Source organism: Saccharopolyspora mangrovi (genome assembly GCF_035320975.1).
Taxonomy (GTDB): Bacteria; Actinomycetota; Actinomycetes; order Mycobacteriales; family Pseudonocardiaceae; genus Saccharopolyspora; species Saccharopolyspora mangrovi.
Map to the genome: position 1 here is coordinate 56,501 of NZ_JAWLNX010000024.1, position 50,020 is coordinate 106,520.

The 50,020-nt window shown below is 69.2% G+C and carries 44 protein-coding genes and 1 pseudogene (1 of these 45 only partly in view); 30 read left to right on the forward strand and 15 right to left on the reverse strand.

Translation table 11 applies throughout. The annotated features are described in order from the left end of the window. Positions 1 to 249, reverse strand: partial view of an ATP-binding protein gene (locus tag R4I43_RS26990; RefSeq protein WP_324268497.1) — the start only. It extends 1,089 nt beyond the left edge of the window; 249 of the gene's 1,338 nt are visible here — the first part of the coding sequence; it begins with the start codon at positions 247 to 249; the stop codon falls past the left edge of the window. 384 nt (positions 250 to 633) lie between these two features. On the opposite strand from R4I43_RS26990, the gene R4I43_RS26995 reads away from it, so the two are divergent. After that, positions 634 to 1,449 (forward strand): SAM-dependent methyltransferase, encoded by an 816-nt coding sequence (locus tag R4I43_RS26995; protein ID WP_324268498.1) that lies wholly within the window; start codon positions 634 to 636, stop codon positions 1,447 to 1,449. A 68-nt stretch (positions 1,450 to 1,517) separates the two neighbouring features. Further along, complete coding sequence (locus R4I43_RS27000; protein ID WP_324268499.1) at positions 1,518 to 2,624, forward strand: acyltransferase family protein; 1,107 nt, start codon at positions 1,518 to 1,520, stop codon at positions 2,622 to 2,624. Here the strand turns inward: R4I43_RS27000 and R4I43_RS27005 are convergent. The 3 genes from R4I43_RS27005 to R4I43_RS27015 form a co-directional block, all read right to left on the reverse strand. Then, positions 2,612 to 3,973, reverse strand: coding sequence for a S28 family serine protease (locus R4I43_RS27005; protein ID WP_324268500.1), 1,362 nt, complete (start codon positions 3,971 to 3,973; stop codon positions 2,612 to 2,614). The genes R4I43_RS27000 and R4I43_RS27005 overlap by 13 nt on opposite strands. 185 nt (positions 3,974 to 4,158) lie before the next feature. Further along, a complete protein-coding gene (locus R4I43_RS27010; protein ID WP_324268501.1) occupies positions 4,159 to 5,094 on the reverse strand; it encodes a coiled-coil domain-containing protein in 936 nt (311 codons plus the stop codon). Positions 5,095 to 5,365: 271 nt separating this feature from the next. Continuing rightward, positions 5,366 to 5,938 (reverse strand): TetR/AcrR family transcriptional regulator, encoded by a 573-nt coding sequence (locus R4I43_RS27015; protein WP_324268502.1) that lies wholly within the window; start codon positions 5,936 to 5,938, stop codon positions 5,366 to 5,368. A 526-nt stretch (positions 5,939 to 6,464) separates the two neighbouring features. Between R4I43_RS27015 and R4I43_RS27020 the strand changes: the two genes are divergently transcribed. The 3 genes from R4I43_RS27020 to R4I43_RS27030 all read left to right on the forward strand — a co-directional run bounded on the left by R4I43_RS27020 (position 6,465) and on the right by R4I43_RS27030 (position 11,234). Further along, positions 6,465 to 7,958 (forward strand): aldehyde dehydrogenase family protein, encoded by a 1,494-nt coding sequence (locus R4I43_RS27020; RefSeq protein ID WP_324268503.1) that lies wholly within the window; start codon positions 6,465 to 6,467, stop codon positions 7,956 to 7,958. A gap of 156 nt (positions 7,959 to 8,114) precedes the next feature. Next, the gene (locus tag R4I43_RS27025; RefSeq protein ID WP_324268504.1) at positions 8,115 to 9,662 is read left to right on the forward strand and encodes an APC family permease; all 1,548 of its coding nucleotides are present in this window, start codon (positions 8,115 to 8,117) and stop codon (positions 9,660 to 9,662) included. An 18-nt stretch (positions 9,663 to 9,680) separates the two neighbouring features. After that, positions 9,681 to 11,234, forward strand: coding sequence for a GMC family oxidoreductase (locus R4I43_RS27030; RefSeq protein WP_324268505.1), 1,554 nt, complete (start codon positions 9,681 to 9,683; stop codon positions 11,232 to 11,234). Between the two features lie 235 nt (positions 11,235 to 11,469). Here the strand turns inward: R4I43_RS27030 and R4I43_RS27035 are convergent, their stop codons facing one another. Beyond that, positions 11,470 to 12,030 (reverse strand): helix-turn-helix domain-containing protein, encoded by a 561-nt coding sequence (locus tag R4I43_RS27035; RefSeq protein ID WP_324268506.1) that lies wholly within the window; start codon positions 12,028 to 12,030, stop codon positions 11,470 to 11,472. A gap of 42 nt (positions 12,031 to 12,072) precedes the next feature. Between R4I43_RS27035 and R4I43_RS27040 the strand changes: the two genes are divergently transcribed. Beyond that, positions 12,073 to 13,239 carry a benzoate/H(+) symporter BenE family transporter gene (locus R4I43_RS27040; protein ID WP_324268507.1) on the forward strand — a complete coding sequence of 389 codons (1,167 nt, stop codon included), beginning with the start codon at positions 12,073 to 12,075 and terminating at the stop codon, positions 13,237 to 13,239. A gap of 39 nt (positions 13,240 to 13,278) precedes the next feature. Here the strand turns inward: R4I43_RS27040 and R4I43_RS27045 are convergent, their stop codons facing one another. Then, the gene (locus R4I43_RS27045) at positions 13,279 to 13,926 is read right to left on the reverse strand and encodes a cyclase (protein ID WP_324268508.1); all 648 of its coding nucleotides are present in this window, start codon (positions 13,924 to 13,926) and stop codon (positions 13,279 to 13,281) included. A 348-nt stretch (positions 13,927 to 14,274) separates the two neighbouring features. Between R4I43_RS27045 and R4I43_RS27050 the strand changes: the two genes are divergently transcribed. From R4I43_RS27050 to R4I43_RS27080, 7 genes are all read left to right on the forward strand, one after another. Further along, a complete protein-coding gene (locus tag R4I43_RS27050) occupies positions 14,275 to 14,958 on the forward strand; it encodes an HAD family hydrolase (RefSeq protein ID WP_324268509.1) in 684 nt (227 codons plus the stop codon). Next, positions 14,955 to 15,992, forward strand: a complete 1,038-nt coding sequence (locus tag R4I43_RS27055; RefSeq protein WP_324268510.1) for a phosphotransferase family protein — start codon at positions 14,955 to 14,957, stop codon at positions 15,990 to 15,992. Before R4I43_RS27050 ends, R4I43_RS27055 begins: the two co-directional genes overlap by 4 nt. 3 nt (positions 15,993 to 15,995) lie before the next feature. Then, positions 15,996 to 17,210, forward strand: coding sequence for an acyl-CoA dehydrogenase family protein (locus R4I43_RS27060; RefSeq protein ID WP_324268511.1), 1,215 nt, complete (start codon positions 15,996 to 15,998; stop codon positions 17,208 to 17,210). Positions 17,211 to 17,383: 173 nt separating this feature from the next. After that, a complete protein-coding gene (gene fabG, locus R4I43_RS27065) occupies positions 17,384 to 18,139 on the forward strand; it encodes a 3-oxoacyl-ACP reductase FabG (RefSeq protein ID WP_324268512.1) in 756 nt (251 codons plus the stop codon). Then, entirely contained in the window at positions 18,136 to 19,323 is a 1,188-nt protein-coding gene (locus R4I43_RS27070; RefSeq protein WP_324268513.1) for an acyl-CoA dehydrogenase family protein, read from the forward strand. Before fabG ends, R4I43_RS27070 begins: the two co-directional genes overlap by 4 nt. Further along, a complete protein-coding gene (locus R4I43_RS27075) occupies positions 19,320 to 20,417 on the forward strand; it encodes an acyl-CoA dehydrogenase family protein (protein WP_324268514.1) in 1,098 nt (365 codons plus the stop codon). The genes R4I43_RS27070 and R4I43_RS27075 overlap by 4 nt, the downstream gene beginning before the upstream one ends. Further along, positions 20,414 to 20,866, forward strand: coding sequence for a MaoC family dehydratase (locus R4I43_RS27080; protein ID WP_324268515.1), 453 nt, complete (start codon positions 20,414 to 20,416; stop codon positions 20,864 to 20,866). Before R4I43_RS27075 ends, R4I43_RS27080 begins: the two co-directional genes overlap by 4 nt. Positions 20,867 to 20,924: 58 nt before the next feature. On the opposite strand, the gene R4I43_RS27085 is transcribed toward R4I43_RS27080, so the two are convergent. The 5 genes from R4I43_RS27085 to R4I43_RS27105 form a co-directional block, all read right to left on the reverse strand. Next, a complete protein-coding gene (locus tag R4I43_RS27085; protein ID WP_324268516.1) occupies positions 20,925 to 22,481 on the reverse strand; it encodes an AbgT family transporter in 1,557 nt (518 codons plus the stop codon). Between the two features lie 97 nt (positions 22,482 to 22,578). Beyond that, positions 22,579 to 23,196: a TetR/AcrR family transcriptional regulator gene (locus tag R4I43_RS27090; protein ID WP_324268517.1), complete on the reverse strand. Its 618-nt coding sequence runs from the start codon at positions 23,194 to 23,196 to the stop codon at positions 22,579 to 22,581. Positions 23,197 to 23,228: 32 nt separating this feature from the next. Beyond that, entirely contained in the window at positions 23,229 to 24,005 is a 777-nt protein-coding gene (locus R4I43_RS27095; protein WP_324268518.1) for an SDR family oxidoreductase, read from the reverse strand. Position 24,006: 1 nt separating this feature from the next. Beyond that, entirely contained in the window at positions 24,007 to 24,759 is a 753-nt protein-coding gene (locus R4I43_RS27100) for an SDR family oxidoreductase (protein WP_324268519.1), read from the reverse strand. Positions 24,760 to 24,776: 17 nt separating this feature from the next. After that, positions 24,777 to 26,447, reverse strand: coding sequence for an AMP-binding protein (locus R4I43_RS27105; RefSeq protein ID WP_324268520.1), 1,671 nt, complete (start codon positions 26,445 to 26,447; stop codon positions 24,777 to 24,779). Positions 26,448 to 26,705: 258 nt separating this feature from the next. Between R4I43_RS27105 and R4I43_RS27110 the strand changes: the two genes are divergently transcribed. Both R4I43_RS27110 and R4I43_RS27115 read left to right on the forward strand, forming a co-directional pair. Then, positions 26,706 to 27,290 (forward strand): DNA-binding protein, encoded by a 585-nt coding sequence (locus tag R4I43_RS27110; RefSeq protein WP_324268521.1) that lies wholly within the window; start codon positions 26,706 to 26,708, stop codon positions 27,288 to 27,290. A 34-nt stretch (positions 27,291 to 27,324) separates the two neighbouring features. After that, positions 27,325 to 27,981: an RES family NAD+ phosphorylase gene (locus R4I43_RS27115; protein ID WP_324268522.1), complete on the forward strand. Its 657-nt coding sequence runs from the start codon at positions 27,325 to 27,327 to the stop codon at positions 27,979 to 27,981. A gap of 93 nt (positions 27,982 to 28,074) precedes the next feature. Here the strand turns inward: R4I43_RS27115 and R4I43_RS27120 are convergent, their stop codons facing one another. After that, complete coding sequence (locus tag R4I43_RS27120) at positions 28,075 to 29,049, reverse strand: TerC family protein (RefSeq protein WP_324268541.1); 975 nt, start codon at positions 29,047 to 29,049, stop codon at positions 28,075 to 28,077. Positions 29,050 to 29,725: 676 nt separating this feature from the next. On the opposite strand from R4I43_RS27120, the gene R4I43_RS27125 reads away from it, so the two are divergent. From R4I43_RS27125 to R4I43_RS27185, 13 genes and pseudogenes are all read left to right on the forward strand, one after another. Beyond that, a complete protein-coding gene (locus R4I43_RS27125) occupies positions 29,726 to 32,344 on the forward strand; it encodes an alpha/beta fold hydrolase (RefSeq protein WP_407691321.1) in 2,619 nt (872 codons plus the stop codon). Further along, positions 32,341 to 33,273 (forward strand): ABC transporter permease, encoded by a 933-nt coding sequence (locus R4I43_RS27130; protein WP_407691319.1) that lies wholly within the window; start codon positions 32,341 to 32,343, stop codon positions 33,271 to 33,273. Before R4I43_RS27125 ends, R4I43_RS27130 begins: the two co-directional genes overlap by 4 nt. Positions 33,274 to 33,446: 173 nt before the next feature. After that, positions 33,447 to 34,355, forward strand: coding sequence for a LysR family transcriptional regulator (locus R4I43_RS27135; protein ID WP_324268524.1), 909 nt, complete (start codon positions 33,447 to 33,449; stop codon positions 34,353 to 34,355). A gap of 204 nt (positions 34,356 to 34,559) precedes the next feature. Continuing rightward, positions 34,560 to 35,531 (forward strand): annotated as a pseudogene (locus R4I43_RS27140) (CaiB/BaiF CoA transferase family protein); the annotation flags it as partial. A gap of 142 nt (positions 35,532 to 35,673) precedes the next feature. Beyond that, entirely contained in the window at positions 35,674 to 36,447 is a 774-nt protein-coding gene (locus R4I43_RS27145; RefSeq protein WP_324268525.1) for a crotonase/enoyl-CoA hydratase family protein, read from the forward strand. Continuing rightward, the gene (locus tag R4I43_RS27150) at positions 36,444 to 37,193 is read left to right on the forward strand and encodes an acetoacetate decarboxylase (RefSeq protein ID WP_324268526.1); all 750 of its coding nucleotides are present in this window, start codon (positions 36,444 to 36,446) and stop codon (positions 37,191 to 37,193) included. The genes R4I43_RS27145 and R4I43_RS27150 overlap by 4 nt, the downstream gene beginning before the upstream one ends. Then, entirely contained in the window at positions 37,190 to 38,146 is a 957-nt protein-coding gene (locus R4I43_RS27155) for a 3-hydroxyacyl-CoA dehydrogenase NAD-binding domain-containing protein (protein WP_324268527.1), read from the forward strand. The genes R4I43_RS27150 and R4I43_RS27155 overlap by 4 nt, the downstream gene beginning before the upstream one ends. A gap of 12 nt (positions 38,147 to 38,158) precedes the next feature. Then, entirely contained in the window at positions 38,159 to 39,343 is a 1,185-nt protein-coding gene (locus R4I43_RS27160; protein WP_324268528.1) for an acyl-CoA dehydrogenase family protein, read from the forward strand. Between the two features lie 320 nt (positions 39,344 to 39,663). After that, a complete protein-coding gene (locus R4I43_RS27165) occupies positions 39,664 to 41,349 on the forward strand; it encodes a sensor histidine kinase (protein WP_324268529.1) in 1,686 nt (561 codons plus the stop codon). A 74-nt stretch (positions 41,350 to 41,423) separates the two neighbouring features. Then, positions 41,424 to 41,864 (forward strand): roadblock/LC7 domain-containing protein, encoded by a 441-nt coding sequence (locus R4I43_RS27170; protein WP_324268530.1) that lies wholly within the window; start codon positions 41,424 to 41,426, stop codon positions 41,862 to 41,864. A gap of 2 nt (positions 41,865 to 41,866) precedes the next feature. Next, positions 41,867 to 42,226, forward strand: a complete 360-nt coding sequence (locus R4I43_RS27175; RefSeq protein ID WP_324268531.1) for a DUF742 domain-containing protein — start codon at positions 41,867 to 41,869, stop codon at positions 42,224 to 42,226. After that, positions 42,207 to 42,779 (forward strand): GTP-binding protein, encoded by a 573-nt coding sequence (locus tag R4I43_RS27180; protein ID WP_324268532.1) that lies wholly within the window; start codon positions 42,207 to 42,209, stop codon positions 42,777 to 42,779. The genes R4I43_RS27175 and R4I43_RS27180 overlap by 20 nt, the downstream gene beginning before the upstream one ends. Positions 42,780 to 42,816: 37 nt before the next feature. Beyond that, entirely contained in the window at positions 42,817 to 43,377 is a 561-nt protein-coding gene (locus R4I43_RS27185; protein WP_324268533.1) for a GAF domain-containing protein, read from the forward strand. Between the two features lie 114 nt (positions 43,378 to 43,491). On the opposite strand, the gene R4I43_RS27190 is transcribed toward R4I43_RS27185, so the two are convergent. Then, on the reverse strand, positions 43,492 to 45,216 hold the full coding sequence (locus R4I43_RS27190) for an acyl-CoA dehydrogenase family protein (protein WP_324268534.1): 1,725 nt from the start codon (positions 45,214 to 45,216) through the stop codon (positions 43,492 to 43,494). Positions 45,217 to 45,765: 549 nt separating this feature from the next. Then, positions 45,766 to 47,937 (reverse strand): excinuclease ABC subunit UvrB, encoded by a 2,172-nt coding sequence (gene uvrB, locus R4I43_RS27195; protein WP_324268535.1) that lies wholly within the window; start codon positions 47,935 to 47,937, stop codon positions 45,766 to 45,768. A gap of 192 nt (positions 47,938 to 48,129) precedes the next feature. Here uvrB and R4I43_RS27200 point away from each other — a divergent pair, with 192 nt between their 5' ends. Next, positions 48,130 to 48,726, forward strand: a complete 597-nt coding sequence (locus tag R4I43_RS27200; RefSeq protein WP_324268536.1) for a DUF402 domain-containing protein — start codon at positions 48,130 to 48,132, stop codon at positions 48,724 to 48,726. A gap of 143 nt (positions 48,727 to 48,869) precedes the next feature. After that, positions 48,870 to 49,349: a hypothetical protein gene (locus tag R4I43_RS27205; protein ID WP_324268537.1), complete on the forward strand. Its 480-nt coding sequence runs from the start codon at positions 48,870 to 48,872 to the stop codon at positions 49,347 to 49,349. Between the two features lie 87 nt (positions 49,350 to 49,436). Here R4I43_RS27205 and R4I43_RS27210 read toward each other — a convergent pair. Further along, a partial coding sequence (locus R4I43_RS27210; RefSeq protein WP_324268538.1) for a transposase family protein occupies positions 49,437 to 50,020 on the reverse strand: 584 nt, incomplete at its 5' end.

Sequence of the window (50,020 nt, forward strand, 5' to 3'; positions counted from 1 at the left end):
GTTCATGCTGGCGGCGGCGATGCGGTAGTGCCGGGTCATCTGCACCCCGCGGACGACTCCTCCGACGGCGACCGACAGCGCGAGCACGAGCAGCGCACCGGTGAGGGCGACCGGGGTGCCGACGGGAGCCTTCACGACCGCCCAGGCGAAGACCGCGCTGGAGAGGACGAGGGTGACCGCGAAGCCGATGACCACCGGGTACCAGTAAGGGAACTCCCCTCGCCGGGGCACGGGACTGTCGGTCGACATCAACGGTTCCTCATCGCCGGATGCGGGTCGGGCTCGCTTTGGGCACACAGGTACGCGACGCAGATAGTAACGGAGAGCATACAGATGCTGACTCTCTTTTGGGTGATGCTCGCCTCATTGTGGCAACCCGCTCCTCATTCGACCTCCAATCCGGAGCTCGTCCTACCGGTTATCTCTTTAGTTCTTTCGGTTTTCCGCAGAACCGGAAAGGCATTTTTCACCCTCATCGGGAACGCGACGAGGGACGCTCACAGATCTTGCGCACTACTCCAGAGAGGTGACGCTGCGTCACTACGCTGCGGATTTTTCACCTGATCAGTGCGGCCAACGATCACTACGCTACGCAGTGGCAAAGTCACTCGCAGAGACGTTGGTGGCCGACCGATGATCACCAGGACCCTCGACCTGGACCGTCCGAGCGACGCGCGCGTCCACGACTACCTGCTCGGCGGCGGCAGCAACTTCGCCGCCGACCGCGCGCTGGCCCGCCACATCCTGGCCGCCGCCCCGCACACCCGGATGGAGGTGCTGGCCGGCCGCGACTGCATGCGGCGGATGGTGCGCACCTGCCTCGACCAGGGCATCCGGCAGTTCCTCGACCTCGGTTCGGGCATCCCGGCAGCAGGCGGCCCGCACGAGATCATCGCCGAGATCGCCCCGGACGCGCGCGTGGTCTACGTCGACAACGAGCAGATCGCCGCCACCCAGGGCGAGCTGCTGCTCGGCGGCAGCGGCACCGCCGCGATGGTGCACGCCGACGTCCGCGATCCGGAAACCGTGCTGGCCGCCGAGGGGACCCGGCGGCTGCTGGACTTCGACCAGCCGGTGGCGGTGCTGATGCTCGGCGTGCTGCACCTCTTCGGCGAGCACCACGACCCGGGCGAGGTGATCGGCCGCTACACCGATGTGCTGGCGCCCGGCTCGTTCCTGGCGCTGTCGCACTTCACCGACGAGTTCGCGCCCGAACCGGCGCACGACGTCCTCGCGGTCCTGCCCGACTGCGCTCCCCCGGCGATCCGCGATCGCAAGACCGTGCTCGCCTTCGTCGAGGACCTCGAACTTCTCGAACCGGGCGCCGTGCCGGTGGCCGACTGGCGACCCGAGCCCGCCGACGCCGACCTGCGCACACCGGAACCGCTGAGCTTCGCGCTGCTCGCGCGCACCGTGCCCCCACCTCGACCGAACAGCTCAAGCGTCTAGACTGTTCGCCCAGAAACTCACCTCTACCAGCAAGATTTCCGGACGTACCGAACTTCGAGGTAGCGAGCGTGCACGAACTGACCGCCACGCGCGCCGGCCGTGTTTCGCAGCGGAGCACCCGGAAAATCAGCTGGGACGCCGTGCGCACCGGCTGCGTGCTGCTGGTGATGATCTACCACGCGACCCACATGAGCCGCGTCACCCACCCCGAGCTCTCCCCGCGCCAGCTGGTCTTCCCGTACCAGGTCGGCGCGAGCCTGCTGCTGGTGATCTCGGCGTACTTCGCGGCGGCCACCATCGGGCGCGGCAGCCTGCTGCGCTACTGGTGGAAGCGGATGGCGCGGCTGGTGCCGCCGTTCGTCGGTGCGGTCGTGCTGATCTGGCTGGTCCTGCGCTTCCTGCGACCACCGAGCTGGGTCGAACCGACCGGCGAGGACCTGGTCGACCACCTGCTGATGCTGTGGAACTGGAAGCCGTTGGAGTACGCCTTCCTGGACGGTTCACATTGGACGGTGCCGCTGCAGCTGATGGGCTTCACCTTCGCCGCGGTGCTGTTCGCCACCAAGTGGGGCCACGGCAGCAAGATCGTCTGGGTGCTGTGGACGGCCGTGCTGCTCCCGCTGACCCAGTGGCACCTGCGGATCTCCGGGGCGCCGGAGACCTACCGGATGATCGTGGACGGTTTCGGCGCGCACCGCTGGCACCTGTTCGTGGCCGGGGTGGCGATCTGGATGGTCTCCACCCGGCGCCTCTCGCGCGGCCACTTCGCGGCCCTGCTGGCCGCCTGCATGTTCGCCCAGTCCATGCACAACTACATCCGGCTGCCCGACGGCCAGCTGGACTGCGACTGGGGCTCCACTCTCGGCGTGTGGACCGGCCTGCTGGTGCTGACGCTGGTCGCCTGCGGTCCGGACTGGAAGCTTCCGCCCGCGCTCGCACGCGGCGTGACCTGGTTCGCCGGGATCTCCTACGGGGTGTTCCTGAGCCACCAGACCATCGGCTACATCCTGCTGCACTACCTCGACACCAGCGGTGTGCCGCCGGTGCTGCAGACGCTGGCGATGCTGGCCACCGGCACCGCCGTGGGCTGGGCGCTGACCAGAGCGGTCGAACGCCCCGCCCACGACTTCCTGATGCGCTTCTACGACCGGACGGCCGCGCGTCAGAGCGGGTGACGCTCCAGCGGCTGCTGGTCGATTCCGGTGCTGCGCAGCGCCGGGACGTCCACGCCGGCCCAGCGGCGCACGGTGGCCTCGGCCTCGGCCCGCTGATGTGCGGGCAAGCCGGCGATCTTGGCGCCGTGGTTGGCGCCGGGCACCAGGTAGGAGTGCGAGTCCTGGCGGCTGGGCTCGAAGGGCTCGGCGCTCCACGGGTCGTTCTGGCCGTTGACGAACATCAGCTCCGAGCCGCGGCTGGAGACCCAGGTGTCGACCTCGCGCATCACGCCCGGCTCGAACTCCATCGGGATCTCCCGCGGCACCAGGTTGCGCGGCTGGCTCAGCTCGCGGTGGTGCAGCAGGTCGGCGAGGGGTTCGTCGGACACCCCGGGCCAGCCCAGCTGCGTTCCGGCCTGGTAGTAGTACGGCGTGTAGGGCTCCATGCCCTGGTCGGTGTAGAAGGCGAACTGGACGGTCTCGTCCAGGAAGCGGTAGATCTCGTCGGTGCTGGCCGTGGTCGCCGGGACCTGGTCGCAGTCCTGCTGGCCCCGGTACTGCCAGAAGCTCCACGGCGCGTCGAGCACGACCAGTTCCAGGCCGCGGTCGATGTCGCCGATGATCCGGTCGAAGGTCATCCCCTGCGAGTCCGCGTAGGCCTGGAACTTCGCGATCACCTCCGGCCGGCGGATCAGCGCCTCGCGCTGCACGGCGGTCAGGGCCTCGCGGCAGACTGGATCGGTACCGACTGAAGAGAGGAACCCGTCGTAGGCGTCGCGATCGTTGTCCACATCGTTCGGTGCGACGTACGCAACGGTTCCGTCCACGTCGTCCGGGTAGAAGTGGCGGTGGTAGACGGCCGTCATGCCGCCCTTGCTCGCACCGGTGGTGATCCACTTCCGGTCGTAGACCCCGCGCAGCGCCGAGATCACCTCGTGCTCGTCGGTGGCCGCCTGCCAGATGTCGAGATCGTTCCAGTCGGCGGGTTCGGGCCGCGACGGCGTGAAGAAGCGGTGCTCCAGGTTGACCTGATTGCCGTCGACCAGCTGCGTCGGCTCCGCGCGGTTCGCGCTGGTCGGCAGCCCGTAGCCGGTGGTGTGCAGCACCGTGGGCCGGGACGGGTCGCGGTGCAGCAGGGTCAGCCGCTGCTGGAAGGTACCGGCGTCCGGGTTCAGGTGATCGACCGGCTGGGTGAAGGTCAGGTCGAACAACCGGAAGCCGGGCTCGGTGGGCCGCTCGCCCACGACGGTCAGGCCCGGCACGTCTTCGAGCCGCTGGGCGAGCTCGTCCTGCGGGGCGGCTCCCGCGGGAATCCCCACCAGCGTCGCAGCGCAGGCCACGGCGGTGGTAGCCCATCCGCGCCAGTTCATCCGACCTCCCGGTGATCACGACGGTCGGAGCAATCTAGCCAGCCGGGCGCACCAGCGGGAAGCGCGCGGCGTGTTCTCGACACGTCCCCCGCGCGCAGCAACGGGCCACCCGCCGGACGCCCGGCGAGCGGCCCAGCGCTCACCCGGGGTGCGCGGTGGTGCGCACCCCGGGTGACGCAGTTGCCTCAGACGGTGGCTTCGGCCTCCTGCGGCAGCGGCTCTTCGTCACGCTGCTTGGGGACCTCGACGCCCTTCTCTCCACTGTGGACGGTTCCGGAGACGTAGGCGTCCGAAGCCTCGCTGTCGGAACCGGTCTCGGTGGCCACCAGGAACGGCTCGGCGTTGCCGAGGATCTGCTGCGCGGTGCGCACCTGCTCGGCCAGCTGCTGCCGGGTCCTGAGCATCGTCGCCGAGTAGTCGTCGGCGCGCTGGATGCGGCGCTCGCTCTCGGCCGTGGCCTCGCGCACGCGGCGCTGCGCCTCCTCGCGGCTGGCCTGCTCACGCTCGGCGAGGATGCGCATGGCCTCCTCGCGGCGGGCGGACATGGACACCTCGAAGTCGTGTTCCACCTGGACACGGCGGTCCTCGGCCTCGGCGTCGAGCTGCCTGCGCTGGATCTCGGCCTCCTTGGCCATCTCCTGCACCTCGGTGCGGGTGCGCGCGATCAGCTCGTTGCGCTGCTGCTCGGACTGGCGGCGCCACTCATCGGCCTCGGCGACCAGCCGCTCGTAGCGGTTGCGCAGCTCGGCGGCGGCCTGCTCGGAGCGGGCCCACTCGTGCTCGGAGGCGGCCTGAGCGCTGGCCACGATCTCCTTGGCCTCGTCCTGGGCCAGCCGGACCATGCGGCGCATCCGGTCGGAGAGCGCATCCATCGAAATGGGTTCCTGCGCCTGCGCGTCGAGCTCGCGCTTGAGCTCCTCGACCTGGGCGCGCGCTTGGTCGAGCTGCGCGGACAGCTCGTTGACCTGGCTTAACGCCGAGTCCCTGTCCTCGGTGACCAGCCGCAGCTCGGCCTCGGTCTGCTGGATGTAGAACTTCACCTGTGAGCGGCGGTACCCGTACCAGACGGTGTCGAAATCGGCCTTCAGCGGTACCAGTTCGCGGTCTTCGATGTGCCCCACGGTCTCACCCCACCTGAGTTGATCAAATTTGCTGGGAGCGAGCCACGCCCCGACGCGGCAAGTCCGTGCCTCACCGGTGATTCATCCGCTGGTGCGCCCGCCGGATCAAAACCGACCACTTCGACGACATCACCGAACACCGATGCCACGGATCGCTATGCCTACATCTTCCTCGCCAGGGCCATTGAGATCAACTGCCCCGATTCCGGTGCAATGCAACGGACATCCGATGTTGACCGCGCGGACACCCGCCCTGAAATGCCTGTTGGAATCAGGTTTTCGCGCCCGGTTGCAGCATCCGCCGAAAAGTCATCTCGATTTCGTCTCGGCTCGGCACCGATTCCCGGACGATCCCCTGCAGCTGCCAACCGCAGAACAGCACCGACAGGGCGCGACCGGTCGCCTCGTCGGTGTAGGAGGCGAACAGCTCGGCCAGCCAGCTGTCCCACTCCTGGCTCACCTGGCGCAGCGCCGGCTTGTGCAGCGCGGCGATGTAGAGCTGGTGCTCAACGGCGGTCTGGGCGCGCGCGGGGCCGAGGTAGTGCAGCACCAGGTCGGTCAGCGCGCTGGCGAGGTCACGGCCCGGTTCCAGCTCGGCGGCCCACTGGCGCATGTGCTCGACGTCGTCCTCGGCGGCCTGCCGCAGGGCACTGGCGAGCAGGTCGTCGAGGGTGGCGAAGTAGTAGGTGGTGGATCCGAGCGGGACACCCGCCGCAGCCGCGACGCTGCGGTGCGTGAGCTTCTCGACGCCGCGCTCCGCGACCACGTCGATCGCGGCGCGGGCGATGCGCTCGCGGCGGTCGGGATCCTTGCGGCGCGCGGTCGGCGCGGGCTGGGTCGTCATGCGCTCGGCGATCCTCCCCTGTCACAGCGCGTGAGCGGATTCGGCATCCGGGTGGCGGGCCGGCTCCCGGGTCCGGGGTGATCGGCCCATCCGGAGATCCAGCTTGCCACGTCGGCGCCAATCCCGATGCGGTCCACGTCACCGACAAGCCGTTTGGCCTGTTCAACTCGCATTTTTCCACGATCCCGAGCGAGCCTGAACAGCCGATGATGTACAGATGTACATCAATGGTGTTAGGGTCTTCTCCCGGCACCGCAGCCAATGGCCGTGCGCGATGCGGAAATGCGTCGCGCGGAATTGGGACGAGAAAGCGCCAGATAGCCACCGAATGGACCACCAGGAGGTGAATTCGGGACCGAGGCGTGCCGATGGAAGGCACCATTCGGCGAATTGCTCCGCATCACCCGGTGCGGATTCGCGTGGCAACGAATCGGCGTCCGACGCATTGTGAACCAGGCACGAAGTGCGACTCGTGTTCACGACGAACGCGGACGCGGACAAACTAGCGACAAAACGGGGAAGAGCCATGCCGCAAGCAGACAATTCGGCACCCACGCTGTACATCGACGGCAAGTGGGTTCCGGCCTCCGACGGCCGCACCCGGCAGATCCACTGCCCCGCCGACGGACAGCTGGTCGCCACCGTCTCCGAAGGCGGCCGCGCCGAGGCCGAGCAGGCCATCGCCGCCGCGCGCCGGGCCTTCGACGAGGGCGCGTGGTCCACCAGCTCCGCCTGGGACCGCGGTGACCTGCTGCTGCGCGTCGCCGACATCCTCGTCCGCGACAAGGACGAGTTCGCCCGCGCCGAATCGCTCGACACCGGCAAGCGCCTGGTGGAGAGCGAGTTCGACATGGACGACATCGCCGCCTGCTTCCGCTACTTCGGCAAGATCGCCGGCACCGACGCGGGCAGCCTCGTCGACACCGGCACCCCGGACGCCATCAGCCGCGTCCAGTACGAGCCGGTCGGCGTCTGCGGGATGATCACGCCCTGGAACTTCCCGCTGCTGCAGGTGGCCTGGAAGGTCGCGCCGGCCATCGCCGCGGGCGACACCTTCATCCTCAAGCCCAGCGAGCTGACCCCCTCCACCGCCATCCTGCTGATGCGCGCGCTGGACGAGGCCGGACTGCCCGCTGGCGTCGGAAACCTGGTTCTGGGCACCGGTTCCGAGGTCGGCTCGGTGCTGGCCGAGCACCCCGACGTCGACCTCATCTCGTTCACCGGCGGGCTGCACACCGGCCGCAAGATCTCCGCGATGGCCGCGCCGACGGTCAAGAAGGTCGCGCTCGAACTGGGCGGCAAGAACCCCAACGTGGTCTTCGCCGACGCCGACTTCGACACCGCCGTGGACTTCGCGCTCACCGCGATCTTCCTGCACTCCGGCCAGGTCTGCTCCGCGGGCGCCCGGCTGATCGTGCAGGACGAGCTGCACGACGCACTGGTCGACGAGATCGTCCGCCGCGCCGAGCAGATCCGCATCGGCGGCCCGTTCGACGACGACGCCGAGACCGGCCCGCTGATCTCCGCCGCGCACCTGCAGAAGGTCGACGACTACGTCACCAAGTCGGTCGCCGAAGGCGCGGTGCTGCGCACCGGCGGCAAGCGCCCCGAGGGCGAGCGCTACGCCAACGGTCACTACTACCTGCCCACGGTCCTGGACGAGGTGAAGCAGGGAAGCCACGCGGTGAACGAGGAATCGTTCGGCCCGGTGCTGACCGTCGAGCGCTTCACCGACGAGGACGACGCGATCCGCATCGCCAACGACACGCACTACGGCCTGGCCGGCGCGGTGTTCACCGGCGACCCGGCCAAGGCGCAGCGGGTGGCCAACCGGCTGCGGCACGGCACCGTGTGGATCAACGACTTCCACCCCTACCTCCCGCAGGCCGAGTGGGGTGGTTTCAAGCAGTCCGGCATCGGCCGCGAACTCGGCCGGGCCGGTCTCGGCGAGTACCAGGAGGCCAAGCACGTCTACCAGAACCTGCGGCCCGGTCCGCAGAACTGGTTCTCCTCGAAGTAAGGAAGGAATCTTGTGTCCGGTGCGGCGGCCCGCGTGCCGCCGCACCGCCCGCAAAGATCTTGTGGGAAGCGGGATTTCGCGCTAAGCAAACAACCAACCCGCGTCGTCGCACCTGCCATCCGGCGGGCGCGGTCGGCCGGGGAAGGAGTTCGGGGCATGAGCGCGCCCACCACCAATCATGACGCCGGGCTCAACGAGTTCGGCTACACCAACAAGCTCAAGAGAAGCCTCGGCAGCTTCCACACCTTCGCCGCAGGCATCAGCTACATCTCGGTGCTCACCGGCGCCTTCCAACTGTCGTACTTCGGCATCGGATTCGGCGGACCCGCCTACGTGTGGTCCTGGCCGATCGTGTTCCTGGGGCAGTTGCTGGTGGCGTTGAGTTTCGCCGAGCTGGCATCGCGTTACCCGATCGCCGGTTCCATCTACAACTGGGCCAAGAAGCTCGGCGGCCCCCACGTCGGCTGGCTGGCCGGCTGGATGATGCTGCTGGCTTCGATCGTCTCCATCTCGGCCACCGCGCTGGCCTACCAGAACACGCTGCCGCAGATCTGGTCCGGCTTCCAGCTGATCGGTGACGGTTCCGGCGCCACCGACTCCGCGGTCAACGCCGTCCTGTTGGCGCTGGTGCTGATCCTGTTCACCACGCTGGTCAACGCCTACGGCGTGAAGCTGATGGCGCAGATCAACTCCACCGGCGTGTTCATCGAGCTGGCGGCGGCGGTCCTGCTGATCATCGCGCTGGCGCTGGTCGTGGTGAACCCGCCGACGGTCATCCTCGACACCAACGGCACCGAAGCGGCCTACGGCGGCAGCTACCTGAGCGCCTTCCTGGTCGCCGGCATCGCCTCCTCCTACGTCATGTACGGCTTCGACACCGCCGCCTCGCTGGGCGAGGAGTCGATCGACCCGCACAAGAACGCGCCGCGCGCCATCCTGCGCGCGCTGATCGCCTCGTTCATCCTCGGCGGTCTGATCCTGCTGTTCGGCATGATGGCCACGCGCGACTTCAGCTCTCCGGAACTGGCGGAGTCCGGCCTGCAGTTCGTGCTCAGCGACGCGCTCGGCCCGTTCGTCGGCCGGCTGTTCCTGCTGGCGATCTTCGTGGCGATCACCGTGTGCGTGCTGGCGGTGCACACCGCCGCGATCCGGATCATGTTCGCGATGGCCCGCGACAACGCGCTGCCCGCGGGCAAGCTGCTGGCCCGGGTGAGCCCGCGGTTCCAGACCCCGGTGCTGCCCGCGGTGTTCATCGGTGTCGTCGCGATCGTGCTGCTGCTGGTCAACATCGGTCAGCCGCAGATCTTCACCGCGATCACCTCGCTGGCGATCATCCTGATCTACATCTCCTACCTGCTGGTGACGGTCCCGATGCTGGTCGCGCGGCTGCGCGGCAAGTGGAAGCCGGTCAAGGAGGAGGGCCGCTTCAGCCTCGGCAAGCTCGGCCTGCCGATCAACGTCCTGGCCGTGCTGTGGGGCCTGGGCATGACGATCAACCTCGCGTGGCCGCGCACCGAGGTCTACAACGCCGAGCCGCCGTACCACTGGTACCTGCAGTACAGCTCGGTGCTGTTCGTCGGGATCGCGGCCGTGGGCGGTTTCGCCTACTACTGGTTCGTGCAGCGGCACAAGGTGGGTGTGCTCTCCGACCACAAGGTGGTCGGCAAGGACGCCTCCGGTGACGAGAACACCTCCCTCGTCTGAGTTCTGAAAGGAATGACCATGACCGATCAGTTCGACTATGTCGTGGTGGGCGGCGGCAGCGCGGGTGCGGCGGTCGCGGCCCGGCTGTCGGAGGACCCCAACACCACCGTGTGCCTGCTCGAAGCCGGCCCGTCCGACGTGGGCGACAGCAACGTCCTCGAGCTCAAGAAGTGGATGGCGCTGCTGGAGTCCGGTTACGACTGGGACTACCTGATCGAGCCGCAGGAGAACGGCAACTCCTTCATGCGGCACGCCCGTGCCCGCGTGCTCGGCGGCTGCTCCTCGCACAACTCCTGCATCGCGTTCTGGGCGCCGGCCGAGGACCTCGACGAGTGGGAGTCGACGGGCCTGCCCGGCTGGGGCTCCGAGGACATGTTCCCGCTGTACAAGCGGCTGGAGACCAACGACGGCCCGGGTGACCACCACGGCCGCAGCGGCCCGGTGACCATCCGCTCGGTCCCGCCGAAGGACCCGACCGGCGTGGCGCTGCTGGAGGCCTGCGAGCAGCAGGGCATCCCGACCACCGAGTTCAACTCGGGCAAGACCGTCACCCACGGCGCGAACTGGTTCCAGATCAACGCCAAGCAGGACGGCACCCGCTCCTCGTCGTCGGTGTCCTACCTGCACCCGATCATGGACCGGCCGAACCTGGAGATCCGCACCAACGCCTGGGCCAAGAAGGTCACCTTCGACGGCACCCGCGCCACCGGTGTGGAGTACCTCAGCGACGACCTCATCCACTCGCGGACGATCACCGCCCGCAAGGAGGTCGTGCTGTCCACCGGCGCGATCGACACGCCGAAGCTGCTGATGCTCTCCGGCATCGGCCCGGCCGAGCACCTGCGCGCGTTCGGCATCGACGTGCTGGTCGACTCCCCCGGCGTCGGCTCCACCCTGGAGGACCACCCCGAGGGCGTGATCAGCTGGGAGGCCAAGAAGCCGATGGTGGAGGACTCCACCCAGTGGTGGGAGATCGGCATCTTCACCCAGACCGAAGAGGGACTGGACCGGCCGGACCTGATGTTCCACTACGGTTCGGTGCCGTTCGACATGCACACCGTGCGGCAGGGCTACCCGACCTCGGAGAACTCCTTCTGCCTGACCCCGAACGTCACCCGCGCGCGTTCCACCGGCACGGTCCGGTTGCGCAGCAAGGACTTCCGGGACAAGGCCAAGGTGGACCCGAAGTACTTCACCGACCCGGACGGTCACGACATCCGCGTGATGACCGAGGGCATCAAGCTGGCCCGCAAGATCGTCGCGCAGTCGGCGATGCAGGAGTGGGCCGGCGAGGAGCTGTTCCCGGGCAAGGACGTGCAGACCGACGACGAGATCGCCGACTACATCAAGCGCACCCACAACACCGTCTACCACCCCGCGGGTTCGGTGAAGATGGGCGCTGTCGACGACGACTCGAAGCCGCTCGACCCGCGGCTGCGCGTCAAGGGCGTGCAGGGCCTGCGCGTCGCCGACGCCTCGGTGATGCCGTTCCTGGTGGCGGTGAACCCCAACATCACCACGATGGCCATCGGCGAGAAGTGCTCCGACATGCTCAAGCAGGACAACGCCTGAGCTGGAGATGAAGGCGGGTGTCCTCCCCCATCGAGGGCACCCGCCGCACGCGCCGCACCCCGCCCCGAACGGGATGCGGCGTCCCCCGAGGAAGTCCCTCCGGTCCCCCGTCCCGGAGGGACTTTCGCCTTTCCACCCCCACCGAAGGCCTGACCAGGCACAACACACCCGACCGCGTGGCGCCCTTCGAATTTCGCGCGAAATTCGACGCCTCGTCCCCTCGGCGCTTGGTTCGTCAGGTCGGGTAACGCATGACGAGGGTGGCCGTGGTGGCGTCGCCGGGGGCTTCGTAGACGTGCGGGACCGTGGCGTCGAAGCGGATGTAGTCGCCGGGGTTGAGGGTGTGCGGGTCGGATTCCGGGCCGGTGATGAGGGTTCCGGTGTGGACGTGGAGCTGCTCGATGACCCGCGGGTGGTGCGCCGGGGACGTGTAGCGGGTGCCCGCCCGGATGTGCAGTTGGTAGACCTCCAAGCGGGTCCGGCCGTCGTCCACGCGGTCGAGCAGCTCGACGTCGGCGGCGCGGCCGGAGATCTCCGGCCCCTTCGAGCGGTGCACGTGGAGCTCTTCGCCCGGCGACTCGGATTCGGCCGCCAGGAGCCGGCCGAGCGGCAGGCCCAGGACCGTGGCCAGCGCGTAGAGGGTTTCCAGGGTCGGGTTCCGGTTTCCCGATTCGAGTTCGGAGAGCGTGCCCTTGCCGATCCCGGCCTGCCGGGCCACTTCCGACAGCGACAGGCCGCGCCGGGCGCGGGCCGAGCGCAGGTTCTCACCGACGAGCTTGACCGGTTCCACCGTCACCTCCTAGCCTCCCATCGTTCCATATACAGAACGGATGGTCTCGTGCAGTTGCGCCAGCGGCTCCCCGCCACACCGGTTTCCACCCTGGTCGCCGGGCTGATCACCACCCTGGTCGGGGTGGTGAGCTCAGCAGCCATCGTCTTCGAGGCCGCGCGGACGCTGGGAGCCACCCCGGCCGAGATCTCGTCCTGGATCTTCGCGCTGGGCATCGGGATCGGCGTGGTCTCGATCGCCCTGTCGCTGCGGACCCGTGCGCCGATCGTGCTGGCCTGGTCGACGCCGGGAGCGGCGCTGCTGGCGTCGAGCGGGCACGGGCTGTCGATGCCGGAGGCCGTGGGCGCGTTCCTGCTGGCCGCGGCGCTGTCGCTGCTGGTGGGCGTGACCGGGCTGTTCGAGCGGGCGGTGAACCTGATCCCGCCGGCGATCGCCGCCGCGCTGCTGGGCGGCGTGCTGCTGCGGTTCGGCCTCGACCTGTTCACCACGATGCGCGAGCAGTTCGCGCTGGTCGCGGCGATGCTGGCGGGCTACCTGCTGAGCAAGCGGTTCCTGCCGCGCTACGCGGTGCTGGTCGCGCTGGTCATCGGCGTGCTCGGGACCGCCTTCGCGGGATCCCTGCGGGCCGGTGACATCGACCTGTCGCTGGCGACCCCGGTGTGGACGTGGCCGGAGCTCTCGGTGCACTCGGTGGTCGGCATCGCGATCCCGCTGTTCGTGATCACCATGACCTCGCAGAACCTGCCCGGCGTCGTGACGCTGCGGGCCCACGGTTACACCACGCCGATCTCACCGGTGCTGTCCTGGACCGGGGCGGCGAACCTGCTGTTGGCGCCGCTGGGCTGCTTCGGGGTCAACCTCGCGGCGATCACCGCCGCGCTGGCCATGAGCGAGGAGGCCCACTCCAACCCCGACCAGCGCTACAAGGCCGCCATCACCTCGGGCGCGCTGTACCTGCTCATCGCGGTGTTCGGCGCGACGCTGGCGAGCCTGATCGCTGCCTTCCCCGCCGCGCTGATCGCCGCGCTGGCCGGGATCGGCCTGCTGGACACCATCGGCGGTTCGCTGGCCAAGGCCACCGCCGACACCGGCAGCCGGACCGCAGCGCTGATCGCGTTCCTGGTCACGGCCTCCGACATCACGGCCTTCGGCGTCGCCTCGGTGTTCTGGGGCCTGGTCGCCGGGATCGCCGCCCACCTCATCACGCGCAGGTAGTGGCGGGGACGCCACCGCGCCCCCGCCACTCCTCCGGCATCAGCCGATGGTCGTCGTGGTCAGCGTCGGGTTGGGGTTCGGGAAGCAGGCGGACGGGACGTCGACGTCGCCGATCGCCGAGGACACGACCGCGGTGAAGGTCAGGCCCGGGTCCTCGTAGCTGGTGCCGGCCAGCTTGGTCTCGATGGTGCCGGACTCACCGGCGGTGAGGTGCACGGTGATGGTGGGCAGTTCGAACTCGCTGCCACCGGCGATCGGCCCGTCGAGGTGCAGGGTCGCCACGCCGTTCTCGACGTTGATGGTCGGTGGGTTCGGGCCCAGGCCCGCGCCGCCGGCCAGGTCGGCGGAGACGTAGGTGGAGTTGGCCGGGATCGGGATCTTCAGGTCGAAGCCGCCGACCTTCTTGACGGTGTTGCCGTTGACCTCGCCGGGGATGGTGTTCACCGCGGGGTCGACGACGACGTCGAAAGCCGCTCCGGGAGCGACGGTTTCGGGGGCGGTGACGTCGGTGCTCTGCTGCAGGCTGAACTGCTGGGCGCCCAGCGGGGAGTCACCGGAGCAGTCGAAGTTGACGTCGAACGGGGCCGCCACGGCCTGCGGGGCGGCGGCGAGCGCTGCGGTTGCGGCGAAGGCGGCCGCGATGGCGGCCGCGATGGCGGCGCGTTTTCCACTGAGGACGGACTTCATTGGCCTCTCCTGCACGATCGGGGGATTCGAAAAGTGCTGGCCGCGCGGCGAATTCGAAACCTACCGACGGGTAAAACCCGCGGTCAACGACGACGTTTTTGCCGGACTTACCACCTTTGACCCACCGTCACCGCGCTGGGCCGATCGGACGTGCGCAACCGCCACCCCGATGAGCACCACTCCCCCGCCGACGCGCGACCGATCCGGACGCAACGGACACGCGCCAACCAGGGGTGATCATCCAGCGCCCGTTCGGGCGACCCCGACATCACCCTGGCATCTTGACTCCAGCTGGACCCCCGAACTGGGGCTAGCGCGACATACCGTCTAGTCGGTACGGTCCGGTGCATGGGTTCCAGTGCTGCCAGCCCGACCGTTCGCGCGGTCGTCTTCGACTACGGAGGTGTGCTCACCACACCCACGCGCGACTCGATCAACGCCTGGCTCGCCGAGGAGCGGATCCGTCCCGAGCTGTTCTCCGCCGCGCTCAAGGAATGGCTCTCGCGCAACGCGCCCGCGGGCACGCCCGTGCACCTGCTGGAGACCGGTGAGCTCGACGCCGACGGCTTCAACAAGGCCCTGGCCGCCCGGCTGCGCACCTTCGACGACGAGCCCGTCCCCCCGGACGACCTGCTCGGACGCCTCTTCGGGCGGATGCGGCCGGAACCGGCCATGCTGACGCTCGTGCGCGACCTGCGGGAACGCGGGATCCGCACCGCACTGCTGTCCAACAGCTGGGGGAACATCGACTCCTACCCCTGGGAACAACTGGCCGGGCTGTTCGACTCCACGGTCCTCTCCGGCGAGGTCGGGCTGCGCAAGCCCGACCCGCGCATCTACCGGATGAGCCTGGACGCGCTCGGCCTGGACGCCGCGCAGACCGCCTTCGTCGACGACGGCGCGCCCAACGTCGACGCCGCCCGGGACCTGGGCATCCACGCCGTGCTGCACACCGGCCCGGCCGAAACCCGAGCCCGGCTGGCCGAACTGCTGCCCGCCGGATCCGTACCGCAAGACGAGGAGACCAGGTGAACGCACCCGAGACCGACGAGCTGCCCGGCCTCGACCTGCACCGGCTGCGGGCGTACCTCGACGTCGAGGCGCCCGGCATGGTCGCCGGCGAGCTCACCGGCGAGCTGGTGCAGGGCGGCCGGTCGAACCTGACCTACATCGTCAGCGACGGAACCGAGCAATGGGTGGTGCGCCGCCCGCCGCTGGGTCACGTGCTGGCCACCGCGCACGACATGAGCCGCGAGCACCGGATGCTCACCGCCCTGGCGGGCACCCGCGTGCCGGTGCCGCGCGCCGAGCTGCTGTGCGAGAACGACGAGATCCTGGGCGCGCCGTTCTACGTCATGCAGCACGTGCCCGGCACCGTCTACCGGTCTCCCGAGCAGACCGAGACGCTCAGCGGGCAGCAGCGCCACGACCTGTCCTTCCAGCTGATGGACGTGCTCGCCGACCTGCACTCGATCGACCCCGCCTCGGTGGGGCTGGCCGAGTTCGGCCGCCCGGACGGGTTCCTGGAGCGCCAGGTGCGGCGCTGGACCAAGCAGCTCAAGGCCTCCCACAGCCGCGAGGTCGAGGGCATCGACGTGCTCTCGCAGCGGCTGGCGGCGACCGTCCCGACCGGCGGTCCGGTGGGCATCGTGCACGGCGACTACCGGCTCGACAACGTCATCGTGGGCGCCGACCAGCGGATCGAGGCCGTGCTGGACTGGGAGATGGCGACCATCGGCGATCCGCTCACCGACCTGGGCCTGCTGGCCGTCTACTGGGAGGGCTTCAGCGGGTTGCCGAACAACCCGATCGCCAAGGGCGTCGGCCCGGAGAACGGATTCCCCAGCTCCGAGCAGCTCTTCGCCCGCTACGCCGAGCGCAGCGACCTCGATCTGTCCGATTTGGACTGGTACCTGGCGTTCGGCTTCTTCAAGATCGCGGTGATCTTGGAGGGCATCCACTACCGCTACATCCAGAACCAGACCGTCGGCGAGGGCTTCGAGCACGTCGGCGGCCTGGTGGCTCCGCTCGTCGCGCAGGGTCTGGCGACCCTCAAGGAGGCATGAGAGATGGAATTCGCGTTCGACGCCAAAACCCAGGAGCTGCAGGGCGAGCTGCTGGAGTTCATGGATTCGCACATCTACCCGGCCGAGCCGGTGTTCGCCCAGCAGCTCGACGAGGCGCCGGACCGCTGGTCGGCGCACCCGCCGATCATGGAGGAGCTCAAGGTCGAAGCGCGGAAGCGCGGGCTGTGGAACCTCTTCCTGCCCGGTGAGCACGGCGCCGGGCTCACCAACCTGCAGTACGCGCCGCTGTGCGAGATCATGGGCCGTTCCGGAGCTCTGGCGCCCGAAGCCACCAACTGCGCCGCGCCGGACACCGGGAACATGGAGGTGCTGGCGCAGTTCGGCACCGAGGCCCAGCAGAAGCAGTGGCTGCAGCCGCTCCTGGACGGCGAGATCCGGTCGGCGTTCTGCATGACCGAACCCGAGGTCGCCTCCTCCGACGCGACCAACATCGGCACCCGGATCACCCGCGACGGCGACCACTACGTCATCAACGGGCGCAAGTGGTTCTCCTCCGGGGCGATGAGCCCGCGCTGCAAGATCCTGATCGTGATGGGCAAGACCGATCCGGACGCCGAGCGGCACCGCCAGCAGAGCCAGGTGCTGGTGCCCAAGGAGACCCCGGGCGTCGAGATCAAGCGCAGCATGCACGTGTTCGGCTACGACGACGCCGACCACGGCGGTCACGCCGAGGTCGTGTTCAACGACGTGCGGGTGCCGGTGGAGAACGTCATCTCCGGTGAGGGCGAAGGCTTCGCGATCGCCCAGGCGCGGCTCGGCCCGGGCCGCATCCACCACTGCATGCGCGCCATCGGCATGGCCGAGCGGGCGCTGGAGCTGATGTGCCGGCGCACCTCCGAGCGCGTGGCGTTCGGCAAGCCGCTGGCCGAGCAGGGCGTGGTGCAGCACTGGATCGCCGAGTCCCGCGTCAAGATCGAGCAGGCCCGGCTGCTGGTGCTCAAGACCGCGTGGCTGATGGACACCGTCGGCAACCAGGGCGCGCACACCGAGATCCAGGCCATCAAGGTCGCGGTCCCGGAGATGACGACCTGGGTCATCGACCGCGCCATCCAGGCCCACGGCGGTGGCGGCGTCTCCCAGGAGTTCCCCCTGGCCGCGCTCTACGCCCACGCCCGGACCCTGCACATCGTCGACGGCCCGGACGAGGTCCACCGCCGCTCCCTGGCCCGCCGCGAACTCCGCAAGTACAAGAAGTAACCCACCACCCCACTCCCCCGTTACCCCAACGAACCCCGACCCCACGCGGTGACTTGATTTCAGTGGAAACCGGGGACCCGATTTCCGCTGAAATCAGGAACCCGACTTCCGTTGAAATCGGATGCTCCGCCGGGGCGGGGGACCTGGAAGCAGAGCACAGCGAGGAGTTGTCCATGACTGAGAGTCGTGTCGCGATCGTCACCGGTGCCGCTCGCGGGATCGGCGCCGCCACCGCCAAGAGGCTGGCCGAGGACGGGTTCGCCGTCGGCGTCATCGACCTCGACGAGAAGCAGTGCGCCGAAACGGTTTCGGCGATCGAGGCCGGCGGCGGCAAGGCGCTGGCCGTGGGGGCCGACGTCGCCGACGCCGAGCAGGTGCAGGGCGCCGTCGACCGGGTCGCCGCCGAGCTCGGCTCCCCGACGGTGCTGGTCAACAACGCCGGTGTGCTGCGCGACAACATGCTGTTCAAGATGTCCGAGGACGACTGGGACACCGTGATGAACGTGCACCTGCGCGGCTCGTTCCTGATGGCCCGCGCGGTGCAGAAGCACATGGTGGAGGCCAAGTGGGGCCGCATCGTCAACCTGTCGTCGACCTCGGCGCTGGGCAACCGCGGCCAGGCCAACTACTCCACCGCCAAGGCCGGTCTGCAGGGCCTGACCAAGACGCTGGCGATCGAGCTGGGCAAGTTCGGCATCACCGCGAACGCCATCGCCCCGGGCTTCATCGCCACCGACATGACCAAGGCGACGGCCGAGCGCGTGGGCATGTCCTTCGAGGACTTCACCAACGCCGCGGTCTCGCAGATCCCGGTGGCGCGGGCCGGCAAGCCCGAGGACATCGCCAACACGGTCTCCTTCTTCGCCGACGAGCGCTCCGGGTTCGTCTCCGGTCAGGTCATCTACGTGGCCGGCGGACCGAAGGCATGAGCGCCGTGGACGCCACCGAGCTGCGCGGACGGGTCGAGGAGTTCCTGGCCGCGCACGACCCGAAGAGCACCAACCGGCTGGAGTACCTGCGCGCCCGGTTCGACGCCGGGCTGGCGTGGGTGCACTTCCCGGAGGGACTGGGCGGACTGGGTGCGGCCCGCGAGCTGCAGGCCGACGTCGACGCCGCGTTCGCCGAAGCGGGCGCACCGGACAACAACCCGCACCTGAACGTCATCGGCTTGGGCATGGCCGCCCCGACGATCCTGCGGTTCGGCAACGCCGAGCAGCACGAGCGCTTCCTCCGTCCGCTGTGGACCGGCGAGGAGATCTGGTGCCAGCTGTTCAGCGAGCCGGGCGCGGGCTCGGACCTCGCGGCGCTGTCCACCCGGGCGGTCCGCGACGGCGACGAGTGGGTCGTGGACGGGCAGAAGGTGTGGACGTCGCTGGCGCACCAGGCTCGCTGGGCGATCCTGGTGACCCGCTCCGACCCGGACCAGCCCAAGCACAAGGGCCTGACCTACTTCATCTGCGACATGACCGCACCGGGCGTCGAAGTCCGCCCGCTGCGGCAGATCACCGGTGAGGCCGAGTTCAACGAGGTCTTCCTGAGCGGGGTGCGCATCCCCGACTCGCAGCGGCTCGGCGAGGTCGGCCAGGGCTGGTCGGTGGCGCTGGGCACGCTGATGAACGAGCGCGTCGCCATCGGCGGTCGCACGCCCCCGCGCGAGAGCGGCCTGATCGGCGCCGCCGCCGAGCAGTGGCGGGAACACCCGGAGAAGCGCACGCCCGGTCTGCACGACCGGCTGCTGGAGCTGTGGGTGGAGGCCGAGGCGGTGCGGCTGACCAGCATCCGGCTGCGCCAGCAGATGGCCGTCGGGGAGCCCGGCCCGGAGGGGTCGGCGATCAAGTCGGCCTTCGCCGAGCTCAACCAGCGGCTCACCGGCTACCAGCTGGAGCTGCTGGGCGAGGAGGGGCTGGCCTACGACGACTGGACGTTCCGCCAGCCGGAGTTCGCCGACTTCACCAAGCGCGGCCCCGGTTTCCGCTACCTGCGGGCCAAGGGCAACACGATCGAGGGCGGGACCACGGAGATCCTGCGCAACGTCATCGCCGAGCGGGTCCTCGGGCTTCCGCCGGAGATCCGGACCGACAAGGACAAGCCGTGGAAGGAGCTGCCGCGATGACGGACCTGCTCTACACCGAGGTCGAGGAGGACCTGCGCTCCGGCGTGCGCCGGGTGCTGCGGGACCGCTGCGACTGGACGGCCGTCCTGGCCCGCGTGGAGACCGACGAGCCCTACGACCTGGACCTGTGGCGTTCGCTGGCCGGTGAGATGGGGCTGGCGGGCCTGCTGGTCCCGGAGGAGCTGGGCGGTGCCGGTGCGACCGCGCGCGAGCTGTCGGTGGTGGCCGAGGAGATCGGTCGCGCCGTGGCCCCGGTCCCGTTCCTGAGCACCGTGCTGGCCACCGCGACGCTGGCGGGCTGCGCGGAGAAGACCGTGCTGCCGCAGCTGGTGGACGGTTCGAAGGTGGGCACGCTCGCGGTCGGCCTGACCACGGTCCCGCACGCGCCGTTCCCGCAGTCGGTGAAGGCCGAGAACTCGGCGCTGACCGGCACGGTCTCGGCCGTGGTGGACCTGGAGGTGGCCGACCACGTGGTGGTTCCGGCCGTCGACACCGACGGTTCTGCGCTGTACCTGGTGGAGGCCGCGGCGGCGACCCGCACGCCGACGACGCCGCTGGACCTGACCCGCCGCTTCGGCGCGCTCGGGCTCGACGGCACCCCCGGCGAGCGCATCGCCTCGGGTGCGGAGGCGGAGCGGGTCCTGCGCCAGGCGCTGGTCACGGCGGCGGGGATGCTGGCCGCCGAGCAGGTCGGCCTGGCCCAGCACTGCCTGGACACCACCGTCGAGTACGGCAAGACCCGCTACCAGTTCGGCAGGCAGATCGGCTCGTTCCAGGCGATCAAGCACCGGCTGGCCGACCTGTGGACCAAGATCAGCATGGCTCGGGCGGTGTCCCGCAACGCCTCCGACGCGCTGGCCTCCGACGAGGAGCCGGAGCTGGCGGTGGCGATGGCCCAGGCCTACATCTCCGACCTGGTGGTCCGCGCCGCCGAGGAGCACCTGCAGCTGCACGGCGGCATCGGCATGACCTGGGAACACCCCGCGCACCTCTACCTGGGGCGCGCGAAGAGCTCGCAGCTGACCTTCGGCATCGCCGAGGCCCACCGCGCCCGGATCGCCGAACTCGTCGACCTTCCCGGAGGAAGCGCATGAAGGTTTTCGCCAGCAAGGAAGAGATCCTGGCCGCCAAGGGCGAGACGCTGGGCACCAGCGAGTGGCTGACCATCACCCAGGAGCAGGTCAACACCTTCGCCGACGCGACCCACGACCACCAGTGGATCCACGTCGACATCGAGAAGGCGGAGCAGGGACCGTTCGGCGGGCCGATCGCCCACGGCTTCCTGACGCTGAGCCTGCTGCCCAAGCTGAACTCGGAGACCTTCCGGGTCGACAACGTCAAGATGGGCATCAACTACGGGCTGAACAAGGTCCGCTTCCCCTCGCCGGTCCCGGTGGGTTCCCGGGTGCGTTCGACGACCGAGCTCATCGACGCCACCGAGATCGACGGCGGCCTCCAGCTCCAGGTGAAGGCCACGGTCGAGATCGAGGGTTCGGACAAGCCCGCCTGCGTCGCGGAGTTCCTCTCCCGCGTCCTGCTCTAGCAGCGCTTTTCGAGGTGGGGGACGTTTCCGCGGAAACGTCCCCCACCTCGTTCTCGCTTCACGGCCGGATGTGGATGCCCATGCCCGGCCCCAGCGGGAGGTCGGCGAAGTAGAAGACCGTCATGACCAGGGCCCACAGCAGCCAGAACGGGACCACGAACGGCACCATCCGGGCCACCAGGGTGCCGATGCCGGCGCTGGGTTCGTAGCGGCGCAGGTAGCCCAGGATGATGATCATGTACGGGTTCAGCGGCGTCATGATCTGCGTGGCGGAGTCGCCGACGCGGAACGCCGCCTGCGCGAAACCGGGCTCGAAGCCCAGCAGCGCGAACATCGGCACGAACACCGCGGCCATCAGCGTCCACAGGCTCGACCCGGAGATGATGAACAGGTTCAGCACCGAGGCCAGCAGCATGAACCCGAGGAACGCCGGGTAGCCGTCCAGGTGTATCGCCTGCAGCAGGTCCGCGCCCGAAACCGCCACCAGCGAACCGAGGTTCGTCCAGTTGAACAACGCGATGAACTGCCCGAGCATGAACGCCAGCACCAGGAACCCGGTGAGCTCGCGCAGCGCCAGCGCCATCAGCCTCGGCACGTCGGCGGCCTTGGTGATCGTCCCGGCCTTGGCGCCGTAGGCGATCGCCGGGACGGCGAAGCCGAGGAAGATCAGCGTGGTCACCGAGTCCATCAGCGGTGAGTCCGGCAGGAAACCGCCCTCGGAGTTGGCCAGCGGTGAGTTCGGCCAGAGCACCAGAAGCAGCACCAGCGCGGTCGCCACCAGGAACGACACCCCGGCCCACACCAGGCCTCGGCGCTCGGCGGGTTCCAGCGCCACCCTGAGGTCGGTGTCCTGCTCGCCGTCCGCGGCTTCCCGGGGCACGCCGTTGCGGATCAGCCGCGGCTCGATGAGCCGGTCGATGAGGAACCCGGCCAGCAGCCCGAGCAGGACCGCCGAGACGATGTTGAAGTAGTAGTTCGACACCGGCGTGACCAGCGTGCCGGGGTTCGGCAGCGTCTCGGCGACCTTGTTGCTGATCCCGGAGAACAGCGCGTCCAGGCTGGTGACCAGGATCGACGTCGAGTACCCGGCGCCGGTCGCGGCGAAGCCGCCGAGCAGGCCGGCCACCGGGTGCCGACCGGCGGCCTTGAACACCAGCGCCGCCAGCGGCGGGATGATGATCATCGCCGAGTCGGCCATCACGCTCGCGCTGACCCCGACCATGCCCACCGCGTAGGGCAGCACCGAACCGCGCGCGCTGCCGAACGACGACCTGATCAGCGCGGTCAGCATGCCGGTGCGCTCGGCCAGGCCGACCGCGAGCATGATCGTGACGACCGTTTCCAGCGGCGGGAACCCGATGAAGTTCTCCGCCATCTTCGTGAACAGGAACTCCAGTCCCTCACCGGTGAAGGCGCCGCGGATCGGCGTGGCCTTCTCGGCACCGGGGATGGTGACCGTGACGCCGAACGCCGCGATCGCCGTCGAGACGACGGCCACCACCAGGAACAGGATCCCGAACAGGATGAACGGTTCGGGGAGCTTGTTGCCGATCCGCTCGATGAGGTTGAGCACGCGGTCCAGGCGCCGCGAACGCACCGCTTCGGTCTCGCTCAAAGGTCACTCCCGTCGGCCGCACGAGTTGCCAGCGGCAGCCAACCCCTCCGCACCCGATCCCCACAAGACCGCGCGCGAGAACGAAACAGGACGGAAACTACGGCCTCAGCGAGTCCAGCAGGAGATCGGCGAAGTGCTCACCGACCTCCTGCCCGGACAGCTTGCCGTCCTCCCGGAACCAGGTGCCGAGGTGGTGCACGGCGCCGAAGAAGAAGTCCACCACCAGGTCCGCCGACTTGTCGGTGCGGAACACCCCGGTCTTCTGGCCCTCCTCGATCAGCCCGCGCACCCGCTCGTGGTAGCGGCGGCGCTCGGCGCGCACCTCGGCCTGCTTGTCGGCGTGCAGCAGGTGCATCGACCGGAAGAAGATGATCGTGTCCTCCAGGTTGGCCGCCGTGGTGGCCACGACGTCCGAGGCCGCCGCGTGCAGCCGTTCCTGGACCGGGGAGTCGCTCTCGGCCGCGCTGTCCAGCCTCGCCTGCTGGTCGCGCAGCACCCGGGCGTAGATCTCGTAGAGCAGGTCGTCCTTGGAGCCGAAGTAGTGGTACATCGCGCCCTTGGTGACGCCCGCGGCATCGACGATCTGCTGCACCGAAGTGGCTTCGAAACCCTGCTCGGCGAACAGCCGGGTCGCTACGGCCAGCAATCGCTGCGGAACCGGTTCCGTGCCCGCCCCCGCATCGGTGGACGTGCGTGCGTTTGCCGACCGCGCCATCATTCCTCCCTCGTCGATGCCCTCGCGCAAGCCTAGACGGGCCGCTGTTCGACCTTGCGCTGCAGCTTGCGCATCCCCGCCTGCCAGCGCTCCGGCTTGGCCGCCCGCAACGCGTAGTAGTCGGCGACCTCCGGGTGCGGCAGGATCAGGAACTCCTCACCACCCAGTTTCTCCGCCACCATCTCGGCGACGTCGGTGGCCTCGATGGCGCTGGCGCCCATCAGCAGCTGCCCGGTCTCGCCGGAGGCCGCCAGCAGCTGGGTGCGCACGCCCTGCGGGCACAGCGCCTGAGCGGTGACGCCCTTGTCCGCGTAGGTGATGTTGAGGTACTCGGCGAAGGCGACCGCGGCGTGCTTGGTCACCGAGTACGGCGCAGAACCCAGCATCGTGAGCAGCCCGGCGGCCGAGGCGGTACCGAGGAAGTGCCCCCTCCCCGCATCCAGCCAGTGCGGCAGCACCGCCCGGGCCGCGCGCACGTGGGACATCACGTTGACCTCCCACGACGCGGCCCAGGCGTCCTCGTCGGCCTCCGGGCCGCCGTCGCGGCCGATGCCGGCGTTGGCGCAGAACACGTCGATCCGGCCGTGCTCCGCCATCGCAGCGTCGACGAGCTCGGCCACGCCCTGCTCGCTCGCGGCGTCGCCGGGCACGGCGATGCCGCCGACCTCGCCGGCGACCTCGCGCACCGCGTCCGAATCGAGGTCGCCGAGCACGGTCCTCGCACCGAGCGCCGCGAACTTGCGGGCCATCGCGGCACCGATGCCGTTGCCGGCACCGGTGATGATCACGACCGAATCGGTCAGGTCCACCTCACATACCGCCCTTCAGCGTCGAACCGCCGTCGAGGACCAGGATCTGACCGGTGATCCAGGCGGCCTCCTCGGAGAGCAGGAACGCCGCCGCACCGGAGATGTCCGAGGGGATCCCCAGACGCCCCAACGGGTACCCGGCGGCGACCTCGGCCTCGTTGTCGGCGTAGAGGGCGGTGGCGAACTTGGTCTTGACCACGGCCGGCGCGATCGCGTTCACCCGCACCTTCGGGGCGAGCTCCACGGCCAGCTCCTGGGTCATGTGCGCCAGCATCGCCTTGGTGGCGCCGTAGAAGCCGATGCCGGGCGCGGGGTTGAGACCGGCCACCGAGGACACGTTGAGCACCGAACCGCCGTGCTCGGCCATCCCGGCCCGGTAGACCTGCTGGGTCCACGACAGCGCGGCGAGCACGTTGACCTGGAAGGTCTTCTGCGCGACGCCGTGGTCGAGGTCGATCATCGGGCCGTAGGCGGGGTTGATGCCGGTGTTGTTGACCAGCACGTCGACCCGGCCGAAGGCCTCCGTCGTCCTGGCGACCGCCTCGGCCTGGTGCTTGGGGTCGTCGGCCTTGCCCGCGATGCCCAGCGCGTTGTCCTTGCCGAGGCCCTCCACGGCTTCGGCCAGCGGTTCCGGCTTGCGCGCGGTGATGGTGACCTTGGCGCCCTCGGCGACCAGGCGCTCGGCGATGGCCAACCCGATGCCGCGACTGGCTCCGGTCACGATCGCCACTCGACCGTCGAAACGCTTGCTCAATGCTTCTTCCTTCCGTGTCAGTCGCCGGCGCGTGCCGTGTCGCGCAGTTGCCTGCGCAGGATCTTGCCGGTCGCGGTCTTCGGGAGTTCGTCGAGGATTTCGACGCTCCGCGGGTACTTGTAGGCGGCGAGCTGCTGCTTGCAGTGCTCGACGAGCTCCTCGCCGGTGACGCTGGCGCCGTGGGAGAGGCTGATGAACGCCTTCACCGTCTCGCCGCGGTAGGCGTCGGGAACGCCGACGACGGCGGCTTCGCGCACGGCCGGGTGCCCGTAGAGGACGTCTTCGACCTCCCTCGGCCACACCTTGAAGCCGGAGGCGTTGATCATGTCCTTCTTCCGGTCCACGACGTAGAACCAGCCCTGTTCGTCCATGAACCCCACGTCACCGGTGTGCAACCGGCCGCCCCGGATGGCGGCCTCGGTCTCCTCCGGCTTGTTCCAGTAGGCCGGGACCACCATCGGTCCCTCGATGACGATCTCACCGACCTCGCCGACGGGCAGGTCGGAGCCGTCCTCGTCGACCACCCGCAGCACGGTGTTGTAGGTGGGCACACCGACGGCGAGGGTGCCGGAGGCGGCGTCGACCGGGGCTTCCTTGCCGAGCGGGACGGAGGTGGCGGTCGCGCTGGTCTCGGTGAGGCCGTAGCCGTTGCGGATGTAGAGCCCGAAGCGCTCGCGGAAGGCCTCGACCACCGCCGAGGGCAGCGGGGCGCCGCCGGAGTGCACCATCTGCAGCGAGGCGAAGTGCTCGGCGGTGACCTCGGGGCGGTTCATCAGCGCCATGTAGGCGGTGGACGGGCCGACCATGAACGCGGGTCGGTGCTCGGCGAGGGCGTCGAGCACGACGCCCGGTTCGAACCGGTAGGCCATGTCGAGCTGGCGACCGGCGGCCAGCGCGGCGGCGAACTGCACGACCAGCCCGGTGATGTGGAACAGCGGTGCGAGCGCGAAGATCCCGCCGACGATGTCGCCGTCCAGCCGCAGCGCGGTGCCCTCGGCGTTGAACACGATGTTGCCGTGGGTGTTGGTGGCTCCCTTGGGGACTCCGCTGGTGCCCGAGGTGTAGACCAGCAGCGCGATGTCCGATGCGGACGGCGAGACCTCCGGCGGGCGCTTCCCCGAGTGCGCGCGGGCCACCGATAGCAGGTCGACGCAGCCCGCGGCCGGGCGTCGCTGCGACTTGGCGAACAGCCGCTGGTCGTGCCTGGTCTGCAGGTCGAGTTCGCTGGTGGTGATCGCGATGCCGATCTCCAGCGCCTCCGCCACGCTGCCGACGACGTCGTGCCAGCCCTGCTCGGAGGAGATCACGGCGGTCGGCCGGGCGTCGCCGAGGATCTTGGTGAGCTCGTGCGACCGGTACATCGGGTTGAGCGGGACGACGATGGCCCCGGCCTTCCACCCGGCCAGCACGGCGATGGCGAACTGCGGGACGTTCTGCAGGTAGACGGCGATCCGGTCGCCCCGGGCCACGCCGCTGTCCACGAGGTGGCAGGCCAGGCCGTTGCTGAGCTCGTCGAGCTCGGCGAAGGTCAGCCGCGCGTCGAAGTAGGTGAGCGCGATGTCGTCGGGGTGCTCGCGGACCGCGGCGGCGAAGAGCTCGACCATGTTGGCGTGCCTGGGCTCGATCTCGACGGGCAGATCGCCCTCGTAGAGCTTCAGCCACGGACGTTCGTCGTACACGCTGCCCAACGCGCCACCTCCACAGTGAGACCGACCAGTCGGTACGGCCAGTCAACGATCGATCGGCGCTCGCGTCAAGAGGCGATTTCGCCGACTGCTCGCAGTCGCCGCACCCCACCCGCCGGGCGATCGAGCACTCGGACGCCGCACCTCGGTGAATCCGGTCAGAGCAGCCGCACCGTCACCATCTGCAACAGCAGTGCTACGCGCGGTGGCTTCGCGCACGTTCGCGCACGCATTTCGTTCGCTCTGCGGTATCCTGGAAACATGTCAGCCGCGCTGGAGACCGTGTTGGCCCGGGCCGGTTTGAAGGTCACGGCCAACGAGTTCCTCAACCTCGTCGAGGACGCAGCCAAGAAGCTCACCTCGCCACAGGTCGACCCAGCCGCGCACTTCACCGAAGCGGAGCGCGACGCCCTCACCGGCGTCGGCCTGGACCTCAGCCCGCTGGGCGAGGGCGAGTCCGACCCCCGCGCGCGCACCGTCGCCGAGCAGACCGTGCTGCGCGACACCGCCCTGTCGGTCGGCCAGGCGGCCACCCGCATCGGCGTCGACACCAGCCGCATCCGCCACCGCATCGGCGAACGCCGCCTGATCGGCTGGAAGGACCGCGGCGGCTGGCGGCTGCCCGCGTGGCAGTTCAGCGACTCCGACGTGCTGCCCGGGCTCGACGTCGTGCTCGCGTGGATGCCGGCCGATCAGCCGGCGCTCGTGCTGGCGAACTTCATGACCACTCCCCAGGAAGATCTGGAGATCAACGAAAGACCGGTGAGTCCGCGGGAGTGGCTGCTGGCCGGAGGGGACCCGCAGCGGGTCGCCGACCTCGCCGCATCCATCGGCACCCCCGCCTGACCAGCCCCACCGCGACCACCACCTGGGACCACAATTGGCACGGCTACCCCAGCCGCCTGCTCCTGCAGCGCTGCAGGCGATCCTCCGCCGAACAGAGGACGTGATCGCGGTGCCCGCGGGCACCAGGCTCGCGCGCGTGTTCACCTCCGGCGGCAACCACCCGCAGCAGTGGAACAGCTTCCGCTACGCCGGTCCGCTGCCGCACGCGCGGTTCGACCCGCACCTGCCCAACTCGCAGGGCGGGCCGACGATCACCCGCGAGCACGGAGTCCTGTACTTCTCGCTGTCGGTGCAGACCTGCATCGCCGAGGTCTACCAGGCGACCTCCACAGTGGACCGCCGCACCCGCAGCCCGCACCTGGTGCTGTTCCGTCCACGCCGGACGCTGCGGCTGCTGGACCTCACCGGCCTCTGGCCCACCAGAGCCGGTGCCTCGCAGGCCATCAGCAGCGGCCCGAAGTCGCGCACCCAGGCGTGGGCGCGAGCCATCCGCGCGTCCTACCCGGAGCTCGACGGGCTCTGGTACCGCTCCGCGATGGACTCCGGCAAACCTTCGGTGTGCCTCTGGGACCCACCGGCCGACACGGCCCTGCCGGACTCCGCGGACGTCCTGCTCCCGCTGAGCCACCCCGGCCTGGACGTCCCCCTGGGACGGATCTGCCAAGAGCTCAGCTACACCCTCCTGGACTGAGCGCCCGGGTTCAGGGCGAAAACCGCGGTATTCGCCCCTGGAACGCGAGAATCCCCTCCGGACGGGTCCGGAGGGGATTCTGGAGAGCCGGTGTCAGCCCTGGTTGGCTTCCGCTTCGGCCTCGGCGGCGTCCCGCTTGGACTTGGCGAGGCTGGCCCAGGTGGTGATCGCCAGGGTCACCACGATGAAGCCCAGCGACATCCAGTTGTTGATCTCCGCCCACTCCGGCACCAGGTGGTACTCGTGGAAGGCGTGCAGGATCAGCTTCAGGCCGATGAAGCCGAGGATGACCGCCAGCCCGACCGACAGGTACACCAGCTTGTCCACCAGACCGCCGAGCAGGAAGTACAGCTGCCGCAGACCCATCAGCGCGAACGCGTTGGCGGTGAACACCAGGAACGGGTCCTGGGTGATGCCGAAGATCGCCGGGATCGAGTCGACCGCGAACAGCAGGTCAGCGCTGCCGATGGCCACGATGACCACGAACATCGGCGTCAGGTAGCGCTTGCCGTCGATCTTCACCGTCGACTTGGCGTCGTGGTAGTCGTCGGTCACCGGGAACACCTTGCGGACCCAGCGGACGAGCGCGTTCTCCTTGTACTCCTCTTCCTCGTCCTTCTTGCGGACCATGCTCACCGCGGTCCAGATGAGGAAGGCGCCGAAGATGAAGAACACCCACACGAACTGGGCGATCAGCGCCGCGCCGATGGCGATGAAGATGCCGCGCATCAGCAGCGCGAGCAGGATGCCGATCAGCAGCACCTTGTGCTGGTGGATCGACGGCACCGCGAAGCTGGACATGATCACCATGAAGATGAACAGGTTGTCCACGCTCAGCGAGTACTCGGTGATGTAGCCGGTGAAGTACTCGATGGCGAAGTGCTGGTCGCCGAAGATCCAGACACCGATGCCGAACAAGATCGCGCAGCCGATGTAGAAGGTGACCCACTTCGCGGCCTCGCCGGTGGTCACCTCGTGCGGTTTGCGGTCGACGATCACCAGGTCGAGCAGCAGCAGAAGGGCGAGTCCGCCCAACGTGGCTGCCCACACCCACCAGTGCACGTGCATCGTGTCGACTGCGGGCTGCTGCGCAGGGGCCGCGAGCAGCATCAGGTCGGCACCCATCAATCACCTCCGGTTCAGGGCGAACACGTCCGGGACCGGAGGTCTCTTCCACCGATCTTTTTTATCGGCCGACGGCACCGGGCTTGACCAGGCAAGTTCCGTGATGACGACACCGTCGCGAAGGAATACTCCCCTCCACCACTTGCCAAGATTGTCACGTATGCCGGGGTCATCGCACCAGGCGGGGTGACCACTCGCACTGAAAGTCACGGATCGAACCTAGGTGGCACCGCAGAACGGGGCAATGCGAGCGGTGTGGACTGGGCGAACCGGAGGCGTTGCGCTCCCGTCGTTGATCGCTACCATCGCGTGGGCTCGATCACTCGGGCACCGCACGCGGGGATGCGGCGGAGACCACACGACCACGGGCACGACGAGGTGTCCGATTGCGCTTTGGTCTCTGGTTCATAGCGTCTTGCCTTCCCCCCGCGTCTGGATGGAACCGGTGCCGCTCCGTTCACCTACTGTCAATGGCGTGTCCGCCTCTCCCCGTCGCCGCACCGGTCTGGCCCTGCTCGCCCTGCCCTGCATCCTCTTAGTGGTGCTGGGGGCGTTCCTGTGGTCCGGTCAGGTCCAGCCGCCGCAACCGGCGGCGCAGCCACCGGCGCCGAGGCAGGCGATGGTCGACGTGCTCGACGGCCCGGGTGGGACCGAGCGGGTGCAGATCGACGTCACCCTGCACTCCCCCGTCGACACCCCGGCGCCGGCGATCCTGCTGGCGCACGGCTTCGGCGGCAGCAAGGCCGACACCGACGAGCAGGCCCGCGAACTCGTCCGGCGCGGGTTCACGGTGCTGACCTACTCGGCGCGCGGTTTCGGCCGCAGCACCGGGCAGATCGCGCTGAACTCCCCCGAGTACGAGATCGCCGACGCCCGGCAGCTGCTGGACTGGATGGCCCGCCAGCCCGAGGTGCTGCGCGACCGCGACGGCGACCCGCGCGTCGGCGTCACCGGCGCCTCCTACGGCGGCGCGCTGGCGCTGATGCTGGCCGGGACCGATCCGCGGGTCGACGCGATCTCGCCGGTGATGACCTACAACGACCTCGGGCAGGCGCTGCTGCCCAACAACGCCAGCCAGGTCCGCATCGGCGGTGCCACCCCGGCAGGCGGGTCGTTCAACCCGGACGGCGTGTTCAAGCAGGCCTGGACCGGGCTGCTGTTCTCCGCCGGCGGAGCTCCCAAGCCAGGGACGCCGTTGACCTGCGGGAACTTCATCCCCGCGGTGTGCGCGGCCTACTCCGAGGTGGCCCAGCACGGCCGGGCCGGGCAGCAGACGCTGGACCTGCTGGCCAAGTCCTCCCCCAAGGCCTACAACTCGAAGGTCACCCAGCCGACGCTGCTGGTGCAGGGCGAGCGCGACACGCTGTTCGGCCTCGACCAGGCCGACGCCAACGCGCGGCAGATCACCGCCGCCGGCGGCGAGGTCAAGACCATCTGGTTCGCCGGCGGCCACGACGGCGCCCCGCCCGGCCCCGAGGTGCGCGCGCAGGTCGCCGACTGGTTCGCCTTCCACCTCGGCGGTGTGCCGCCGGTGCCCGACCCGGGCACGGGTTTCCAGTTCGACATCGCCGGGCGGCCGCAGCGCGACGGCGACATCCCGGTGCGCACCATGACCGCGCCGAGCTACCCGGGGCTGCGCGACTCCCGGACTCCGCGCTTCTCGCTCCCGCTGGAGGGTCCGGTCACACCGGTGATCAACCCGCCGGGCGGTTCGCCAGCGGCCACCACCGCGCTGCCGGGCGCCGGTCAGGTGCTCGACGCGGCGGGCAGTCTCGGCCAGTCCCTGGCCCGCGACCTGCCCGGCCAGGTGGCGGTGTTCCGCACCCAACCGCTGGAGGAGCAGACGCTGATCTCGGGCACGCCGCGCACGCGGCTGGCGATCGCCTCGGTTCCGGGGCAGCCGCAGCCGACCGACGCGGTGCTGTTCGCCAAGCTCTACGACGTCGGCCCGGACGGGCAGCGGCAGCTGCTCGGCAACGCCGTGTCCCCGCTGCACATCACCGACGTGCCGCCGGACGGTTCTCCGGTCCAGTTCGACGTGGCGCTGCCCGGTGTCGTGCACCCGGTCGAGACCGGGCACCGCATCGAGCTCGCGGTGGCCACCACCGATCAGGCCTACGCGCTGCCGAGGGAGCCGTCGGTGCACCTGGTGGCGCTGGCCGACGACGGCACGGTGTCGATCCCGTCGGTGCGAGCGACGTCCTCCAGCGCCGGATCGGTGCCGGTGGCACCGCTGGTGGGCATCGGGCTGGTGTTCGCGCTGGCGCTGCTGCTGTGGGTCGTTTCGGTGATCCGCCGCAAGTTCCACGACGACCCGGACCCGCGGCTGGCCGAGACGCCGCTGGTGATCTCCGGGCTGACCAAGTCCTACCCGGGCAAGAAGGCCGCGGTGGACGACCTGACGATCCAGGTCGATCGCGGTCAGATCGTCGGCCTGCTGGGGCCCAACGGCGCGGGCAAGACCACCACGCTGCGGATGCTGCTGGGGCTGCTGCGGCCCACCCGCGGTGAGGTCCGGATCTTCGGGCACCGGCTGCACGCGGGCGCTCCGGTGCTGTCCCGGGTGGGTGCGCTGGTGGAGTCCCCGGGCTTCCTGCCGCACCTGTCGGGTCTGGACAACCTGAGGCACTACTGGGCGGCGACCGGCCGCCCGATGCTGCGGGCGCACCTGGACGAGGTGCTGCAGATCGCCGGTCTGGAGGCTTCCGCCAAGCGCAAGGTGCGCACCTACAGCCAGGGGATGAAGCAGCGGCTGGCGATCGCGCAGGCGATGCTGGGGCTGCCGGAGCTGCTGGTGCTCGACGAGCCGACCAACGGGCTGGACCCGCCGCAGATCCACCAGATGCGCGAGATCCTGCGCCGCTACGCCGCGACCGGCCGCGCGGTGCTGGTCTCCAGCCACCTGCTCGCCGAGGTCGAGCAGACCTGCACGCACGTGGTCGTGATGCAGGGCGGCAAGCTGGTCGCCGAGGGCAGCGTCAGCGACATCATGGCGGTCAACGGCGAGGCCACCTTCCGGGTCGACGACCCGCAGGAGGCCGCCGAGGCGCTGCGCACCATCGAGGGGCTGGGCCTGGTCGAGGTCGAAGGCGACCTGGTGCACGCCGACCTCGCCGGCCACAAGGCGGCGGTGGCGGTGAACGTGCTGGTCGCAGCCGGTGTTTCGGTGCATCAGGTGGGACCGCGGCGCCGCCTGGAGGACGCCTTCCTGCAGCTCGTCGGAGAGGAACAGCGGTGAGCGACGACGAAACCCCCACCTCCACCGAGGTGGCCCTGCCGGAGAAGGAGACCGCGCTGGTGCGCGCTCCGCAGCTCGGCGTCCCGAACGGCGACGGCGCCGTCGAGGGCTACTCGGCCAAGCGCACGCTGCCGATGCGGGTGGAGCTGGCCCGCCAGCTGCGACGGGTCCGCACCCGGCTCACGCTGGCGTTCCTGGTGCTGCTGCCGCTGCTGCTGCTCGCGGCGTTCGAGCTCGGCGAGGACGACTCGCGCGGCGGGCGGACCTTCGCCGACATGGCCACCGCCAGCGGCCTGAACTTCGCGGTGTTCACGCTGTTCGCCTCGACCGGTTTCCTGCTGGTCGTGGTGGTGGCGCTGTTCTTCGGCGACACCGTGGCCAGCGAGGCGTCCTGGTCGAGCCTGAAATACCTGCTGGCCGCGCCGGTTCCGCGGATCCGGCTGCTACGGCAGAAGGCGAAGGTCGCCGCGCTGCTGTCGGTGCTCGGCATCGTCCTGCTGGTCGGGGTGGCGCTGGCGGTGGGCGTGTTCTGGTTCGGCACCGGCGACCTCATCAGCACCACCGGTGAGGCCCTGACGTTCCCGCGCGGGGTGCTGAGCCTGGGCGCCGCGACGCTCTACGTCGCGATCCACCTCAGCTGGATCGCCGGACTGGCCTTGTTCCTCAGCGTCAACACCGATGCTCCGCTGGGCGCGGTCGGCGGCGCGGTCCTGATCTCCATCCTCTCGGAGATCATCGACCAGATCTCCGCCCTGGGCGACCTCCGCAACTACCTGCCCACCCACTTCTCCACGGCCTACTCGGACCTGCTCAGCGAGGACGTCGACCCGTCGTCGATGATCACCGGCTGCTTCTCGGCCCTCGCCTACGCCGCGGTCTTCACTACCCTCGCCATCTGGCGCTTCAACCGCAAGGACATCACCAGCTGACGGTTCCCTCCCGCACCTGCGTTTCCCCGATTACCGCCGTATTCAGGAACCCGATTACGGCGGTAATCCGGGTCCTGAATACGGCGGTAATCGGGTTCTCCCTGGTCGCGGGCGGACCCGGGTGGGTGGTGTGGCGTAGCGGGTTGGGCCTGGCGGCGTAATGTTGTTGAACGATGGAGATCTTTCATCTTCGGTACTTCGTGGCCGTGGCGGAGAAGCTGAGCTTCTCCGGTGCCGCGCGGTCGTTGCACATGGCGACCTCGCCGTTGAGCCAGCGGATCCGGGACCTGGAGCGCGAGCTCGGAACGGTGCTGTTCGAGCAGGATTCGCACCACGTGCAGCTGACCGAGGCCGGGACCGCGCTGCTGCCGATCGCGCGGGAGGCGCTCGGCAAGTTCGACGATGTGCCGTGGCGGCTGCGGGAAGCGATCGGGCGGCGACGACCGGTCGTCTACCTCGGGGTCCCGCCGGGCCTGCACTCGACGTTGCGGGAGCGGCTGACCGAGTTCACCCGTCGCTGCGCCGAGGTCTGCGAGCTCAAGCGTTGGCCGGGCGGCAGCCGCGAGCTGCTGCTCGGCGTGCAGCGCGGTGAGCTGGCGATGGCCCTGGTGCACCTGCCGGTGCACGCCGAGGGGATCGAGGTCTTCGAGCTGATGCGCGAGCCGCTGGGCGCGGTGCTGCCGGCCGCGGAGTTCGCCGGCCGCGAAGCGGTGTCGCTGCACGAGCTGGTCGGGCTGACCTACGTGCGCCCGTCGGCGCGGATGCTGCCGGACTACTGGGACGAGCTGGAGGCGCGCCTGAGCGCCGCCGGGATCCACCGCCGGATGACGCTGGACACCGGTGACTACAGCAGCACGGCGGAGGTCATCGCCAACGGCGGAGCATTCGCGATTTCGATGCTGGACCCGAAAAGCGGAATGCAGAAACTGCGCGACGAAAGCATCGCCGTGCTCCCCATTCAGGACTTCTCACCCCATCTCGCAACCGGCCTGATCTGGCGGCAGGACCGCACTCAAGAGCAGCCTGAGCTGCAGAAACTCATCTCCGCCGCACGAGGGACATTGGCGGATACCGCGGCGTGACCGCTGTGGTCACGCCGTTGTTCGCGATACGGTTCCACTGATCAATTGAACACCGCTCCACTGCAGGCCTAACGTAGTTAGCGAAGCAAATGAGTCGATTCGGGACAATTTCCCGACGCACAAGGAGTGGTGATGGCAACCCCTGCCGACAACGCCTCCGGCCCGCTGGCCGGCGTGCGTGTCATCGACATGGCGACCGTGGTCATGGGCCCGTACGCCGCCCAGATCCTCGGTGATCTCGGCGCCGACGTGATCAAGATCGAGTCGCCGAAGGACACCGCGCGGCTCGGCAACATTCACCGCACCCCCGGCATGACGCCGCTGGCGATGAACGTCAACCGCAACAAGCGCAGCGTCGCGCTCAACCTCAAGGACGAAGCGGACGCCCAGCGCGCCCGCGACCTCATCGGCACCGCCGACATCCTGATCACCAACATGCGGATCAACGCGCTGCGCAGGCTGGGCATGGACCACGACAGCCTCGCCGCCGACAACCCGCACCTGATCTACACCCACGCCCAGGGCTTCCGCCCGGACTCCGACCGCGCCGAGCTCGCCGCCTACGACGAGACCGTGCAGGCCGCCTCCGGACTGCTCGACCTCGCCCAGCGCGCCGGCGACATCGGCAAGCCCGTGGTGCTGCCGAGCATCTTCGCCGACAAGGTCGCCGCGCTGACCATCGTCTACTCGGCGCTGGCCGCCCTGGTCCACCAGCGCGCGACCGGCAAGGGCCAGCTCGTCGAGGTGCCGATGGCCGACACGATGCTGGCGTTCAACCTGGTCGAGCACCTGCAGGGCCGGATCTTCGAGCCACCGCAGACCGAGACCGGCTTCCCGCTGTCGATGAACACCGGACACCGCGCCCGTCCCACCAAGGACGGCTACGCGATGATCATGCCGTACTCGCCGGAGAACTTCCGCGACCTGTTCACCGCCGCCGGACGCCCCGACCTGGCCGCCGATCCGCGCCTGAGCGGTGACTACATCGACGCCCGCGAGCACGGGACCGCCCTGGTCGAGCTGATGGAGGCGGTGACGCCGAACCTGACCACCGCCGAGTGGATCCAGGTCTGCACCGAGTGCAGCATCCCGGTCGGCCCGGTCCTGCGGCTCGACGAGGCCGCCGACGACTCCTACGTGCAGGAAGCCACCTGCTCGACGTCGCCGAGCACCCCACCGAAGGCACCTACCGCCAGGTGGGCGTCCCGATGCAGTTCTCGGCCACCCCGGCCTCGATCCGGCTGCACCCGCCGATCCCGGGCCAGGACACCGACGACGTCTTCGCCGAGATCGACGAGCACCACGAGGGGAACGCGGCATGAGCACTCCGAACACGGCCGTGCAGACCGAGACGCGCGGCAACGTCCTGATCATCACCTTCAACCGGCCCGAGGCGCGCAACGCGGTCAACGCCGACGTCGCGCACGGCATCGCCGCCGCCGTCGACGAGCTCGACGGCAACCCCCAGCTGCGGGTGGGCGTGCTGACCGGCGCGGCCGGCACCTTCAGCGCCGGCATGGACCTCAAGGCCGCCGCGCGCGGCGAGTCCCCCAGCGTCGGTGACCGCGGATTCGCCGGGATCACCGAGTTCGACAACGCCAAGCCGCTGATCGCCGCCGTAGAGGGCTTCGCGATGGGCGGCGGGTTCGAGCTGGCGCTGGCCTGCGACCTGGTGGTCGCGGCCTCGGGCGCGAAGTTCGCGCTGCCGGAGGTCAAGCGCGGGCTGATCGCCGGTGGCGGCGGAGCGATCCGGCTGCCCAAGCGGATCCCGCACCACCTGGCCCTGGAGCTGCTGCTGACCGGCCGCACCATCGGCTCCGACCGCGCCGCCGAGCTGGGCCTGGTCAACCGGGTCGCCGCCGACGGCGGTGCGCTGGAGGCCGCGCTCGAGCTGGCCGAGGAGCTGACCGCCAACGCGCCGCTGGCGCTGGCCGCGGTCAAGCAGGTCGTCCGGCACTCCGACCGGTTGCCCGAGCCGGAGGCCTTCGCCGCCCAGCGCCGCGAGATCCGCGGGCTCTCCGAGTCCGCCGACTTCGCCGAAGGCGTCCGGGCGTTCACCGAGAAGCGCGCACCGAAGTGGACGGGACAGTGAACAGCGAAGAGATCCTGCGCCGCGTGGCGACCCCGCTGGGCGCCCCGGCCTACGCACCGGCGGTCGCGCGGTTCACCGACCGCGAGTACCTCAACATCGTCTACCGCACCGACCCCGAGGCGCTGCGCGCGGTCGTTCCCGAACCGCTGGAGTTCGACGAGCCGCTGGTGCGCTTCGAGATCATGAACATGGGCGAGGTCACCTCGTTCGGCCCGTACGTCGAGGCGGGGCAGGCGATCCCGGTGCGCTTCGGCGAGGAGCGCGGCGAGTACCTGCACGCGATGTACCTGAACAACTTCCCCGCCACCGCCGCCGGCCGCGAGGCCAGCGCCTACCCGAAGGTGATGGGCGAACCGGCGCTCCGGGTCGACAACTCCGCGCTGGTGGGGACGCTGGACTACGGCTCGGAGCGGATCGCGACCGCGACGATGGGCTACAAGTGGTTCCCGATGGATCTCGCCGCCGCCGAGGCCGAGATCACCGTGCCCACGTTCATGCTCAAGCTCGTCCCGGGCTACGACCACCGGCCGCGGATCGCCGAGCTGGTGCGCACCCGCATCACCGACATCACCGTCAAGCAGGCCTTCACCGGACCCGCGCGGTTGCAGCTGTTCGAGCACGCGCTGGCGCCGCTGGCCGACCTGCCGGTGCGCGAGGTCATCTCGGCCAGCCACATCATCACCGATCTCACGCTGTCGGGAGTCGAACCCGTCCACGACTACCTGGCGGGGAGGAAGCAGTCATGAATCCGAAGTGGACGAACGTCGCGGTGGTGGGCGCCGGGACCATCGGCCTGGCCTGGGCGGCGCTGTTCGCCAACGCGGGCCTGCAGGTCCGGGTCACCGACCCGCGCGACGACCTCGACGAGGCCATCGACGACGCCCTGCCGATGCTCGCCGAGAGCATCCCGGGAGCCGAGGTCGCCGAGCTGCGCAACCGCATCGACGCCACCGACGACCTGGCCAAGGCGGTGGAGAACGCGCAGCTGGTGCAGGAGAACGGCCCGGAGCGCCTGGAGTTCAAGCAGCAGCTGTTCGCCGAGATCGCCCGGCACGCGCCCGGCGAAGCGATCCTGGCCTCCTCCAGCTCCGGGATCGTGGCCTCCGCGATCGCCGCCGAACTGCCCGAGGAGGTCGCCGCTCGGCTGCTGATCGCCCACCCGTTCAACCCGCCGCAGGTCGTGCCGCTGGTGGAGATCGTGCCCGGCACCACTGCCGAGGCCGTCGTGCAGGAGGCCATCGCCTTCTACCGCGACCTGGGCAAGACACCGGTGCGGATCCACAAGGAGGTCGACGGTTTCGTCGCCAACCGGCTGCAGAGCACCATCCTGCGCGAGTCGATCTCGCTGGTGCAGCAGGGCGTCGTCTCCGCCGAGGAGCTCGACACCGTGGTGAAGGCGTCGCTGGGCGGCCGCTACGCGACCATCGGCCCGTTCGAGAGCTTCCACCTCGGCGGCGGCCCCGGCGGCATCCGGCACATGATGGCCCACCTGGGCGTGGGCATGGCCGACCGCTGGGCCGAGCTGGGTCGGCCGGAGCTCGACGAGCCCACCATCACGTCGATCGTCGAGCAGACCGAGGCCGCCTACGGCGCGGGCCCGGAGGCCTACCGCGAACGCGCGCGCATCCGCGACCGCAAGCACAACGCACTCAACAACGCCCTGTTCGGAATCGAAACAGGCGCGGACGCAACGAACTGACGAGGAACGACGATGCCCAAGCCCGCAATCACCAACCCCGACTTCTTCGGCTTCTCCGACCTGCTCAGCGAGTCCGAGCGCAACGAGCTCGTCGAGATCCGCGAGTACCTCGAGCGCGAGGTCAAGCCGCTGGCCAACCGCGCGTGGGACACCGCGGAGTTCCCCTTCGAGGTCGTCGAGAAGTTCGCCAAGCTGCGGCTGGCCGGCTACCAGTTCGGCGAGTACGGCGACGGCGCGCAGCGCAGCCCGCTGTTCACCGGCTTCCTGAGCCTGGAGCTCAACCGGATCGACCCGTCCCTGGCGGTGTTCTCCGGCGTCCACACCGGACTCGCGATGGGCAGCATCTACCACGGCGGTGACCAGCAGCAACGCGATCGCTGGATCCCGGACATGGTGGAGATGAACCAGATCGGCGCGTTCGCGCTGACCGAGCCCGAGGGCGGTTCCGACGTCGCCGGCGGCATGCGCACCACCGCCCGCAAGGAGGGCGACGAGTGGGTGCTCAACGGCGCCAAGCGCTGGATCGGCAACGGCACCTTCGCCGACCTGATCGTGGTGTGGGCCCGCGACGAGGCCGACGGCAACGTCAAGGGCTTCGTGGTGGAGAAGGGGGCCCCCGGCTTCACCGCCACCAAGATCGAGGGCAAGATCGCGCTGCGCACGGTGCAGAACGCCGACATCACCCTCACCGACGTGCGGGTCCCGGAGGCCAACCGGCTGCAGCAGGTCAACAGCTTCCGCGACACCGCGAAGGTGCTGGCCATGACCCGCGGCGGCGTCGCGTGGCAGGCGCTGGGCGTGGCGGTGCGCGCCTACGAGCTGGCCCGCGAGTACGCCGTCAACCGCGTGCAGTTCGGCAAGCCGATCGGCGGCTTCCAGATGATCCAGGACCTGCTGGTCAAGATGCTGGGCAACATCACCGCCATGTTCGGCATCGTGGTGCGGCTCAACGAGCTGGTCGCCCAGGGTTCCGGGAGCGCCGAGCAGGCCGCGCTGGCCAAGGCCTTCACCACCACCAAGATGCGCGAGGTCGTGTCCTGGGCGCGGGAGCTGTTCGGCGGCAACGGAATCGTTCTGGACTACGAGGTCGCGAAGTTCTTCGCCGACGCCGAAGCGGTCTACTCCTTCGAGGGTTCCCGGGAGATGAACACCCTCATCGTCGGCAAGTCCATCACCGGCCTCAGCGCCTTCGCGTGAGGTCCGGCCGAACGTAACCCGTTCAGGTACTTGCGTTCGAATCCTCTCGATTTCAACCAAAAATTAACAGGTCCCGCGAGACAGGGCCGCCCGCCTCGATTTCCGAGGTGGGCGGCCCTGTTGCGCGCCGACGGCCGCGTCGTCCATCCGCTCAATGGAGTCATCGTTGGGCGGAAAGGTCCAATTCACCGGCCGGACGCACTATCATCACGCCGAGTGATACTTTTGATCATTAGTGGAGCACCAGTAGTCCCCGGTGACGCCCCCGACGTTTCGGCACCCCGGTGCCCGTCACCGACACCCCCGTACCAAGGACGCTGATGTCTGAAAGCCCCTTACCCGCGCCCCAAACCGACCGGGCCCCCGAAGCCCCACCGCACAACGATCTTCGGGCGAAGCTGCTGCGGCTGGTCGTGGTGACCCTCGCCGTGACGGCCCTGATCGGGACCGCCACGGCGGTCGCCCTGGTCTTCGTCCCGCCTCCCGAGCTGCGCTACACCGTGCTCGCCGTCGGCATCGTCGCCTGCATCGCCGTCGTGATCATCGGCTCCCTGCGCGCGAACGCGCTGGCCGACGAGGTCGACCGCCGGATCCACGAATCCGGCCACGAAGCCCAGGCCAGGCTCCAGGAATCGCTGCGGAACTCCCACCAGTGGATCGAGTCGCTGCGCGGCACCGTCGCCCAGGGCACCCGCGAACTCCCCCAGCTCGTCGAGCAGATCCAGGCGGGCCAGCAGCCGGCGCCCAAGTGGCCCACCGGTGAGCCCGTCACGGGCAACCCCTACGAGCTGCTCGCCCACGAGCTCCGGCAGGCCCAGATGGCCGTCGAGTTCGCGCTAGTGCGGATGCAGAGCGAACCCGCGCACAGCAACATCGACCCCAGCGTCGCGGTCTTCGCCAACCTCGCGCGGCGCGTGCAGTCCCTGGCCCACCGCGCCATCCAGCGGCTCGACGAGCTGGAGCAGCAGGTCGAGGACCCGGACCTGCTCAAGGGCCTGTTCGCGGTGGACCACCTGGTCACCGGTGTGCGCAGGCAGGCCGAATCCCTCGCGGTGCTCGGCGGTTCGATGCCGCGACGGCAGTGGAGCAAGCCGGTCGCGATGTACACGGTGCTGCGCTCGGCGGTCGCCGAGGTCGAGCACTACGCCCGCGTCAAGGTGATCCCGCCGGTGGACGGCACGCTGCACGGCCACGCCGTCGCCGACGTCATCCACCTCATCGCCGAGCTGGTGGAGAACGCCACCGCCTTCTCCGAGCCCGACACGCAGGTGACCATCAACAGCCAGGTCGTCACCGCGGGCCTGGCCATCGACATCCGCGACCGCGGTCTGGGCATCGACCAGCGCAACCGGGTCACGCTCAACGGGTTGCTCAACAACCCCGACGAGGTCGACCGAGACGCCCAGCTGCGCGACGGCCGCATCGGCCTGTACGTGGTCGCCCAGCTGGCCAACCGGCACCACATCGGCGTGGAGCTGGAGAACAACATGTACGGCGGCACCGACGCGCACGTGGTCATCCCCAACAACCTGCTGGGCGAGACCGACGTCGAGCCCGACGAGTCCGCCGCGCAGAGCTCCGCCAGCGTGCTGTCCACCGTCGAGCCGAGCGCCAACGGCCACGACGCGCGCACGCCGATGATGCCCGCGCCGCAGACGTTCAACAACGGCCGCCACACCGGCCAGCAGCCCGCCTACGCGACCGGGCCGCAACCGGCGGTCCGCGAGGAACGCCCCGCGCACCAGCTCCCCCAGCGCGGGCGCCACTCCGGCACCGTTCCGGAGGCCTCGCCTGCGGTTTCGTCCGGTCCCGGCAACGCCGAGAACGCCGAACGGCCCGCGCTCCCCCGGCGCGACCGCACCCGCAGCTACCTGGTGCCGCAGCTGGCCGAGAGCTCTCCCGCACCCAAGGAGAAGCCGCAGGGCGGCCCGAGCCCGAGCTTGTACGCGTCCTTCCGCTCCGGTGTCGAAGGCGGCGTTTCGGACGACAGACCGAGCCAGGGCTGACCTAGCACCGCACCCCCTCCCCCGCACAAGATCTGCCCCCGCGCAGTGAGAAGAGTCAGGAGACGTTTTCCAAAATGGCCAATGACGCAGCGGGCTCGTCGTCCGACCTGAGTTGGCTACTCGCCGACCTGCTCCGACGAGTCCCGCACACCCGCTGTGCCCTGCTCGCCTCCACGGACGGAATCAAGCGGTACTACCGCGGTCTGGACAACGACGAAGCGGACGCTCTGGCAGCCTGGGCCGCCGCGCAGTGCTCGCTGGCCCGCAACGGCGGTCGCCGGTTCGGCATGAACGGCGGCGGCGTGCGGCAGGTCGTCGTGGAGTTCAACGACCTGGTCGTGTTCGTCTCCGCCGCCGGTAGCGGGGCCGTGCTCGTCGTGCTGGCCACGCCGGAAGCCGACGCCACCGTGCTCGGCTACGAGATCGCCCAGCTCGTCAAGCGAGTTCCGTCCCACCTGGCTACCCCCATGCGGCAGCCCACCGCCGCGCGGAGCGCCGGTGAGATGGGCAGGTGAGCATGCCCGGACCATCGGACAAACCGTGGCTGGACAACGAAGCCGGCCCGCTGCTGCGCCCGTACTCGCTGACCAACGGCCGGACCGAACCGAGCGAGCCGCTGTCGCTGCAGTCGCTGGTGCGGTCCACCGGTCGGTTCTCGCCGGAGCGGATCGAGCCGGTTCACGCCAAGATGCTGAACCTGTGCCGGCACGCCACCTCGGTCGCCGAGGTCGCCGCTCACCTGCGGCAACCCGCCGTAGTCACCAAAGTCCTGCTCTCCGACCTCATCGATTGGGGAGCCCTCACCACCCACGCACCCGCCGACGTGCCGAAGCGCGATCAACTGGAGGCTTTGCTGAATGGGCTCCAACAGCTCTGAGCCATTCCCGACCTCGTTCAAGTTCCTCATAGCGGGTGGGTTCGGAGTCGGGAAGACCACGTTCATCCATTCGGTCAGCGAGATCGAGCCGCTGACCACGGAGGAGACGCTCACCGTCGCCAGCGTCGGGCACGACGACCTGACCGGCGTGGGCGACAAGACCACGACCACCGTGGCGATGGACTTCGGTCGAATCACGTTCAACCCGCAGAACATCGTGCTGTTCCTGTTCGGCACACCGGGGCAGGACCGGTTCTGGTTCATGTGGGACGACCTGGTCGACGGCGCGCTGGGCGCGGTCGTGCTGGCCGACACGCGCCGGCTGGAGGACTGCTTCGCGGCCGTGGAGTTCTTCGAGCGCCGCGGCATCGACTTCCTCGTCGCGGTCAACCAGTTCGAGAACAGCTTCCGCTACCAACCCGAGGAGGTACGGCAAGCACTGGACATCAAACCGCACATCCCCGTCGTGGTCTGCGACGCGCGCGATCGCCGCTCCGCAGCCTCGGTGCTGGTGCAGCTGATCGAGCACGTGCTGGAAACCCGCGCCTTATGACCCCGTCCCGAATCCCCCACCGAAATCGGAGCCTCCCGTGACGACTTTCGATGCCGCCGGACACCGGCACCTCAGCCCCGTCGACTCGCACGCGCACGAGCGCGCCGCACGACTGCGCCAGCTCGGCCTGGGTGAAGCCGCCGACCCCGAGTTCGACGCGTTCGCACAGCGCGTCGCCCAGACCCTCGGCGTGCCCAACGCGATGGTCAACTTCATCACCGACACCCACCAGTACCTCGGCGGCCTGTTCACCAAGGTCGCCGGGATGGAGGACCCGAACTCCGACGCCGACCCGCGTTCGGCGCCGATGGAGACCGGCTACTGCCCGCACGTCATCGCCCGCCGCATGGCGCTGGTCCTCGAAGACGTCTGCGACTACCCGCGCTTCGCGGGCAACGACGTCGTGGACAAGATGAACGTCCGCTCCTACCTGGGCGCTCCGCTGATCGACCGGACCGGCATGGCGCTGGGGACGGTCTGCGTCATCGACAGCGAGGTGCGCCCGTGGGGCCGCGACGGTCTCAACGCCATCAAGGCCCTGGCCGGTGAGGGCGTCGAGCTCATCCACCGCCGCGAACGCGACCTCCAGGCGGGCTGATCCCCACCTGCGTCGGGGGGGGGGGGGGGCCCCCCCCCCCCCCCCCCCCCCCCCCCGGGGGGGGGGGGGGCCCCCCCCCCCCGGGGGCCCCCCCCCCCCCCACGTTTCAGAGCCTCAGCCTCGGCGCAGGAGGAGGTCGAGGTCGTGCTGGATGCCCGGGCGGCGCTGCTCGACGTTGCCGATGCTCGCCTCGAAATCGATGTGGCGGGCGAGCTCGTCGACCGTGGGCAGCTCGACGAACGGCCTGCTCTCCTCCGCCGTGCGCAGCTTGCCGACCAGCTGCTGCTCGCTCCAGGACGCCGTGTGGGCGCTCATCGCGGAGCGGTTGCGGCCATCGGCGGTGAGCACCGCCATGATCGCCCAGCAGACGAGCTCACCGATCTGACCGGCCAGGATGTGCCGCTGCTGGCCGCCGGTGGTCGTGGTCGTGGTCAGCTTGTCGATCCGGGAGACGTACTCGGCGAGCTTCGGGTCCACGTCGAAGTCGTCGAAGATCGACAGGAACTGCTGCGGCTGCTTGAGGACCATCGAGCCCAGGTAGACCGTGATGGCCTCGGTGGTTCCCTCGAAGATCCGGAACAGCCGGTAGTCCCGGTAGAACTGGCCGACGACGTTGGTGTCGACGAACCCCCGGGCCCCGAGCAGCTGCACGCAGCGGTCGACGACCTGCCACATCAGCTCGCAGCCCAGGATCTTCGCCGCGAAGTAGAACGGTTCGGGCACGTCGCGGCCGGAGTCCAGGCGGTCGGCCATGTGCTCGACGAGCGTCTCCACGGCTTGGGTCGCCGCCACCGATTCGGCGATGATCTGCTGGATCCGCCCGTTCTCGGCGAGGTTCCCGGTGGCGACCTCGCGGCGGCGGGCGAAGCGCTGGGTCAGTTCCAGCGCGCGCATCGCCGCGCCGAGCGCGCCAGTGGCCAGCATGAGCCTTCCCTGGGTGAAGGCGGTCTTGGCCGCGGCGAGCCCCTCGCCCTCCTCGCCCAGCAGGCCCTCGGCCGGGACGTGCAGGTTCTCCAGGCTGAGGCTGTTCTGCGGCACCGCCTTGAGGCCGAGGGTGATCACCTCCGGGCCGCGCACGAATCCGGGCGAGGAGGTGTCGACGAGGAACCCGGTGACCCCGGCGTCCTGGTCGTTCTCATCGGTCAGGCGCGCGAAGAGGTTCACGTAGTGGGCGTCGGCGCCCAGCGAGATCCACTGCTTGCCGCCGTTGATGACGTAGGAACCGTCGGGCCGCTTGGTGGCGGTGCTGGTGATCGCCCGGACGTGCGAGCCCATGCTCGGCTCGCTGACCGCGCTGGTCACGAGCCTGCGCCCCTGCGCGAGCTCGGGCAGCACCGCCGAGCGCACGTCCTCGCGCGCGAAGTGCTGGACCGGTGGGACGCCGAGGGTGTTGTGCACGGCGAGCAGGATGAGCAGGTTGCAGTCGATCGCGCCTGCCTGCCGCCACACCTTGATCGTGTCGGAATGCGAGAGTTCCTGCCCCTGGTAGCGCTTGGGGATTTGCAGTCCGAGCAGGCCTGCGTTGGCGAGGTCGGGGATCAGGGATAAGTGGAATCCTCGTCGTTCATCCATTCGTCGGGAGTCGAGCTGCTCTCTGCTGTATCTGCGCAGGAAATCGAGCATCTCCGACGCCGCGCCCGGGTGCGCGGAACCGCTATTGGTCGACTCCATTCCGATAGGTCCTTCCTGGAAAGGCTCTCGCGAGGGGGTGCGTTCGCGAACGTGGCGGATCTGGGCACGTTCAGAACGACGAACCGGCCGCACGCCGGGAATTCGGCGCGGGTGGATTACCGCGTTCGTCGTCTCATTCGTTCCGCTGAGGTGAAATGGCCACCCCATCTTCAGCCGTGCGCAGGCACCGGCCCGAGCAGTGGGGACGCCAAGAGCGACGTTGCTCTACCGGAGAGAGAGGGAAATGGCACGCCTTCAGCATTGGGGATGTCGGGGTCGCCTGGGCCTGCCGGGCTCACGCCCCACGAACTCGACCTCGAGCCGGTTCGCCGCAGATCCCCGGGGGAAGCGAGGTCGTGACGATCGGCCGGGATCCATCTTGAAAACTCCGTTTCATGCAATAGCCCGCAGGGGTCCACGTGAGCACAGCAGGAGAGGGAAATTACCGTAACTCACCATACCGGGGTACCACCTTTTCGGTGAGCCCTATAACGGACCGTAATCATTGCTGGTAACTCAAACCTGAGAACCGTGTGATCAATTCAACGAAACCCGCCGGCGGATTCCGGAAAATCCAGTCCAAGTTGGACTAGAACGCGAATTGTTCGAGGTCAGGACCAGAACTCGGCAGTAGGCGCGAACGGGTGCAGCACTCGCGAACACGAGCGGAGCGCGCGAAATGCGGAAGGCGAGATCTTGATCACCTTCCGCCCGCGCTCATTCGATGCCCGCGGCGTCCATGCCGCGGATCTCCTTCTTCAGGTCGGCGATCTCGTCGCGCAGCCGCGCCGCGAGCTCGAACTGCAGCTCCCGAGCCGCGTTCATCATCTGGTCGTTGAGCTGCTGCACCAGATCGGCCATCTCGGCGCGCGGCATCGACGAGATGTCGCGGTCCTCCAGCAGGCCGGCGCTGGCCACGGCCTCGCCGGAGGGCTTCTTGCCGCGCGAGGTGTTGCGGCCCGAACCGCCCACCGCCACCGACTCCTCGGTGTCCTCGGCCTCGCTGTAGACGCGGTCGAGGATGTCGGCGATCTTCTTGCGCAGCGGCTGCGGGTCGATGCCGCGCTCTTCGTTGTAGGCGATCTGCTTGGCGCGCCGCCGGTTGGTCTCGTCGATGGCGTGCTGCATCGAGTCGGTGATCCGGTCGGCGTACATGTGCACCTGACCGGAGACGTTGCGCGCGGCACGGCCGATGGTCTGCACCAGGGACGTTCCGGAGCGCAGGAACCCCTCCTTGTCGGCATCCAGGATGGACACCAGCGAGACCTCCGGCAGGTCCAGCCCCTCGCGCAGCAGGTTGATGCCGATGAGCACGTCGTACTCGCCGAGCCGCAGCTGCCGCAGCAGCTCCACCCGCCGCAGCGTGTCGACCTCCGAGTGCAGGTAGCGCACCCGGATGCCCAGCTCGAGCAGGTAGTCGGTGAGGTCCTCGGCCATCTTCTTGGTCAACGTGGTCACCAGCACCCGCTCGTCGCGGTCGGCGCGCTCGCGGATCTCGTGCACCAGGTCGTCGATCTGGCCCTCGGTGGGCTTGACGATCACCTCGGGGTCGACCAGACCGGTCGGGCGGATGACCTGCTCGACGAACTCACCGCCGGCTTGGGCCATCTCGTACGGGCCGGGCGTGGCCGAGAGGTAGACGGACTGGCCGATGCGGTCGGAGAACTCCTCGAAGGTCAGCGGCCGGTTGTCCAGCGCGCTGGGCAGCCGGAAGCCGTGCTCGACCAGGGTGCGCTTGCGGGAGGCGTCGCCCTCGTACATGCCGCCGATCTGCGGGACCGTCACGTGCGACTCGTCGACGATCAGCAGGAAGTCGTCCGGGAAGTAGTCGATCAGCGTGGCCGGGGCTGAACCCGCCTCGCGGCCGTCGATGTGCCGCGAGTAGTTCTCGATGCCGGAGCAGAAGCCGACCTGGCGCATCATCTCGATGTCGTACTGGGTGCGCATCCGCAGCCGCTGGGCCTCCAGCAGCTTGTTCTGCTTCTCCAGCCTGGCCAGCTGCTCCTCGAGCTCGCCCTCGATGGCGCGGATCGCCTTGTCCATCCGCTCCGGGCCCGCCACGTAGTGGGTGGCCGGGAAGATCCGCAGCTCCTGCACCTCGCGGACGATCTCGCCGGTGAGCGGGTGCAGGTAGTAGAGCCGGTCGATCTCGTCGCCGAAGAACTCCACCCGCACCGCCAGCTCCTCGTAGGCGGGGATGATCTCGACGGTGTCGCCGCGCACCCGGAAGGTGCCGCGGGCGAAGGCGATGTCGTTGCGGCTGTACTGCACGTCCACCAGCGCGCGCAGGAACACGTCGCGGTCGATCTCGCCGCCGACCGCCAGCGGGATCGCGCGGTCCAGGTAGGACTGCGGCGTGCCCAGGCCGTAGATGCACGACACCGAGGAGACCACCACGCAGTCGCGGCGGGAGAGCAGGTTCGAGGTGGCGGAGTGGCGCAGCCGCTCGACGTCCTCGTTGATCGAGGAGTCCTTCTCGATGTAGGTGTCGGTCTGCGGGACGTAGGCCTCGGGCTGGTAGTAGTCGTAGTAGCTGACGAAGTACTCCACGGCGTTGTCCGGGAAGAACCCGCGCAGCTCGTTGGCCATCTGTGCGGCCAGCGTCTTGTTCGGCTCCAGCACCAGCGTCGGGCGCTGCACGCGTTCGACCAGCCACGCGGTGGTGGCCGACTTGCCGGTACCGGTGGCGCCGAGCAGGACCACGTCCTTCTCGCCGGAGTTGATCCGCCGCTCCAGGTCCTCGATGGCCTGCGGCTGGTCGCCGGCGGGCTCGTAGTCGCTGACCATGCGGAAGCGCCCGTCGGCGCGGGGGATGTCGCTGACGGGGCGGAACTCGGAGTGCGCCAGCACGGAGTCGTCGAGTGCGGGGCGCTCAGTCGCAAAAGCCACGGGACCCAGCGTACGAGCACCCACCGACATCATGTTGCGTCACGGGGTGCTTTCCGGGCGATGAGGGCGGACAATGGATAGCGTCACTGACCCCGACCGCTGGGAGGTGACTTGCGCACACTGGTAGAGAGAACGCGGGCGCGGCGTGCGTGAACGTCGCGCCCGCCTCATGCGTGCGCTTAGAGTGTCCGTGTGACCACTCAGCGGGAGATCGCCGAGCGTCTGGGACTGCCCGTGCATCCGCCGAAGACCGAGGTCTTCGACCTGGCGGAGGGCACCAACACCGATCCCAAGGGCCACGTGCGCACCGTGAGCCGCTTCCACCGCGAGCCGTTCGGGCTCTACCTCGCCCGGCCGCTGCCGGGGCAGCCGAAGATCGCCGCGCTGGAGTCGTGGCTGCTGCCCTCGCTCGGGCTGCGGGTGACCCGCTGGTACTGGCGGCCGGGCCACGAGCGCGACCTCGATTTCTACCTCGATCTGGTGGACGTCGAATCGGGTGACACCCAATGGCGGACCGTCGACCACTACCTGGACGTGGAAGTGCGCCAGGGCCGCGATGTGGAACTGCTCGACGTCGATGAATTCGTGCTAGCCGTGCAGTCGGAGCTGCTCGACCCGGAGACGGCCGAGCGCGCGATGCGGCGGGCCTGCGCGGCGCTGGAGGGCATCACCCGCTGCGGGTACGACCTGCCGAAGTGGTTGCGGGACAACGACATCGAGCTGTCGTGGGACGGGCAACCCACCCAAGATCCAGTACCCGAGCCGCGCGCGCTACCGCCATCGGAGTGATCGTCGACGGCTTTCTGCTCGCCATTCCCTCGGCCGTCGACCAGTGCGCAAAAGTTATCTTAAAAGCCCGTACTGATGATCACAGTTCCCGTCTTCTCCGGCTACTCTCTGACGCTGTGAGCGCTGCGATTTCCCCCAATCTGATGGAAGTCATCGACCTCTTCAGCTCGCAGCGCAGACATCCGTCCGGCTACGTGCACCAGCTGGCGGTCTGCCACGTCGAGCGGTGGGGGCTGGCCCTGGAGTGCCCGACCCCGCACGCCCCGGAGCACGACGTGGAGATCACCTGGATGCTCGCCGACCTGGGCCTGCGGCTGACGAAGTTCCGCCCGCGCAACCGGCACTCCCGCCCCAGCCCGAGCACGCTCACCGCGGTCACCATCCACCGCGACACCCGCTCCTGGGCGGCCACGGACCTGCTGCTGAGCCTGGAGATCCCGGACGACGGCCGTCCCCGCATCACCAGGGCGGCGGAGTTCGCCTCCGCCGTGGCCACCGGTGCGATCCGGCAGAGCGAGGCCGACTACGCCTTCCGCACGGTCCACCGCACCCTCGACGAGATCAGCCTGCACCGCTCCGTCAACCAGTGGCTCGCCCACCGGGGCATCTTCGACCCCTGGTGACCGCTCCCCCACCTCCCGTCCCACCGGTGTCCCCGATTTCAAGGGAACTCCCGTTCCCGGTTTCCATTGAGGTGTTCTCAGTAGGGGTTAGGTCAGGCGGCCGTGTTCGTGGTGGGTGAGTACGAGTGCTGCTTGGACGATGCGGCCGATTTTGCGGGGGCTGGTGGTGAAGTGGCGTAGTGCTTGCCAGCGTCCGGTCAGGAGGGCGAAGGCGCGTTCGCCGGGAGCGCGCAGGCTGCGCAGGAGCTGGTTGTAGGTGTGGTTGTCGGTGGTGAGTGGGCTGCCGGGGTGTTTTTTGGAGCGTTTGACCGGGGTGTGGATTCCGGCTCCGGCGCCCTGGTAGCCGGCGTCGGCCAGGGTGGGCAGGTCGAGCTGGGAGGCGGCCCAGTGCAGGGTGCCGAGGCGGTGTGTGTCGGCGGCGGTGATGTCGTGGACCGAGCCTGGTTCGACGTCGCTGACCCAGATCGGGAACCCGTCTGGGAGGGCGAGAGCTTGAATGTTGCCGCCCTGCTGGCGGGTTTTCCCGGAGTACCACCGGTCAATGACGGTGTTTTTGGCGCTGATGGTCTTCTCGTTGACCCGGTCGCAGGAGAAGATCTTGCCGTCGCAGATCACCGAGGCCCAGCCGTCGTCTTTGGCCTGCCGGAGAGCTTCGTGCAGGTCAGGGTGCT

Excerpts from the sequence above, each read along its gene's own strand:
- R4I43_RS26995 (WP_324268498.1), top strand. The coding sequence starts at position 634 with ATGATCACCAGGACCCTCGACCTGGACCGTCCGAGCGACGCGCGCGTC.
- R4I43_RS27005 (WP_324268500.1), bottom strand. The coding sequence starts at position 3,973 with ATGAACTGGCGCGGATGGGCTACCACCGCCGTGGCCTGCGCTGCGACG.
- R4I43_RS27015 (WP_324268502.1), bottom strand. The coding sequence starts at position 5,938 with ATGACGACCCAGCCCGCGCCGACCGCGCGCCGCAAGGATCCCGACCGC.
- R4I43_RS27020 (WP_324268503.1), top strand. The coding sequence starts at position 6,465 with ATGCCGCAAGCAGACAATTCGGCACCCACGCTGTACATCGACGGCAAG.
- R4I43_RS27025 (WP_324268504.1), top strand. The coding sequence starts at position 8,115 with ATGAGCGCGCCCACCACCAATCATGACGCCGGGCTCAACGAGTTCGGC.
- R4I43_RS27030 (WP_324268505.1), top strand. The coding sequence starts at position 9,681 with ATGACCGATCAGTTCGACTATGTCGTGGTGGGCGGCGGCAGCGCGGGT.
- R4I43_RS27045 (WP_324268508.1), bottom strand. The coding sequence starts at position 13,926 with ATGAAGTCCGTCCTCAGTGGAAAACGCGCCGCCATCGCGGCCGCCATC.
- R4I43_RS27050 (WP_324268509.1), top strand. The coding sequence starts at position 14,275 with ATGGGTTCCAGTGCTGCCAGCCCGACCGTTCGCGCGGTCGTCTTCGAC.
- R4I43_RS27060 (WP_324268511.1), top strand. The coding sequence starts at position 15,996 with ATGGAATTCGCGTTCGACGCCAAAACCCAGGAGCTGCAGGGCGAGCTG.
- fabG (WP_324268512.1), top strand. The coding sequence starts at position 17,384 with ATGACTGAGAGTCGTGTCGCGATCGTCACCGGTGCCGCTCGCGGGATC.
- R4I43_RS27070 (WP_324268513.1), top strand. The coding sequence starts at position 18,136 with ATGAGCGCCGTGGACGCCACCGAGCTGCGCGGACGGGTCGAGGAGTTC.
- R4I43_RS27075 (WP_324268514.1), top strand. The coding sequence starts at position 19,320 with ATGACGGACCTGCTCTACACCGAGGTCGAGGAGGACCTGCGCTCCGGC.
- R4I43_RS27080 (WP_324268515.1), top strand. The coding sequence starts at position 20,414 with ATGAAGGTTTTCGCCAGCAAGGAAGAGATCCTGGCCGCCAAGGGCGAG.
- R4I43_RS27090 (WP_324268517.1), bottom strand. The coding sequence starts at position 23,196 with ATGGCGCGGTCGGCAAACGCACGCACGTCCACCGATGCGGGGGCGGGC.
- R4I43_RS27110 (WP_324268521.1), top strand. The coding sequence starts at position 26,706 with ATGTCAGCCGCGCTGGAGACCGTGTTGGCCCGGGCCGGTTTGAAGGTC.
- R4I43_RS27120 (WP_324268541.1), bottom strand. The coding sequence starts at position 29,049 with ATGCACGTGCACTGGTGGGTGTGGGCAGCCACGTTGGGCGGACTCGCC.
- R4I43_RS27125 (WP_407691321.1), top strand. The coding sequence starts at position 29,726 with ATGGTCGACGTGCTCGACGGCCCGGGTGGGACCGAGCGGGTGCAGATC.
- R4I43_RS27135 (WP_324268524.1), top strand. The coding sequence starts at position 33,447 with ATGGAGATCTTTCATCTTCGGTACTTCGTGGCCGTGGCGGAGAAGCTG.
- R4I43_RS27145 (WP_324268525.1), top strand. The coding sequence starts at position 35,674 with ATGAGCACTCCGAACACGGCCGTGCAGACCGAGACGCGCGGCAACGTC.
- R4I43_RS27155 (WP_324268527.1), top strand. The coding sequence starts at position 37,190 with ATGAATCCGAAGTGGACGAACGTCGCGGTGGTGGGCGCCGGGACCATC.
- R4I43_RS27160 (WP_324268528.1), top strand. The coding sequence starts at position 38,159 with ATGCCCAAGCCCGCAATCACCAACCCCGACTTCTTCGGCTTCTCCGAC.
- R4I43_RS27165 (WP_324268529.1), top strand. The coding sequence starts at position 39,664 with ATGTCTGAAAGCCCCTTACCCGCGCCCCAAACCGACCGGGCCCCCGAA.
- R4I43_RS27170 (WP_324268530.1), top strand. The coding sequence starts at position 41,424 with ATGGCCAATGACGCAGCGGGCTCGTCGTCCGACCTGAGTTGGCTACTC.
- R4I43_RS27175 (WP_324268531.1), top strand. The coding sequence starts at position 41,867 with ATGCCCGGACCATCGGACAAACCGTGGCTGGACAACGAAGCCGGCCCG.
- R4I43_RS27180 (WP_324268532.1), top strand. The coding sequence starts at position 42,207 with ATGGGCTCCAACAGCTCTGAGCCATTCCCGACCTCGTTCAAGTTCCTC.
- R4I43_RS27190 (WP_324268534.1), bottom strand. The coding sequence starts at position 45,216 with ATGGGGTGGCCATTTCACCTCAGCGGAACGAATGAGACGACGAACGCG.
- R4I43_RS27205 (WP_324268537.1), top strand. The coding sequence starts at position 48,870 with ATGGAAGTCATCGACCTCTTCAGCTCGCAGCGCAGACATCCGTCCGGC.